The organism is Methylobacterium sp. Leaf91, from assembly GCF_001422815.1.
Lineage (GTDB): Bacteria > Pseudomonadota > Alphaproteobacteria > Rhizobiales > Beijerinckiaceae > Methylobacterium.
The window spans coordinates 56023-113284 of record NZ_LMMP01000001.1; the positions used below are offsets into that span (position 1 = coordinate 56023).

Genomic DNA, 57262 nt, shown 5'->3' on the forward strand with positions numbered 1-57262 from the left:
CTGCTGCCGGGTGAGCGAGCCGGGCTGGACGCTCATGGGCGGTTCGCCCGGACGGGAGGACGAGTGAGGGACGCCGGGCGGAAAGCCTTCGTCAAGTCTCGGGACTGGTCCGGTCCACTCGATGCCGGCACGACCCCTACCGCGCGTTTGGGTTCAAGGAACCCAAACAGAAAGCGCGCGGTAGGGGTCTGTGCCGGCCCAGTGAAGAGCGGGCCAGTGACGCTTTGCCGGGCAGAGTGCAGGGACGGCGAAACGCCGCCCAGAATGCAAGGTCCGCTCCGCCCGACGTCCCTCAGGGGAAGAAGCTTAAAGCATGCCGGGGAGGGCATCAATCGCTTGCCGACGCGGTTCCTCACGCCTGATTCCTCATCGGCTTGCCCTCGACCTGCGCGTGGACGATGCGGCGCAGGGCCAGCATGTGCTCGCAGGGGCCGCGCATCAGTTTGTTGCGGATGTAGAAGCCGCAGGTGCAGTGGCCGCCGACCATGCGGTCGTCCGCGTCGATCTCGACGGCGGTCGCCATGGCCCGGCCGTCGTCCAACACGGAGCCGGTGAGGCTGCGCCGGCCCTCGGCGCGGGTGATGGGGCCGAGGGTCACGAGCCCAGCGGCAAGGAACCGGTCGGCCTTGGCTTCCTGCTCCGAGGCGAAGCGCAGGGCGCCCGCATCCAGCGGTTCGCGGGTGAGTTCGCGCAGGCGAAACACCCGCTTGTCGAGATCGAACATGACGCGGCCGGCCTGGACGTAGCCGCCGAGCGCGGCCTCCACCGTCGCCCGGTCGAGGCCGGTCTCGGCGGCGAGGGTCCCGGCATCGGCGAAGAGATGGCGGCCGAGCGCCGCGAAGACCCGCGCGGCGGTGCCCGCATCGACATCCGTGCGGGGCGCGAGGAGGTCGAACTGGCCGGCGCGGGACCAGTCGTTGGCGGTCCAGCCGGACAGGCCGAGGGTGAAGCGCAGGCCGCCGTAATCGACCACCGCGAAGGAGGGCAGACCGGTGCCGAGGAGATGGAGGCGAACCGATCTGGCGAGCGGCAGGGCGCGGGCGAGGATCGCCAGCCGCCGACGGCCCCAGAGCCGGATCTCGGCGCTCGCCGGCCCCCGGTAGATCGAGCGCCGGAAGGTCAGGCGCTCGTTCCAGGGTTCGATCAGCACGCTCACCGGCCGGTCCGGTTCGAGCAGGAAGCGCAGGGAGCGCGGGCCGTGCCGCTCCCGGCGGGCGGCGAGCCGCGTCAGGATCGCGTGCAGGTCGACAGGGTGGAGGTCGACCACGCAGGCGGGCTGCGTCATGGCACTCGATACCTGCAGGAAGCCCCGCATCCAGGAATCGGGCAGATCGATCTTGTCCTCGCGATACTCCTCCGTGCCGGCGGTCTGGACGGAGAAGCCGGTGGGGTCGATGGCGAGTTCGGTGTCCCGGTCGCTGCGGATCTTCTGGAACTCGTCGTACAAAGCGTGGCTGTAATCGATGTTGGTGGTGCCGAAGGCCATCTCGCCCATGCGTTCGAACACGTCGTGGTCGCAGGAGAGGCGCCCGTAGGTGGATTCGTCGAGGCTGAAACACTCGAAGAAGATCTCGTCCGGATGCACGGTGATGACCGGGTCGAGGACGATCCAGGCGTCGAGATCCTCCTTGTAGAGCCGGTCGAAATAAAGCTGCCGGGCCTTGTAGAACGGCCGCATCACCGTCTGGGACGCGGCATCGATGTCCCTGAGTTCGCGGCGCAGGGACTCGATCTCGGCCTCCAGCTCGTCCCGCCCGGCCAGCGCCTCGGCGAGAAGCTGCTGCTCGTTGGCCTGCAGCCAGGCGAAATAGGCGCTGCGGTCCTTCGGCTTGAAGCGCAGGTCCGACACCACGACGTGGTGCAGCGCCGAGATCGCCTCGCGGAACGGCAGGTGGCGGGCGACTCTTCCGTTGAAGAAGGTCGGCGCGCGCAAGGTATCGGGCGCGAAGCCGAGCCGCGTCGTGCCCCCTTCCGTGACGGCGCGGCTCTCGCCGAGGTAGCGATGGACGACGTTCATCGGGCAGCCTCCGACACCGATCCGGCGGCTTGCCGTGCCGCGGACGGTCGCCGGACGAGGGGCGTATCGAGATCCGGATAGGCGTTGGCGATGTCGCGAAGCGCAAGGATCGCGGCGTTCCGGTCGCGCGCCGTGACGCTCAGGGACAGGTCGGCGAAGAGGGGCAGCAAACCTTGCGCCCGCTCGCGGCTGCGCAGGGCCTCCCCCTTCAGGAAGGCCGCCATCCTGTCCTTGGCGGTCCGCCCCGTCAGCACCTGCAGCATGACGATGCGGGCGAGCGGCACGAGACGGGCGAAGGCGTCTTCGCTGGCCACCGCCTGCGCCGTCAGGAGCTCCGTCACCAGGAGGTGCATGGAGGGCGAGGGATGTTCGAGGAGGCGCAGGATCTGGGCATCCGCCTCCCCCGGCCGCAGATGGCTGCGCAGGATCCGGCGGGCGAAAGCCAGGACCTCCGGCTTGACGCTGTCGGTGACGATGGAAAGCGCCTCCGGCGTCCAGGCCTCCCCCGGCCAGGTCGCGAAATGGCTCTCCGCGAAGGCGACGGTCTCCGGCCAGTCGCTCTCGACGAGGAGGACGGCCTCGGCCGCCTCGGCCTGGAAGCGAGCCGGCTCGGCGAGATAAGCGGCCATCGCCCATTGCCGCACGGAGAGATGCGAATGGCCCCCGAGCCGCGCGATCTGGCGCACGCTGAAGAGGCCGGGCTCCCGCTCGGCCAGCACGATCGCCCCGAGGCGTTGCGCGCCCTTGGCTTGCGCCTGGAGGAGGCGCCACAGGGTGCCGCCGTCGAGGGCAGCGAGTTCCCCGGGCATCGCCTCGCCCAGGAGCGCGACGATGTCGGCGACGAACCGGTCGTCCGGCGCGGTGCGGAACAGGCTCGCGATGAGGGATTGCGCCAGCGGGCCGGCGCTGGCCGGATCGGCATCGACCAGGCGCTTCACCAGGGGCCGCGCCGCCTTTCGCAGAACGGGCGAAGGACCGGAGGCGAAGGCGAGGATGGGGTCGGCGTGCCGGCGGAGCCGCGCATCGTCGAGGCGCGACAGGAGGCCGATGGCGGCGTCCCGCACGTCCAGGGAGTCCGATCCGATCAGGGCGTACCATTGCTCGGCGGGCAGGCCATCGGCATCGGTGCCGGACAAGGCCAGCAGCGCGACGCCCGCAGCCATCATCTCCGGGGCCGGATGCGCCATCAACGCGGCGATGTCGTGCCCGGCCACCGGCATGTCGTGGTCCGGCCAGAGCAGCGGGAGGCCACCGCGCATGGCCCGGATCGATGCCGCCGCCTCCGCGTCGAGGACCGGCGGCATCGCCCGTAGCCACGCCACCAGCCGCTCGGCCAAAGGCCCGGCGACGCCGGCCGGAAGGCCGCGCTCGCGGGCGAGGGGGAGGACCGCCGCCTCGACCTCCGGCGCGGCACTCGTGAGCAGCGCGAAGGCCAGCGCCACGTTCGACCAGGGCAAATCCGCCTCGGCCTCGATCCGCCGCAGGGCGAGCATCCGCCCCTCCGGGAACCGGGCCTGGACGAGGACGGCGAGGAGTTCGGGATCGGCCCCGCCCCGGGCGAGCCGCTCCCGCGCGATTTCCAGGCCGAGGGCGGCGACGGCGGGCAGAGTCGCGCCGAGCAGGCGGCCGACCGCGGCGGCATCGAGGGCGGCGCAGGCGGCGGCGTCGGCCCTCAGGACGCGCAGTCCCAGCATCGCCACGGGGTCGATCCGCCCCTCCGTGGCGAGACGGAGGGCGAGGTCGGGCCGGGCGCTCCAGAGATCGGGGAAGGCCTCGTCCCGCGAGTCGAGGTCGGTATCGGCATCGAGGAAGAACGTGGCCGAGCCCGAGCGCGGCCGTGCCTGCGGGGCATGGCGGAACAGGAGATGGCTCGCCGCCCATTGGGTCGCGAGGGGGCCGCGCAGGCGGGGCTCGCGGCCCCAGGTGCCGTTCGCCTGACGCCGCCACAGGGTCGAGACCGTGCGCGGACCCAGATCCTCGGGCCGCACTGTCAGCAGCAGCCCGGCGGCCATTTCGGCGAAGGCCGGATCGCCGACCTCGCCGCGCTTGCGCAAGGCCCGCCAGATCCGGCGCTTGAGGTAGAGGGAGGTGGCCGAGGACAGGCCGATCCGCGCGTCCGGACCGCCCCGTTCATCGCGCACCACGAATTGCCGCCGCAACTCGGCCGAGTAAACCATGGGGTCGCCGGATTTGTACATCGCCTTCGCGGTCTCGAGCCGGAGGGCGGTGGCGCCGAAGAGGCCGGCATCGTCGGCCATCTCGGCATGTTTGAAGAGGCGGCGCAGGCCGATGAGGTAGGGCGGCCGGGGGGCCAAGCGCGGGAGCGCGGCGCAGAGGCCCGCATGCAGCACGGCATCGTCCTGCGCGCAGCGGCCGAGCGCCACCAGCGCCGGCCCGACGGCGAGGGGCTTGCCCCTGGCGAGGGTGGTCAGCGCGGCGACGAGGCCGTCCGCGTCGCCGGCGCGGGCCGGCCGGGCGACCGCCTCCGGCAGGTCCGCCTCCTCACCCGAGGGGCGTCGTTGCGCGCCCATCAGCGGCGAGACCAGGGCGAAGCGGGCGAGGTCGCGGATCACGACGCTGCTCGTCTCGGCCGCCACGGCCTCGAGGATCGGTGCGGCGCCGCCGCCCACGGCGCGAGCCAGCGCCCAGACCAGGGCGTAGCTCGCCCCCGCCGGTCCGACGTCCCGCACCAGGGCGACGAGATCCGGCTCCGCTTGCGCGATGCGGAGCTGGCCGATGCGCCAGAGCAGGCGCTCGCGATCCTTCTCCGGCCACGGCCAGCGCCGGCAGGAGGCCAGCCGCGCGAGAAGGATGCCGTCGCGGCCCTCGGCCGGGGCCCCGGCCGCGCCCGTCACGGATGATGCTGCGGGCTGGTCGCTCCGGCGGTAGCCGCCGTTGATCTTCGCGACGACGACACTGTCGAACACTTTCGCGGCAGCATCGGCCGAGATCGGCTGCGCCGTCTTCGATCCCTCACGCAGGACCGCGCCGCGTCGTCCGTAGCGGATGTTGACGAGGAACCGCTCAGGCGCTGCGACCGCGTCGTTCTCCACGAGGTCCACCTCGTAGACCTTGTCGGAGGCTCCCTCCTTCAGGTGGAGGCGCGCCGCGCGGACGACCCTCATGCAGCGGACCTGGAGAGGGCGATACTGCGATCCTTGGGTCTCTGCATCGTGGCTCCTCGCGAGACGGGGAAGAGGCGGCGACCGGCCCGGTGACGTGCGGCGTTCCGGTCGCAGGGATGTCTAGCCGCCCCACGATCGCGGGGGCAACCCTGGCGGGCCGGGGCGGACCGTGATGGGCGCGTCCCCCATACCGCCCCGCCTGCTCAGCGCGGAACCACCGAGGCGGCGACGCGCTCGGCCCGCGCGAGGGCGTCCGGCTGGTCCGCGCCGGCGAGGCCGATGACGCGCAGGTAGGTCTTGCCCTCGAAGCGGATCGTCTGGGTCACCCCGACCTTACGGCCGGACCGGACGTCCTTGCCGGTGGCCCGCAGGCGGATGACGACCGCGCCGCCCTCGCTGGTGCGGCTCTCGTCGGTGACCGCGATGTCCTTCACCTCGCGGATGGTGCCCAGCGCCTTGCGGGCGAAGGCGCTCTGCTGGCCGGTCGCGACCGGAGCCTTCCCGAGGGAGGGCGCCACGATGACGAGCGGCTGGGTGCCTTCGGGATCGACGTCCTTGGGGCCGTCGGTGAGCAGGAGGGTATTCCCCATCAGCGTCCGCACCGGGCGAAACCCGGCCAGGTCCCCCACCGAATAGGGCATGGCCGCGATCTGGTCGGCGACGCTGCCGGGCGAGCGGAAGGCGATCGTGCCCAGCGCCGCCTCCACCGCCTGGTTCGGCACCTGCCCACGGGCCGCTTCCGGAACCTGCACGGTGACGAGGCCGGTGCCATCCCCGCCCCGCACCACCGCGACCCACTTGGTATAGGCGATCCCCCTGGCCGACTGGCTGCCACGCAGGACCCGCCCCTCGCCGCCGGCGACCGGCAGCGGCTCGGCAGCCCCCACGGCGGCAAAGCCCGTCGAACGCAGCGAATCGGGGGTGAACTTTTCGGCGAGCTGCCCATAGGCCTCGGCTGGCATCGCGACGATGACGATGGAGGCGCCGGACGGATGCTCGAAACCGGCGAAGCTCTTGGCCAACGTCATGCCGGCGGGCGGAACCAGACCGATCCCGCCGGCAGGCGGAAAGACCGCCTCGGCGGCACGGGCCGGCATGAGCGGGGCCGAGACGAGCAAGGACACGACAAGGCCGAGAAGAGCGAGAAGCCGGCCGGTGGCGCGGCGGAAACGAGGAAGACGCATTCTGGAAGGGTCTCTCGAGAGGGGGACGTCGGCGTCGGCGGGGCTTGCCCCGACGCCGGCTCGCAATTTCCGAGAGCTTGGCCGGCGGAGGCTCGGAGCGTCAAGCCACCGGGATCCGTGCATGAGCCGTCCGCCCTGACCCGCTTCGCCGCTGACACCGCACAACGCGCGCCCGCGCTTCGTTGGCATCGCGCAAAGGAGCGCGAATGGTGCAACGCCGCTTTTGTGCCGAGAGCACCGCGATATCCTGCGCGGCGATTGAGAGTTCAAGGATCGCGCCGAGACCGTCGTGCTCAGTCACGCCGGATCACCGGGACGATGCAGGCCGTACCGAAACCGCAGATAACGAGCAGCTGACCCAGCGGGCTTCGAGGAGACGCACAATGCTTTCACCAGGCGCAATAGCGGCGGAAGCGTTGGGCGTGGATACGGGAGCGGCTTCGGGTTGAAGGCATTGGCAGAGGAGATGGGGAGGATTGAGGGGCCTGACAGCGTGCGGCGCTCGCTTTGAAAGCTCAAAGTTTAAATCAAGGCCGGCGCTGAATTTATTTTAGCTAGCCTGCGTCGCCCCACAATGCCGATGTCGCGACATTGTTCCTGCCAGGGCACGCAAACAATCCTATTGTCCACAAGATTTCTGCATTGCCGAGCAATTATTTTTATGTTTAATTTTATATGTGTTCTGAATATCTCACAGAAGCACAAATATTTCTTACCGTCATAACCGGCTCAGGCGGAGAGTATACAATGGACGGCGGCTTCGAGCAGACTTATTATGAGAAGAACAGCCCTGACGGGAGTCGCGAGATCTATAAGCATAAGAAAGGCAATGGCCAAGGGCACGCTATGGGCGTTGCGTTGACCGTGGCCGCATTTGCCATCGGCGGAGCGGGTCTCCTCGGCGTGACGCTGCTGATGCCCGCAGCTGCTCCAGCCGCTATTGCAACCGCCAAACTTGTCGGCGCGAAGTTGATGGCATCCGCAGCGACCAAAGCTACGGCGGCTGCTATCTTGGCCTAAACTAACCCTGGCGGTCGGGACCAAGCATATACTGCCAATACCGGCCGCCTTTTTAAGATCGCTATCCATAAGAATTTTAAATAAGAGCAACTTTCCGCCTCCGAACCCTGCGCCTGACTGCTAAGCACTAGGACCGGCAGCTTTATATTATCAACGCGAATATAATCCATGACTCTTTTGCCTGACCTGCGGAAATCAATGCCGAACGTATGTCATGCTGATGGCGTCGTAAGGCTAGATGCCGCTACGCGTCTCCGCTCAGCTTCGAGAATCATCGAAATACCGCTTGAGCGGCCGGGCCTCACACGCGACGATTGCGGCCTCTCAGACCCGAGGAGCGCACCATGTCTAGAAGTCCAACTTGGTTTTCATGGTTCACATTCCCGTTCTACGCTCCTCTGAGCGGACCTGTAAGCCAAGATATTTCCCCGCATCTGTATCAAGGCGTGCCGGAGATTGAGGCCGAGGTCACGCAGGAAGTCGCCAGTTTCGGGCGGCAACTCGGGATTATCTCGGAGGCCGTTCTAGAGGTCGCGAAACGATTAGGTCATCCTGCCCAAGGTGTTGGCGACATACCGATGATCCCTTCCGGTCCCGACGCAGAACAGTCGGCTCTCGCCAAGCTTCAGGCCATCGTGGACGAGATCGATGGCATTAAAGCCCGCCACCGTGAGGCGATAGCGCATGACGCCGAGCGTGCCCTGGCGCGTCTGCACAAACTCGATGCTTCGCAAGCCAAAGCAGTTGCCGCGAAGTTTCGAGCCTGATGACAGCGCAGGGAGGGCGGTCGGGAGCATGCACCTTAAGCCAAACCCCGGCTACCGCCGCGCCTACCGTAAGCCTTTGGCGCCCAGCGCCGCGAATGACAGGTCACCGGAAACTGGATCTACAGTGCGCAGCCACGATGCCCTCACCGGGCACGCTGGGAGCGGCGCCGGGCGGGCCTACGGTTCCGGGGTTGGCTTGAGGGTGCTCGTGGAAGAGGGGTCGAGGATTGAGGCGCGGGGGGCGATACGGGGTCTGAGTTGGGCAAACGCCTTAGTTCCTTAGCCCCAAATCACATTGATTGCATTGCACGGCACAAGAAGGCCCGACATGAAACGCAACGTTGGCAACCAGTATCGAATGTCTGCCCTTGAGCTAGAGCAGCATATCAACGAAAGCGTGACGACGCTCTTACAGCTCTGCGACATATACGACAGTGGCAGGCCATATATTGCCTTCAACATGGCCACCGAAATAGCCCGCATCTTAACGGAAAACGCTGTAGCGGCACGCATCAGAGCTGCCAAAACGTATACCATCAGCGCGAGGGGGGCCGATAAGAATAACCTTAATGCACACAACTCACTTGTCTTTATGCGCATTGACACCTCTCCACCGAAAGCTGATTTCATCCCTGTCTTCCAATGGGATTACCAAGGCACGAAGTCGGTCACCTTCGCAGAGTGGTGGAACAGAGATATCGTTTGGGTAGCAAGCTCGGCGAAGGAGGGAGTGCCGCTCGGCCTGATACCGCTGGACCCGGCGGAACAGGTGCCCTGGGAGAAGCGGGCGAGGTTGGTTCGCCGTGAATTGATAACGATGATGCGCAACAAACTCGGTGCCCACCTCGATACGGTTTTGCCTGAGATATTGGACCAAATGCAGCGTGCCGAGATCATGGGCATGGGGGCAAGCGTCGTGACAGACAACGGTGAACTCTTCACCTGGGACGGGACTCTGCCAATCGGCATAGGTCCGGGGGCCGCTATGGTCCGACAGATAAGCCATGAGCTTCTTACAGCGTACGGAGCAACTCGGACTTGAGGCGGGCTGCGCCCGGCGCGGTGCTCGCGGTTGTGAGCCGCTTCGCGCCTCCGCTCGCCTTCGTGAGTTTCTGTTGGGCCGCCTCCCATTTGCCTCCGCCTTTGTGAACGATGACGATGGTTCGATCTCCGCCACTATCAGCCCAATACTGATAGAGGCCTTCGGCCAGACTTGTAGCCTGCTTATGGTCGAGCGTGGCGGGGCGAGCGGTGCGAAGGGTGGCCCAGAATCGCTGTACCGCCGCCGCAGCCGCCCTTTGTCGCGCTTTCGCCTTACCAGGTCACGGGTCCTCAGAGAGAACCGCTTGGTGCCCATCGTCGGGGTTATGTGGATGGTTTCGGTGCACAGCGGCACCACGATGGTACGGCCCATCGCCGCCTCGCGGGCATCAGCAGAAATGCGCTGCTTGAACTGAGCGAGGGAGAAGTCTCACCGCTTCATCGGACGGGGAAGCCTGAGGAGCATGTGGCACACCGTTGTGCCACGGCCTGCCTGTCGCAACTAACTCATCCGGCTTAAGTTTCTGAGGGAAAGACGCTTCTCAGAAAAATGGTGCCCAGGAAAGGACTCGAACCTTCACCTCTTGCAAGACTGGTACCTGAAACCAGCGCGTCTACCAATTCCGCCACCTGGGCCGGTCGGCAGATGTTTGCCGACGCGGAGGTTCGTTTAGGCGGACGGGCCGGCCGCGTCAATCGCGATTCCGGCCCGTTTCGCGGATTCCGCCTAAGCTGAGCGCTCAGGCCTCGCCGCGCCACTCGCGGATGTCGACGAAGCGGCCCGCCACGGCGGCGGCGGCGGCCATGGCGGGGGAGACGAGGTGGGTGCGCCCGCGATGGCCCTGACGGCCCTCGAAGTTGCGGTTGGAGGTGGAGGCGCAGCGCTCGTTGGGGCTGAGGCGGTCGGCATTCATGCCGAGGCACATGGAGCAGCCCGGCTCGCGCCAGTCGAACCCGGCCTCCTTGAGGATGAGGTCGATGCCCTCCGCTTCCGCCTGGGCCTTCACCACGCCGGAGCCCGGCACCACCATGGCCGAGACCGACGGATGGACCTTGCGGCCCTCCACCATCTTGGCCACGGCGCGCAGGTCCTCGATGCGGCCGTTAGTGCAGGAGCCGATGAAGACCCGGTCGAGGGTGATGTCGGTGATCTTGGTGCCCGGCGTGAGGCCCATATAGTCGAGGGCCTTCGCCTTCGACTGGCGCTTGTTCTCGTCGGCGATGGCGGCCGGGTCGGGCACGAGACCGGAGATCGAGACCACGTCCTCGGGGCTGGTGCCCCAGCTCACCAGGGGCGGCAGGCTCGCCGCGTCGAGGCGGACCTCGCGGTCGAAGAAGGCGCCCTCGTCGGTGGCGAGGCTGTCCCAATAGGCGCGGGCCCGCTCGAACGCCTCGCCCTTGGGGGCCTTGGGGCGATCCTTGACGTAGGCGTAGGTGATGGCGTCCGGCGCCACCAGGCCGGCGCGGGCGCCGCCCTCGATCGACATGTTGCAGATCGTCATGCGCCCCTCCATCGAGAGGGCACGGATTGCCTCGCCGGCATATTCGATGACGTAGCCGGTGCCGCCGGCGGTGCCGATCTCGCCGATGATGGCGAGAATGATGTCCTTGGCGGTGACGCCCGGCGGCAGGGTGCCGTCCACGGTCACGCGCATGTTCTTGGCCTTGCGCTGCAGCAGCGTCTGGGTGGCGAGCACGTGCTCCACCTCCGAGGTGCCGATGCCATGCGCCAGCGCGCCGAACGCGCCGTGGGTCGAGGTGTGGCTGTCGCCGCAGACGATGGTCTGGCCCGGCAGGGTGAAGCCCTGTTCGGGGCCGATGACGTGGACGATGCCCTGGCGGCGGTCGAGGGCATCGTAGAATTCGATGCCGAAGTCGCGCACGTTCTCGGCCAGCGTCTCCAGCTGGAGGCGGCTCTCCGGATCCTCGATGCCGAAGCGGCGGTCCGAGGTCTGGACGTTGTGGTCCACCACGGCCAGGGTCTTCTCCGGGTGGCGCACGCGCCGTCCGGCCACGCGCAGCCCCTCGAAGGCCTGTGGGCTCGTCACCTCGTGGACGAGGTGGCGGTCGATGTAGAGGAGGCTGGTGCCGTCCGGCTCGACATCGACCACGTGGTCGTCCCAGATCTTGTCGTAGAGGGTGCGCGGGGCAGTCATGGCGTGGCTGTTTCGGTTTTCGTCGTTGATCGGATCGCGGGCGGATATGTGACTCTCGCCCTCTTTAGTAATGTTCGAAAGGCCCGCTTGGAAGTAGGCCGGCGCACACGGCGCATCGCGGTCATGACTGCCGCCCGCGCGCCGCATGGCGACCTTGGCCGATGCGGACCCGCCGCGATGGCTGGACCCTGCCGGGACGGCGGATTACAGCCGTATCGTTTCATGGCCTCTCCTTCCATGGCCGGTTCCGGGGACGGATGACGAGCGCGACATGCAGCCTGCCGACCTGTTGCTCCTGAAGCCGATGCAGCCCAGCGTGATGGAGGCGCTGGCGGGCGCCTTCACCCTCCACCGCGCCGACACCGCGCCCGATCCCGACGCGTTCTATCGCGAGATCGGACCGCGCATCCGCGCCATGGCGACCGGAGCGCAGGCCCCCGTCGACCGCGCCCTCATCGAGAAACTGCCCCAACTCGAGATCGTGGCGAGTTTCGGCGTCGGCTACGATACGATCGATGTCGGCGCCGCGGCGGAGCGGGGCGTCGTCGTCACGAACACGCCGGACGTGCTCTCCGACGAGGTGGCCGACCTCGCCCTCGGGCTGCTCCTGGCGACCGTGCGCGAGATCCCGCAGGCGGACCGCCACCTGCGCGCCGGGCACTGGCCGACACGGACCTACCCGCTCACCGCGACCCTGCGCGGCCGGCATGTGGGCATCCTCGGCCTCGGCCGGATCGGGCGGGCCATCGCGCGCCGCCTCGAAGGGTTCGGCGTGGCCCTCTCCTATCACGGCCGCCGCCGGCAGGACGACGTGGCCTATGCCTTCCACCCGACCCTGCTAGAGATGGCGCGGGCCGTGGATGTCCTGATGATCGTGGCGCCCGGCGGCCCGGAGACGAACGGGATCGTCAATGCCGAGATCCTGGGAGCCCTCGGCCCCGACGGGATCGTCGTCAACGTCGCCCGCGGCAGCCTCGTCGACGAGCCGGCGCTGATCGAGGCCCTGCGATCGGGCGCGATCCACGGCGCGGGGCTCGATGTCTTCGCCGCCGAGCCCAAGGTGCCGGAGGCCTTCCTCGGCCTGGAACGCGTCGTCCTGCTGCCGCATGTGGGCTCCGGCTCCGTCCAGACCCGCGAAGTCATGGGCCAACTCGTGGTCGATAACCTGCTCTCCTGGTTCTCCGGGAAGGGCCCGCTGACGCCGGTGCCGGAAACGCCGACGAACGCGCCCAGCACCGGAGCGGCCCGATGATCCGTCTCGCACGCTCCCTCGCCGGTCTATTGACGGCAGCGGCCCTGGCCGGTCCGGCGCAGGCCCAGACTATGACCCAGAATGGGGGCCAGGGGATGGCTCAGGGTGCTCCCCAGCCCCCCTCGACACCGACCACGCCTCCTGCCGCGACGCCCGCCCCGACACCGGCGGAGCCCCCCGCCGCCTCCGGCCCCTCGGAGACGCCCGCTGCGGTGAGCCCACCAACCGGCTTCGTGGAGACCCTGCCGCCCACCATCGAAGGGGTTCCCGGCACCTGGGACCTGTCGCGGGACGGCAGCACGCGGCGCTGCGTCATGACCCTCGCGTCGCAGAGCTTCGAGAGCGGGCGGCGCCTGTCGTTTCCCGCCGGGTGCCGCCGTGCCCTGCCGATCCTGAACGAGGTCGCCGCCTGGCTGTTCGTGGACGGCGTCGTCCGCCTCGTGGACAAGAACGTCCGGCCGGTCCTGATCTTCAAGGCGCGGGACGACCGGCGCAGCCTCATGGCCAAGACCGAGGGGGGCGAGGTCTACAGCCTCGTTCCGCTCCAGATCGTGGCGATGGCGCCCCCTCCCGCGCCAGCGCCGGATGGCGGCTCCGGGTACAAGCTCGAGCGGGACGATCCAACTGCGGCAGGCGGCCAGAATACCGGGGCGCAGACGAGCGCAGCGACGCCTGCCGGCCCGCGGCCGACGGCCGGCATCTACGCCCTCGACCGCTACCGCGAGCAGGACGTCTGCCGCCTCGAACTGAAACCCGCGGAGGGTGGCGGGACCGCCACGGTCCGCCTGCTCGAGGGCTGCCGCGACAGCGGGCTGACGACCTTCGATCCGGCCGCGTGGCTGGCGGCTCCCGGCCGGCTCACCCTGGTGGCACGGCGCGGCCATGTGGTGGGGCTGGTGCCGGCGGGGGAGAACCATTGGCGGCGCGAGCCGGAAGTCGGCACCACCTTCATCCTGCGCCGGATCGAGAGCGCCGCGCCGAGCGGTTCCCCCTGACGACCACGCCTGATAGACCCTGCCGCCGATGCCCTACACCGTCGCCGCCCTCTACCGCTTCGTTCCCCTGCCCGACGCCGCAAACCTGCGTGACGCGTTGGAGAGGCGCTGCGTGGAACTCGGCATCCTCGGCACGCTCCTCCTGGCGCGCGAGGGGATCAACGGCACCATCGCGGGAAGCGCGGCCGGCATGGCCACGCTCCTGTCTGAGCTGCGCGACGGCCCGCTCTTCGGCGAGCGCCTGAGGGATCTCGACGTGAAGCTCTCGCGCGCGGAGGCCGCGCCTTTCGCTCATCTCAAGGTGCGGGTGAAGCGGGAGATCGTGACCTTCGACGACGGCGCCACCGATGCGGGCGAGGCCGGGATTCCCGTGCCGCCCGAGGCGTGGAACGCGCTGCTCGATACGCCGGGCCTCCTCCTCCTCGACACCCGCAACGCCTTCGAGGTCAATCTCGGCACGTTCGAGGGCGCCACCGACCCGCATCTGTCGCGGTTCTCGGATTTCCGGGCCTATGTCGACGGCCTCGACCCCGCCGAGCATCCGGCGGTGGCGATGTTCTGCACCGGCGGCATCCGCTGCGAGAAGGCCGGGGCCTACATGCGCGCCAAGGGGTTCGGGTCCGTCCACCATCTCGAGGGCGGCATCCTGCGCTATCTCGAGACGATCCCGGAGGCCGAGAGCCGCTGGCGCGGCGACTGCTTCGTCTTCGACCACCGCATCGCGCTCGGACCCGGCCTCGTCGAGCGGCCCGACCACGATCCCGAAACATTGCGATGAGGCGGGGCCAGCCATGACCGACGACGATACGCTCTCCGCCCGCATCGACGCCCTGGAGATGCGGCTGACCGAGCAGGACGTGGTCATCGACGACCTCAACGCGACGATCACCGCGCAATGGCGCCAGATCGATGCCCTGACGCGGCATCTGGCCAAGCTCGTGGAGCAGGTCGAGGAGGCCGGCGCCCGCACCGGCACCGGCGCCCCGGAACCGCCCCCGCCGCATTATTGAGAACCAGCCCGGTATTGGCCGCACGGTCCTCGTGGCGGGACTCCATCGTCGGGCACCCGCCCCGAGCGCCCGGATCGGGTGGCAAGCCGCCGGCACCAGTGCCGACAAAGCAGCCTTCGGACATGAGAAGGGGCTGCCTCGACAGCAGCCCCTTCCTTGGATCGAGCTACGGCATTCACACATTTCGCGGGCTGCACAGCTGTGCCCTCCTCCCCGGCGGATCTCGGGCCTGCCCTAAATCCGTCGAGCTTGTGAGAGGAGCTGGAGGTGGGTGTAGTTGGGTGCCCCTTCTGCCGCCGAGGCTGGCGGAGCCACCCCCACTCCTAACCTCTCCCCACAAGGGGGAGAGGGACGCGGTCCGCCCGAAAAAGCGGATGGGTGAATCCAGTAGCCTGGATCGAGAGCGGATCAGACCACGAACGATCCGTTGTCCAGGGTCTGCTGGCCCTGCAGCAGAACGGCGAAGTCCGCCGCTCCATCTCCGTTCGTATCGCCCTGGATGAGGGTGTTGCCGCCACCGAACTTCGTGCGCAGTTCGCCTGCCTGACCCGAGAAGGCATCCGTTCCGACGAACTGGAAGCCCTGATCTCCGGCCTGTCCGAAGTCCGCATCGATCCCGCTGAGGTCGATGCGATCGCCCTCGGCGAAATCGAAGTCCTTGATGATGTCGCGTCCGGAAACCGCGACGTCACTGTCGGTGATGGCATTGAACACGAAGGTATCGGCGCCGTCACGGCCGTAGAGGAGATCACGGCCATCGTCGCCGTCGATCACGTTGTCGCCGGAGTTGCCGAAGATCTGATTCCGGATCTCGTTTCCGTTGGCAGTCAGATCGTCGGTCCCGGTGAGCACGAGCTTTTCGGTATTGGCGGCCATCGTCTGGCTGACAGACGAGCGGATCGTGTCGAAGCCTTCGAACGACTCCTCGATGACGCGATCGCCCTCGCTGTCGATCACGTACGTGTCGTTCCCGATGCCGCCCAGCATCGTATCGGCTCCGGTACCACCCAGCAGCGTATCGTCGCCATCACGACCCACGAGGGTATCGTCCCCGACGCCGCCGCTCAAACGGTTGTCTGCGTCGTTGCCGGTGAGACGATTGTTCAGATCGTTGCCGCTGCCGCTCAACTCGCCATTCTCTTTTAGGACGAGGTTTTCGACATCAGCGGACAAGGTATAGCTCAGAGAAGAGCGAACCGTGTCGTTACCACCGCCCGCCAGCTCGATGACCTGATCGCCCGTGTCGTCCACGAGGAACATGTCATCACCAACGCCACCGTCCATGACGTCGCCGCCTGCGCCACCGATGAGAAGATCGTTGCCAGCGCCACCGGTGAGACGATCGTTCCCGGCTCCCCCATCCAGCCGGTTGTCGGCGATATTGCCGGTGATGCTGTTGTCCAGCGCGTTACCGGTGCCGTCGACGGCGCCCATCCCGGTGAGGACGAGGTTTTCGATCGTGTCGGGCAGGGTGTAGGTGATGGAGGACAGAACGGTGTCGGTTCCTTCATCGGCGCCTTCGACCACCGTGTCGCCGAGGGAATCGACGATGTAGCTGTCGTTGCCGAGACCGCCGATCATGGTGTCGTTACCGGCACCGCCGACGAGGAAGTCGTTACCGGTGCCGGCCGTGATCGTGTCGTTGCCCTGGCCTGCGTTGTAATAGAAGTCCTGCCCGGCGCGGAAGGGCGGGAAGAACGTCAGCGCGTCGTCACCGTTGGTCCCGAGCACGACGCCCTCGAACGTGTTACCGCGCTGTGTGCCCGAAACGAGGTCGCGGACGTCGAAGGTGATGCCCTGCGTTCCGGCGACGAAGGTGATGCCCTCATCGTCGTAGCGGGAGATGGGCCCCGTCAGATTGCCGTCGGCATCCTCCGCCTGGACGCGGACCGCGAGCCCGCCATCCTGGTTGGTCAGGCTGCCGGCATCGTTGGTGTTGCCGTTGCCCACCTCGGCCGAGGTGAAGGTCAGGCGCACGTTGCCGGCACCGCCGTCGGCGCGATCGAACCGGACGGTGTCGTTGCCGTCGCCGAGATTCACCTGGTCACTGCCGTCGGTGGCGATGCTGACGCCGAAAGTATCGTCGCCGTCGCCGCCGAAGACGGTGTCGATCCCGGAGCCGCCACCGATCGTGTCGTTGCCGCCGCCCGTCGAGATGACGTTGTCGCCGCCGCCGCCATAGACGACATCGTCGGCCGATCCGGTGGTGAGCGTGTCGTTTCCGTTTCCACCCGTCAGCTGCGCCCGGACATTGCCGGTATCGACGACATTGTCGCCGGTGTCGGACAGGTTGAAGTTCACCGACTCAAAGCCATAGATCACGGTACCGTCGGATGCCCTGCCCGTGCCATTCTCATCGAGCGTCAAGCTGATCGGGGTTCCCGAGCCGACGACCGGTCCGTTGAAATTGAAATTCACCGACAGGAAATCATCGCCCTCGCCGCCGACCAGCCGATCGAGCTTGCCGCCGGTCACCGTGTCGTCGCCGGATCCGGCGCGAACTTCATCACGCACAGGATTGATCGAACCTGCGAAAATGTTTGCGGGACGATCGACCGAGTCGATCGTATCGTTACCGCCGCGGCCATTGATGGTGTCTTCGTCTTCGGTGCCGTTCAGGACGTTGTCGCCGTTATCGCCATTGATCGTAGCCATTGCGTCGTCTCCCTTACGCGCTGCCTGAGATGCATATGCGGCTCGCAGGCTTGCGGTCGGGCTGGTACGGATGGCTAACCACGAAGGTTTCAGAATTCGAAAATAATATCCGGCGACCCCTGATCTTATCTCTTGTTAAGCGTGGCAGTTTACTCCCACGAGAGAATGAGATGAATTCTACGCATTGGATGGATTAAAACGAAGATTGCTCACGAACGGCAGCCGCTAGCGCTCGTTCCCCGTGTTCCGCCGGCAGCGGAGCAACCACATCGTCACCGCCGCTATTCCGCCGCCGGCCGATCCAGCCTGAGGAGGCGCGCGGACCGCGTCCGCAGGGGCCGGCGCTCGGGCTCGGCGCCGGTGACGAGGGAACGGCGGGCATCCGCGATGGCGCCGTGCACGGCATCGATGGCCAGGATCAGGGCGTTCATCGCGCGGGTGTCGACATTGCGCTCGCGGGCATGCTGGACGACGTCGGTGACGAGATCGTCGGTCTCGCGAACGAGGCCGTCGAGCTGCTCTCTCGTGGTGGCCGAGCGGATGTCCCTGAGGATGTCGAGCAGCCGGTCGAGGACCACGTCCACGCGCTCGCGGCGCTGGCGGGCGAGGCGCTGGCCGAGCCAGGCGATGCCGGAGCCGATCGTGCCGCCGAAGAAGGCGAGGAGGTAGACGTAATCCTCGTAGCGTTCGAACAGGGTCTGCTGCTCGCGCTCGAAATAATCGACCGCGCCCGGATGGTTGGGCAGGCGGGCGCTGGTGGCGGCCACCGACGTCTCGAAATCCGGGGCCTTCATCAGGTTGGCGATGGGTGCGTTCGGCGCGAGTTTCGAGCGCCATTCGAACAGGTGCTGGGTCACGGACGCCACCGAGTAGCGGCTCACCGCGCCCCGCGCCATCAGCCGGTAGGAGGCGCCCACCGTCTTCACGTCCTCATCCGGGCGCTTGGGCCGGCCGCCGAACGTACCCGCTGGGATCGTCGCCGATTGCAGTTCCGGCATGCGCTGCACGATCGCGTCGCCATCGGGGACAGAGACGATGGTGATCTTCTTCTCGTGGGAGGCCATCTCCACTGCCCGCACCGTGGAAATCGCGGCCTTCGAGGTCGGGGCCGCGATGACGGCGACGGCGTCCACGGTGCCGGCCTGCAGGGCGGCCGTGACCTCGCCGGGCTTGAGCGGCACGAGGGCGATATGGCTGGCGGCGAGCGTCTGGCCGGGTTCGGGCGCCGGCACGGCCGTGAAATCGTAGAAGGCGAGAAGATTGGTGACGAAGGGCCGGTCGGCGGCGTGGCGCTCGACGATGCCGAGGCGCTTCTTCGCAAGGTCGGGGAAGCTCTCGATCTCGCTCGCTTCCGGCGTGGCGATGAGCAGCGTCTCCTCGTGCAGGAGGGCCAAGGTCAGGCCGTTATCGGGCAGGAACACGTCGGGCCGGACCACGGCGAGGTCGGCGCGACCCGCCTGGAGCGCCGCGGCGCTGTCGCGCACGTCGTCATAGGTCCGCACATTCAGGCGCACGTCCTCCCGTGCCCGGCTCAAGGCCTGGGCGTAGGTTTCGAGCAATTGCGCCTCGGCCCCGTCGCGAGGACCGACCGCCACCGTGAGAACGGTCGGGCGCGACAGGTAGACCACGGCGGCCGCCAGGACGGCGAAGCCGAGGCCGAGCGCGACCAGGAGCCACTCGCGCTTCAGGAGGAATGCCGGCATGACATGCATGCGTCCTCTCGGGGTAAGACAGGAAACCGGTTCACGGTCGAGACGATGCGCGACATGATCCTGAAACCTGTCCGAAGCGTGATGAACCGATGAACGCTCGAAACGTTGCAGCGGGACGGCCTGGGGCCTCTCGTGAGGCAAAAGCTACGCCCCGCGAGGCAAAAGCTACGCCGCCGGTCACGGCGGCGTATCTGGAGCGCGTCGCCCTGCAGTATCTGGAGCGCTACAGCGCCTCCGTGGCGATGCTGCGCCAGACCTTGGAGCGCCGGGTCGCCAAGAGGTGCCGGCTCCGGGACGAAGACCCGGCCGCCTTCGCCGAAACCATTGCCGCCATCGTGGAGCGCGCCCGTTCCTCCGGCCTCGTGGACGATGCCCGGTTCACCGCCGCGCGGGCCGCGACCCTGCGCCGGCGCGGGACCTCCGCCCGCGGCCTCGCGGCCAAGCTCGCCGCCAAGGGAGTCGACCGGACGCTGATCGCCGAAACCCTGGAGACCGAGCGCGACCGGGGCGAGGAGGAAGGCACCAATGCGGAGGAGGTGGCGGCCCGCGCCTATGCCAAGCGCCGCCGCCTCGGCCCGTTCCGCCGCCCCGACCTCCGTGCCGCCCACCGCGACAAGGATCTCGCCTCGATGGCGCGGGCCGGGTTCTCGTACGGATTGGCGAAGACGATCGTCGACGAGGAGGTGAATGCGGAGGACGGGCTCGACCGGTGATGGAGGTATCTCCGTGAGCCGAGCCGTGCTTCCGCCTCTCCCCGCGTGCCTAGGGCATTCACACCTCTCGCGCGCTACGCGGCCCTCCTCCCCAGCGGATCTCGGGCCTGCCCGAGATCCGTCGAGCTTGTGGGGAGCAGTTGGAGGTGGGGGTGGTGGGGTGACCCTGAGCCGGCGGAGGCCAGCGGCACCACCCCCACTCCTAACCTCTCCCCACAAGGGGGAGAGGGACGCGCGATGCCTGCTGAACGCAGCGGCTCCACGCGCGGGGAAAGGGGGGCCTGCGCACCCTGCGGCATTTCCGACCCGGCCCGACAAAAACTTGAACGAAACACGAACGACGCGCATGTCCCTGTCATGGACGAGACCCTCGCCAAGAAGCTGCGCATCCTGGCCGATGCCGCGAAATACGACGCCTCCTGCTCCTCGTCGGGGGCACCCAAACGGGTGGCGGGCAAGGGCGAACTCGGCTCGACCACCGGGGCCGGCATCTGCCACGCCTACACGCCGGACGGGCGCTGCATCTCGCTCCTGAAGATCCTGCTGACCAATTACTGCCTGTTCGATTGCGCATATTGCGTGAACCGGCGCTCCTCCAACGTCGCTCGCGCCAAATTCACCGTCGAGGAAGTCGTGACCCTCACGGTGGAGTTCTACAAGCGCAACTATATCGAGGGTCTGTTCCTCTCCTCGGGCATCATCAAGTCGCCCGACCATACGATGGAACTGCTGACGCGGGTGGCCAAGAGCCTTCGGCGTGACCACGGCTTTCGCGGTTACATCCACCTGAAATCGATCCCCGAGGCGAGCCCGTGGCTGGTGGAGGAGGCGGGGCTCTATGCCGACCGGCTCTCGATCAACCTCGAACTCCCCACCGATGCCAGCCTGCACCGGCTGGCGCCGGAGAAGAACGGCCCGGTCATCCAGAACGCGATGAAGCAGATCGGCGCGCGGATCACCGAGGCGAAGGCCGAGAAGCGCCGGTTCTCGCCCGCCGGCCAGTCGACGCAGGTCATCGTCGGCGCGGACACCACCACCGACGAGGCACTGATCCGCAAGAGCGCCCTTCTCTACGGTTCGTTCAACCTGAAGCGCGTCTACTACTCGGCCTTCAGCCCGATCCCCGACGGCTCCGCCATCCTGCCGCTGAAATCCCCGCCGCTCCAACGCGAGCACCGGCTCTATCAGGCCGATTGGCTGATCCGGTATTACGATTTCTCCGCCGACGACGTGGCGGATGCCGCCGAAGACGGGATGTTTTCCCTCGACATCGATCCGAAACTGGCCTGGGCCCTGAAGCACCGGGGTCGTTTCCCCGTGGACGTGAACGCCGCCGACCGCGAGATGCTGCTACGGGTGCCGGGCCTCGGTGCGCGTGCCGTCGACAAGATCGTGAAGGCGCGCCGCCACACACGGCTGCGCCTGGACGACGTCGCCCGACTCACCTCCGGCCTGAAACGGGCCCGCCCGTTCCTGATCGCCGCCGATTATCACCCTGGCCCCGGCGGTACCGACCGGCTGGACCTGCGCGCCAAGCTCGTCGAGCCGGCGCGGCAGCTGAGCCTGTTCTGATGGACCGCGATGGTGAGCACCACCCTCCCCCCTCTGCGGGGGAGGGTACCTGCGGAGCAGGCGGGAGAGGGGGCGACCTCTCCGGAGATGGCGCTCCCCTCTCCCGACCCTCGCTCACGCGAGGGCCACCCTCCCCTGCGGAGGGGGGAGGGTCGGGCGGATCACTCCAAACGGTCATCCTCCACGAGGGTGCCGATCTCGACGGGTTCCGCACCGCAGCGCGCCGGCTCGCCGCCGCATCGGTCCCGCCCGATAGAGTAGTCTGGTCCATCGGGCAGGCCCCCGGCCTGTTCGGACAGGTCTCCCAGCCAGAATCCGGCTCCGATGCGCCACTAAGCCTGCCGCGCGCGGTGGCCGACCTGATCCGCATGGTCGTCCCGCACCGCGACCCCGAGCGCTACGCCCTGCTCTACACCCTGATCTGGCGCATCACTCACGGTGAACGCGGCCTGATGGAGGTGGGAAGCGACCCGCTGGTCCATCGGCTCGACCGGATGCGCAAGGCCATCGCCCGCGACCTGCACAAGATGCACGCCTTCCTGCGGTTCCGGCGGACTGAGGCCGACGGTGTCGAGCGCTTCGTCGCCTGGTTCGAGCCGGATCATCACATCCTGGAGGCGGCAACCACGTTCTTCGTCTCGCGTTTCCGGTCGTTGCACTGGACGATCCTCACGCCGGACGGCTCCGCCCATTGGGACGGGGAGACCCTGACCTTCGGCCCGCCGGGACGACGCGAGGATGCGCCCGAGGCCGATGGGTTCGAGGCCGGCTGGCGCGATTACTATGAGAGCACGTTCAACCCCGCCCGCACCAACCTTGCCGCCATGCGGGCGGAGATGCCGAAGAAGTATTGGCGCAACATGCCGGAAACAGCGGCGATTCTCGGCCTCGTCCGCGCCGCCTCAGCCCGCACGGAAGCCATGATCGAACGGGAGCCGCAGATGCCGACCAAGCGTAACCCCGCCAAGGCCGTCGCCGCCATGTCCGACCAGGATCCCACCTCCCTGGAGGAGCTCAACGCCATCATCCGGCGCTCGGAGCCCCTGGTGCCGGGCGCGACCCAGGCCGTCCTCGGCGAAGGCCCTGCTCATGCCGCCATCGCCTTCGTCGGCGAGCAGCCGGGCGACCAGGAGGATCGGCAGGGCCGCCCCTTCGTGGGACCGGCCGGGCAGCTCCTGTCCCGCGCCATGGCGGATGCGGGCATCCAGCGGAACGCGGCCTACCTCACCAATGCGGTCAAGCATTTCAAGTTCGAGGAGCGCGGCAAGCGCCGCATCCACCAGAAGCCCACCGCCGGCGAGGTCAGCCATTACCGCTGGTGGCTCGACCGGGAGCTGGACTTCGTGGCCCCCAAACTCGTCGTGGCCCTGGGCGCCACCGCCGTCCTGGCCCTGACGGGCAAGGCGATCCCGATCACCCGCGCCCGCGGCCCCGCTTCTTTCGGCAAGCCCTATGAGGGCTTCATCACGGTGCACCCCTCCTACCTCCTGCGCCTCCCCGACGACGCCAAGGAAGACGCTTACGCAGCCTTCGTGGCCGACCTGAAACGGGTCGGGGATCTGGCGCGCACGCTGGGGGAATAGCGGCTTGGCCACGGGATCCGGCGCTACGATCGATGACCTTGCCCTAGCTGCGGGTACGACCTGCGCATTCGGGTGTCACGGGTCCGCCTGAGATGCCTCGGGTAGGATAGAAAAGTCTGATGACCGGAGCGACCCCGGAACAGGGATCGTCCACCCGAGTGGACGTCACGCAGCGACCCAGCCAGAGCATGGCGTGTCGGACCGTCACCCGACGATCGGCAGCATGACGCGTTGCGGGATCGGGACATACCGATCAAGAGACCTTGCCGACCAAAAGATCTTACTGACCAAAAGATCTTGCCTCCTCATCCCTGAACTATGAGAACTGTGAGGCTTCAGGACGAGAGGGTGTCCGGATCCTCGGCCCCCTCTCGTAAATTGGCCTCCCGGTACGGAAATGCGAGCACGACCCGTGTGCCGGGCTGCAGATCCTGCCATTCCGGTTGACCGCCGAGTTGGCGACCGAGCCCGGTGATCACCGTCATGCCGAGGCTCTTCGACCGCGACGGGTCGAAGCCCGCTGGCAGGCCGACGCCGCTGTCGCAGACTTCGAGACGGAGCCGTCCCGGCTCCTCCCGCGTCACCGAGACCCGCACTTCGCCGGCTCCGTCGGGATAGGCATATTTGAAGGCGTTCGTGACGAGCTCGTTGACGATGAGCCCCAACGGCACGGCATGGTTCGTCGCCACCATGACCGGTGCGACCTCGCAGGTCAGTCTGTGGTTCGGCCCCACCGATGCGCCCAGATGTTCGCAAAGCTCCGCCAGGAACTCGGCCAGATCGAGGACCTGGACCTCGTCCGTGCGCCATAGCCGGTCGTGCACCGTCGCGATGGTCAGGACCCGTCTCCGCGCGTCGCCCAGAGCGGCGCGCAAGACAGGATCGGTCGCCATGTCGCCCTGCATGTTCAGCAGGCTCGCCACGATCGAAATGCTGTTCTTCACCCGATGGCTGATTTCCCGCGTGAGAACCTCCTGATGCGCCAAGGCCTGCCGTAGACGGGCTTCCGTCTGTTGCAGCTCCTCTTCCGTGCGGTGCCGGTCGATCGCACCGCCCAGCAGGTTGGCGAACCCCTGGAGGAACGCGATATCGGCCTCGGTGAAGCGCCCCTCCGTCGGACTGTCGACTTCGAGGACACCGAACGGCTCGCCCTCGCCACGGATGATGACGTTGATCGCCCGCTGGATCCCATGGTCTTCGAGCACTTTGGGCGTGCGGAAGCGGCTTTCGCCCCCGAGATGGTTCGAGATGACCGGTTGCCCGGTCTGAAAGGCGTAACCGGATGGGCTCGCCGCATCGGCCCCCGTCCTTGCGATACCGACGATTCCGGGTTTCCAGCCGATCCCCGCCTGCACCACGAACTGATGCTCGGCGGGCAAGTATTCCATGATCTTGCAATACCGGCTCTGGAGCCCCTGCGCGCAGACACGCGTCGCCTCCTGCAGGAGCGTGTCGATGAATCGCGTCCTGAGCGCGAACATCCCGAACTCGGCGGTAAGTTCCTGCTGGCGAAGCCGGTAGGCCAGCTGCTCCGCGGCTCCGCCTCCCTGCTCCATGGGAACCCCCGGAGGCATCGATCGATCTGCCGTCATGTCCGGCTTTCTTCCCAGCGGGGCCGCGGCCTCAAACAGCCAAGGCTTTCCCTGCGATCCCAGTGTGATCTCACGAGATGTGACTCGTCGAGCGCCCTCGATTCACGCGGTCGTGCCTCCATCAAACTCTTCAGACGCCGCGGGGATGCATGGTGGCGGACAGACGGTTTCCACGGGCAGGCATGCTTGCGCCGTCGCCTGGATTGTTTCCGCGAGGATTCGGGATTGCGAAAAGTCGCGAAGGCCGGACCCTAGGGGGTTCGAGACGGGACGACCCCGCATTCCCGATCCGGGCCAGTCGCCCGACGGGGAGTTTGCCTTCTGCTAACCGAAGCGGTGCATCCTGATGTCGAGCCAAGTTGCGTATCGGCTCCCGTCGTGTGGACACGACACGATGCACCCCGCCGACCCCGTGAGCAGATCGGGGCGGCGGGGCTGCTTCAGGATAAGACGACCGTCGACCTCGCCCCTGACCATACAGCCGCCGCGCCTTTTCACGCGTTCGGGCCTCGCGCGGGGATCATCATCAACCCGGTCAGGATGAGGGCCGGCACGAAGATCGACCAGAAGGACAGGGCCGCCACGCCGAAAGCCCCGGCCAACGCCCCAACGGCGAAAGCCAGCACGGCCGAGAGCGTCCGCTTCAGGCGGGTATTGGTCTGAGCCGTGGCGCGCGCGCCGCAAAAGCGATCGGTCAGGTCGATCACGGCCTGCGTGACATTCACGGTCATCACGGTCGTCGCCGCCAGATGACCGATGACGAGACGGCCGATCCCGTTCTGAATGCCCATGGCGGCGACGCCCAGCATGCCCACGGTGATCGCCGCGATGCCGTCCGGCGATCCGAGGGGCGACAGGGCGATGCCCGCAACCGCGAAGGCGATGAGAACGGCAGCCTCGAGGGCCAGCAAAGGCCGAAGCGGCGCCACCCCTCTCCGCTCCAGGACCAGGGTGACCAGTCGTGTCAGGGCGACGGCCAGGATGAAGACCGGCAGCGCCAGCAGCTTGGCGATGACGCCGCTCGATGTGGAAACAAGCTCCGCACCGATGAGCACGAAATTGCCGGTCACATGCGCCGTGAAGAGGCCGGTGAGGGCGATGAAGGTGGCGGCGTCCACGAACCCCGCGGTGAAGGCCAGGCCGGCACCGATCAAGGTGTCTCCATGATCCCGAACAGGCATTCCGCGCCTCTGATCTTCCTGGGCCTTTGATTTTCCTGGGCCTTTGATCTTCCCCGTGCGCAAGGCCTGCCGAAGGTGAGCGCGCTCACCTTCGGATCGGCGTCACTCGAAGCCGATCGCGCAACCGGCTCGGGCCTGTCGCGTGCGGATTGGCTTCGACCGGGCCTCGGCTCAGGCCGAACGTGTCCCTCAGGCGGTGGCGGCCTTGCGCGGACGGCCCGCCCGCTTCGGCTTCTCGGATACCGGAGCGTCGTCCTGGACGACCGTCTCCTCCGGTTCGGGCGCAGGGGCCCGGCGCGGCTGCCCGAGGCCGAGCGACCGGGCGAGTTCCGAGCGTTGCGCCGAGTAGCTCGCGGAGGTCATCGGGTAATCCGGCGGCAGGCCGTATTTCGCCCGGTAGGCTTCGGGGCTGAGACCACGGAGGGTCAGATGGCGGCGCAGCGTCTTGTAGGGCTTGCCGTCTTCGAAGCTGATCAGAGCGTCCGGGGAAATCGATTTCTTGATCTGCGCCGGTGTCGCCTTCTCGATCTTGTCGGTCTCGGTTGCCTCCGATCCTCTGGAAGCCAGACCACTGATCGCGGCGTGAACGTTGTTTAGCAGATCAGGCAGCGCGCTTGCAGGTATCGAGTTGTTGGAGACGTAGGCGGATACGAGGTCGGCCGTGAGTTCGATATAATCGGCCTGAAATTCTTGGGCATCATCGCTCATGTGGTAGGTACTCCTGCCAATCCATCAACGGCTATAGATTGACTTCGGCGAGAATGACAATCTTTCAAGAGCTATAATTCCTTGGGCAGGAACCGTTGGTATAAAACCGGACAGAGCGCTGTTTTTCAGTCATCGCACACAAACATTTATTAACGAACGTCTTATTTTCGCCTCATATAATCAGTGCCCATCTCATAATACTGATTTTTTCCGGAAAAGACTTTTCCATATTTTTCAATTCTCTCACGACACAAAAGCAAATCGCCAGAATGCATATTGAATTACAATGCGATTGAAATGATAGCCTTGATCGCGCGGTGAAGTGGAAAACATGACACTCAAGTAAAACTGCGCCGGACCGCCCCGGATAATGGTCGATCCGCAAGTCTGGCGGCGAGGTTTCGAAAAGGGACCCGGTGCGGCACGGGATCCCGATGACGAGAGCGCGCCGGTCAGCGCGGAGAGCGGGATACGACCCGGTAGAAGACCCCGATCGCGATCAGAAACACGGCGAGGCCCGCCGTTTCGGTGACGGTGGACAACTCGGGATCGGCGATCGTCAGGGAGGCGCTGCGTCCGGTGACGGTATCGGCGGCGGCGAGCAGGACGCCGACGAAACTCTCGCCCACGAGAAAGCCCGATGCGAGCAGGATTCCACGGCGACGCACGGCCTCATAGGCGGGCTCGGCCCCCTCCCCCTCGAAGCGCTTCCGGAACGACCGCTCGCTCAGCCACGCGATCACGCCTCCGATCGCAATCGTCACCACCACGTTCAGCGGAAGATAGATGCCGATGCCCACCGTGAGGGCCGGGAACACGCGCCTGCTTCGGCGCAGCCGCGCCTCCACGGCGACGAGGGCGGCGCCAAGCCCCATACCCGTCAGCACCATGTTCCAGGGCAGCTCGCCGTGAACGATGCCGCTGGCGATCTGCGTCATCAGCGCCGCCTGAGGCGCCGGCAGGGCCATGCTCGCATCCATGCCGTCTCGCGGCAGGGCGCCGACGAACCCGTAAGCGTTGTAGAGGAGCGCCAGCAGGGGCCCGATCACGAGCGAGCCGACGCCGACGCCCGCGACCAGCACCGCCTCCTGCCGCCAGGGCGTGGCGTCCACGAGTTGGCCGGTCTTCAGATCCTGCAGGTTGTCGTTGGCGATCGACGCCATGGTGACGATGACCGAGGCGACCAGAAGCGCCAGGCCGATGACGAAACGGTCGCCTTCGGGTCCCGCGCTCCGTCCGATGAGGAGCGGCAGCAAGAGAGCCACCAGCATGGTGGTGAGAATGCCGATCCCCGAGATCGGGCTCGACGACGAGCCGAGGAGGCCCGCGAGATAGCCGCACGCCGCCGCCATCAGGAAGCCGAACCCCGCGGCAAACACGGTCGCCACCACGATCAGCACGGGATAGAGCGCGCCGAGTTCGGCCCCGGCCGAAAACTGGCCGAGCAGGAGCGCCATCGGCAGCATGAGGGTCACGGCCGCTCCGCCGACCCAGGTGATCGGAATGTCCCGCTCCTGGCGCGGCAGGTCGCGCAGGCCCCCATGGCTGCCGCGAGCCGATGTCAGGGCGGCGCGGATGCTCGCCAGGATCGGCCGCGCCAGCGTCGCCACGGTCCAGGCCCCGCCGACCGCGATGATCCCGGCTCCGATCAGGCGGACGCGGCCCGACCACACCGCCTCGGCGGCCGCGCCCGGGTCCATTCCCTCCCCCTGCCCGAGGGCCGTCAGGACCGGGACCGCCACCCCCCAGGCGATGATCACGCCGGTGAGCAGCGCGAGGCAGGCTCCGATGCCGACGAGATAGCCGACGCCGACGAGGGCCAGGGAAAAGCCGGTCCCGAGCCGGAACACGGCCCCACCGGCCTGCAGGGTGGTGTGGAGGCCCTCGCCGAGGACGCGCAAGCCGCTCGTCGCGACTGCGATCAGAGCCGCCGCCCCTCCGGCGCGGAGCAGATCGCGCAGACCGTGCCGGCTGCCGTCTCCGTCCTCGGTTCCGGCACCGGCCTTTAGCACCTCGGCGGCGGCCACGCCTTCGGGAAACGGCAGCCCGGCCTCGGCCACGAGCGCCCGCCGCAGCGGGATCGAAAAGGCGACGCCGAGCAAGCCGCCGACGAGGCAGACCCCTCCGGTCTGCCAGAACGGAAATCCCTGCCAATGGCCGATCAGTACGAGGCCGGGCAGGACCAGGATGACGTTGCAGAGCGTGCCGGCGGCCGAGGCCTGCGTCTGCACGATGTTGTTCTCGAGAATCGAGGTCTCGCCGAACAACCGCAGCAGGCCCATCGACAGCATCGCGGCGGGAATCGACGACGAGAACGTCATGCCGGTCTTCAGGCCCATATAGACGTTGGCGGCCATGAACACGATTGTGATGGCCGCTCCGAGCACCAGGCCTCGGAGGGTCAATTCCCGGAAACGCCGTTCTTCTCCGTGAAGCTGTCGGCCGGTCCGCGCGTCCATCGATCATGCCTCATCGGCCCATCGGGCTCGTCATCGGTGAGTGAAGCGGCGGCGCGCGATACGTCCGGGATGGCGCTCTTCGGGTCATCGGCCTCGCCAGAACCCGATCCAGTATCAGGCAAGGCGCCTTGATTAACATCTGCATAATGCTTGATCGAAGTTAGTTTTAACCGAGGTTACCAATGCAACGCCGCCATAACTAGGAACAACCACAGTCAAGCCCGGTTGTGGTCGCGTATATCCAGCCTGGATCACGCCCCATCGACGCAACATTGGCCGAACACGGATCGCTTTTCCTTTCGGACGCCGCCCGCTGGTGAACCGAGATCTACGCCGCCCAAGAGGGGGCCAGCGCGTCCACCCGCGCGACGAGCCCGACGGCCAGCGAATGAGGAACCCGACACGGGCGGATGCGCGATCCGGCTCCGACGCGAAAAGATGGGCCGAACCCGGCGAACAGACCATGGGAGATGACCGGAGTGCAGAGTGTGGGACCTGAAACGGAGGACGCCCTCGTCGATCTCATCCGCACGGTGCGGGACACGGGCTACAGGTTCACGACCGTGACGCCGGCGAGCCATGCCCGCGTCAATGCACGCCCGGAAGCGGCGCGCGCCCGCCACCTGCGCGACGTCCTCGGCTGGAGCCGCCCGTTCTCGGACGACGCCGTGCCGTCGGACGTTCTCGCCGCCCTGCAACGGGCGGGCGTCGTCGACAGCGAGGGTGAGTTCCGGCGCGCCACGATCCGCCTCTCGAGCCTCGATGACGAACTCTTCCTGCACTCGGCCTATCCGCCCGATTCGACGGACGCGGTCTTCTTCGGCCCCGATACGATGCGGTTCGTCTCCGCCGTCATCGCTCATCTCGCCCAACGCGAGAAACCGGTTCACCGGGCCGTCGATATCGGCTCGGGATCGGGAGCGGCCGGGATCGCCATCGCCAAGCGCGCCGCGGGCGCCGAAGTACTCCTCGTCGACATCAATCCGGCCGCTCTGCAGGCCGGGCGGATCAATGCCCAGGCCGCCGGGGTCGCCGGCATCGAGCCGAGACGGAGCAACCTCCTCGACGACGTCGAGGGCGATTTCGACCTCATCGTCTCCAACCCGCCCTTCATGATCGACCGGAGCGGCCGCACCTACCGCCATGGTGGGGGCGCCTTCGGCGAAGGGCTGTCACAGGCCGTGGTCGAGGCGGCGGCCGAACGTCTGGCCCCGGGGGGCAGCCTCGTTCTGTTCACCGGCTCCGTCATCGTCGATGGCGCCGATCCCTTCCGCGACGCCGCGTTGGCGACCTGTGAACGACACGGGCTGCGCACGCAGTATCGCGAGTTCGATCCGGATGCTTACGGAGAGGAACTCGAGGATCCGGCCTATGCCGAGGCCGATCGCATCGCCCTGGTGGTGTTGACGGCGACGCGCCCAGCCTGAACCGAGGAAGGCCCTTCCATGATCGATGGTGATGCCGCCCTGTCCCCGAACCAGGCCGACCTGCTGCAAGAGGTTCTGGCGGGACTGGCGCAGCCGCAGAAGCGTCTTCCCGGCAAGCTCCTGTGGGACGAGACCGGCTCCGACCTGTTCGACCGCATCTGCAGCAGCGGCGATTACTATCCCACGCGCACCGAGATGGCGCTGTTGCCGGCCGTATCGGCCGAAATCGCCCCCCTGATCGGACCCGGCGCCACCATCGTCGAATTCGGCAGCGGAGCGAGCCGCAAGATCCGCACCCTGCTCGACGCCCTCGACCGGCCGGCGCGCTTCATCGCCATCGACATTTCAGGGGATTATCTCGACGCCGCGATCCGGCGGCTCGCTCGCGATTATCCGCAGATCGAGATGATCCCGGTCTGCGCCGATTACTCCGAACCGGTCCGGCTACCGGTCGACCCGTCGGGAGGGCCGGTGCTCGGGTTCTTTCCCGGCACCAGCATCGGCAATTTCACGCCCGCCGAGGCCGAACTGTTCCTGGAGCGAGCACGCGCCACCCTGGGGCCCAGCCGCTTCCTCATCGGGGCCGACCCGAACCGGGACGCGGCCCGCCTGCTTCGCGCCTATGGCGATGCCGACGGGCTGATGCCGGCCCTGCACCGCAACCTTCTCGAGAGGCTGAACCGGGAGTTCGACGCCGATTTCGACCTGGACAACTTCCGGCACGAACCCCGCATCCTGCCCGATCCCTTCCGGGTGGAAGCGCATCTCGTGGCGCGGGAGCCGGGCCGCTACCTACTCGCGGGGACGGAGATCCGGTTCGGGGCGGGCGAGAGCATCCACACCGACAACTCGCACAAATACGCGCCCGATACGTTCCGGAGACTTGCCGAGCGCGCCGGGTGGCGGCCGGAGCGGGTCTGGCTCGACCGAGCGGGCCTCTTCAGCCTTCACCTGTTCGCCGCCTGATTTCCCCCAGATCACCCGGACATCCCATGACAAGCGACGATGCGCGTCCGACCGGCTTCCCGCTCTCGGCGGCCATTCTCTTCGGCCTCGGTATCGGCGGGTTCTTCGATGGAATCGTGCTCCACCAGATCCTGCAATGGCATCACATGCTCAGCAGCGCCGGATATCCCGCGGACAGCGTCGAGAACCTGCAGATCAATACGCTCTGGGACGGTCTGTTTCACGCCTGCACCTATCTCTTCACCCTCGCCGGGCTGTTCGTGCTGTGGCGTTACTCGCGGCAGAACCATCTCCGGTGGTCGGGCTGGCTGCTTCCGGGCGGCATCCTGATGGGCTTCGGGATCTTCAATCTCGTGGAGGGGACGATCAATCACCATCTCCTCGGCCTTCACCACGTCAACGAGACCGTGCCACGGGCGCAATGGATCTATTGGGACGTCGGTTTCCTGCTATGGGGCGCGGCGATGCTCATCGCCGGTTGGGCCCTGTACCGGCGCGGCCAGGCTCGCGCAGCGGTGTAGGCAAGCTCGCGCAGCGATGTAGGCGGGCTCGCGTAGCGACTTAGGATTGCCAGCCTCAGCTTCCGTCGATGCCCTCGCGTCAGGCCCGAAACAGATACAGCGAACCGCCGATCACCACGGCCGCGAGCACCACGAGGCCGATATAGAGTGGCATGACCCAGGAATCGCGCCCCGTCGCTCGGGCGGTGGCCTGAACCCGTGGCGAGGCCGCCTCCGTGCCCCGCGCCATCGCGATCCGTTCCTTCGAGGGCGTATTCCCGGCGGCCTCGTCATCGGTGCCAAGCGGCGAAAGGCCGACATCGTAATGGGGGATCTTGTCACCCGTCCTGCCGGAATCGATGTCGGCTTTCAGCATCGCGCTGGTGGGGCGATCGGAATCCGCAGGCGATTCGACCGCGAGGTCGGCGGGCGGCGGAGGCGTCTCGGATCGTAGGCCCATGAGAAAACTCCACTGGCGGTTCATGGCCCGCACACGCGACGCCACCTCGTGCTCGACGGCCCGACGACGAGGCAGCGGGGCCGGATCGCCCCCGCTGCCTCGTGAAGACCGGAGCACCATTGGCTAGGTGAACGATCGAAACGGGTTTTAGTCCCGGTCCTGGCTTTTCAGGCTGCTTTCCCCGCCCGAAAGATCGGTCTTCGGGTTGGCCAGGCCGCTCGTGTTCCCGGAAACACCGGATTCGATGGCATCCGGGGGGATTTCGCGGTTGGCCGCGTGATCCTGGTATTGCTCGGTCTGGACCGTCTTGCTGTCCAAGCCGCGCTGGTCGGTATGCCGAGACTTGTCGCGGTTACTCAAGACCATGTTCTCTTCGAGGATTCCCTCGGGCAGATCCGTCATCGCGCCCGTTCCGGTGCCCTTGCCCTGAGCGCCCGGCCCCATGGAATGGCGATCGGCCTTGGCCATGAAACATCTCCTCCTGTGTCCGAGTTCGAAGGCGTATGCCGCCGCTCAATGCGAGCGGTGACCGCCCTTCCCTTCCGCGTCATGCGCATGGTGGCGGTCGCGCTCGCCGCCGCCTCCCGACACATGCGAGATGGGATCGTTGGTGGGACTGCCCGGGCGCGGGCCGCGATCCGGCTCGGACCGAGGTTCGGTGGCATCCTGGTGGCTGCTACCGGGCCCGCCATGATGACGATCGGCAGCCGGAGTTTTCTTCGAGGTGCTCATCAGCGGTCCTGTTGATAGCCTTGATGCGTCGTGTTGACCTTGGAATTTCCGGCTTGGCCCATCTTGTCGGGATTCTGCGTCTGTGCGGCGCCCTTGGGTGCCGTCGACACGGGCGCCTCCGGCGCGTTGCCAGGCCCCTTGTCGGATTGGTTGGCAGGTGGAACGGGTGGCGGCTTAGCAGTCATTCGGTACACCTATCGAATAGCGTTGCCTTGCAGAGAGAACGATTCATCGCAATGTCAGTTCCGATATTTATCCTCCGCAAATCATCGCGAAGCCTGAACCGTATTTGTCTGCATGTTTACTGGCAGAGGCAGGCAGTAAGTTCCAGCCGTGGGTTCATCGACTGACGCAGGAATGCAGGCGGCACGACGAGGCCGCCTGCTACCGCCGCGATGGCGGCAGGGATCTTTCGTGGGCCTCGCGGACGGTAAAGCCCTCGGGGCAGCGTTTGGGGCCGCCTCCGAAGTCCGGTCCATCCGAGACCGGGTGCCTCTCAGATGATCGGCTTGCCTCCGGTCACCGCGACGGTGGCACCGGAGACGTAGCTCGCTTCCGAGCCTGCCAGCATCACATAGACGGGGGCGAGTTCGCAGGGCTGCCCCGGACGCTTCATCGGCACCTGCGATCCGAAGCTCTTCACCTTCTCCAACGGCATGGTGGCGGGGATGAGCGGCGTCCAGATCGGACCCGGAGCCACGCAGTTCACCCGGATGTCCCGTTCGGCCAGCATCTGGGCCAGACCGCCGGTGAAGTTCTGGATCGCCCCTTTGGTGGTCGCATAGGCCAGGAGCTGCGGGCTCGGCGTATCGGCGTTGACCGAGGTCGTGTTGATGATGGAACTCCCGGGCTTCATATGCGGGAGTGCGGCTTTCACCAGGTAGAACATCGCGTGGATATTGGTCGCGAAGGTGATCTCCCACTCTTCGTCGGAGATCTCCTCGGGGCTGGCGAATGTCTTCTGGTGGGCCGCGTTGTTGACCAGGATATCGACCTGGCCGAACTCGGAGACGGCTGTCTCGACGATGGCGCGGCAATGCCGGGGATCCTTCACATCACCCGCCATCCGCACCGCCTTGCGACCGGCGGACTCGATCAGCCGGCAGGTCACGTCGGCATCCTCATGCTCCTCATAATAGCTCACTAGGACATCCGCCCCTTCGCGGGCATAGGCCAGGGCCACGGCCCGTCCGATGCCGCTATCGGCGCCGGTGATGATCGCCTTGCGACCGGAAAGGCGCCCCGACCCTTTGTAATGCGCCTCGCCGTAATCCGGGCGCGGGTCCATGTCGGCATCGCGGCCCGGTGGCGTCAGCGGCCGCTGATTCTCGAATGGTGGCTTCGGGAAATCGGTCATCTCGAGCGATCCTTGCAAGAACTATCATATCTGCGTTGGCGGCGCATGAGGTGACCGCAAGCTTTATCCGTCAGAACGGCAAGCCATCAAAAGCCATTATCCATTCTTATTAAGAAATGACGGCGAGAACACACAGCATTAACAAAAACAATAGCTATGTTGCCCTGGACCTTGCTGTCGATCACCTCACTCGATGGGACAATTCATGGCGGAGGCTATTGTTTCGACAGCGAAGACGGTTTTAAAAGTCAGGCCGTTCTAGCGATGCTCAACCACCACGCCGCCGCGTATGGCGGCTGCCGTCCTTTGACGACAGCAGGCGGAAGGCCAGGACACCGAGGGCCAGAACGGCCCCTGAAACCGCGGCTTTCCTGACCAGCCCGGCACGGTTGTGCTGGAGTTCCGAACGGAAACCCATCTCGGCGGGGATGTTCGGAACCGTGCCGCGACCGAAATCCTGCACCAGACCTTCGACGACATTCACCCGGTCGGCCGCCATCAACATCAACCAATGGGCCCATTCGGACTCACTGTATTTGAAGGCCTGACGCCGCATGGCACCACTGACGCCGCTCGGCGGTGTCGAGGTGCCGAACACCGCCGTGAGGTTGTTCCGCTCGATGGATTGCAGGATCTCGACCGTCTGTCGCTGTTGCGGCGGCCGCGGCCAGTTCATCCCGCCCTTGTCGTCGCGCGATCGGTCGCGCATCGGGTAGGTCGGATCGTTCTCCGGATTGGCATCGGCACCCCAGCCGGGGATCTTGGATGGGTCGATCGGAAGGTTTCGCATGTCGGTCTTCCTCACCCGCGCGCCGAAGGGGGGACGAGTACGGGTTTGATGCATCCGTCGAGCTTGGCCGAGAAGATGTGATACGCGTCCGCGATCTCCTCCAGAGGCACTTTGTGCGTAATCAAGGCTTTCGGGTTCAGGCGTCCGGCCTCGATATGCTCGATCAATCTCGGCAGGAGGCGCTTGACCGAGGCCTGGTTGGCCCGGATCGTGATGCCCTTGTTCACGACATTGCCGATGGGGATGAGGTTGCCCGTGGGACCGTAGACGCCCACGATCGACACGACGCCGCCCTTCTTCACCGAATTGATCGCCCAATGGAGCGCGGTCGCGGCACCCGCCTCGAGCTTCAACTTCGTGCCCAGCAGGGTATGCAGGGCGCTGCCCGCCGCGTCGCCGCCGACGGCATCGATGCAGACATCGGCACCGAGGGAATCGGTGGTCTTCTTCAGGAAGACGACGGGATCGTCCATCGAGCGGAAGTTATAGACTTCGGCGGGACAATAAGTCCTCGCGAAATCGAGCCGGTAGTCGATGTGGTCGATGACGATCACACGTCCGGCGCCGAACAGCCACGCGCACCGGGCCGCCATGATCCCGACGGGACCGGCACCGAAGACCACCACCGTATCGCCCGGCTGAATGCCGGCCATCTCGGCCGCCTGGTACCCGGTCGGCACGACATCGGTGAGAAGCACCGCGTCGTCGAGATCCATGGTCGATGGGATCTTGCAGGGGCCTATATCGGCATAGGGGACACGGACATACTCCGCCTGGCCCCCATCGTAGCCGCCGGCCGTGTGTGAATAGCCAAAGATGCCCCCGAGCGCGCTCGCCTGCGGGTTGGCTTCATGGCAATTGCCGAAGAGACCCTGCCGGCAGAAATGGCACTGGCCGCAAGCGATGTTGAACGGGACGATCACGTGGTCGCCGACCGAGAGGTTGCCGACCTGCGACCCGACCTCCTCGACGACACCGATGAATTCATGGCCGAAGGTCATGCCCACCCGGGTATCGGGAACGAGACCATGGTAGAGATGAAGGTCCGAGCCGCAGATGCAGGTGCGGGTCACCCGCACGACGGCATCCTGAACATGTTCGCAGACCGGAACCGGCTTCCTGTCGACCCGAACCCTGTAGGGCCCGCGATAGTTCATCGCCAACATGTCTCGGATACTCCCCTGAATCCTGATCCCTGGACCGTCCGCGGAGGCTCCCCGCGGCGACAGTTCGCAGCCAAGCCGGACGGTATTCGGCTCACACGGATTGGCGCCGAGCTTCCACCGTTCGCCAAGGTGATCGTCGACCCCATGGCGCCCGGCGAATACTCAGCGCCCAGTATTCAGCGGTCTGCTTTTTCGTCGGCGGCGCTGAGTTCCAGATAGCGCAACGTCGTCGGCTGGATGAGCTCGGCAACGGTCTTCGCCATGGCCTGCTCTTCCCTCAGGGATTGCTCGAATGCGGTGCGGTGCGCACTCTGTCCGGCGGCATCCCCGATGGTCACCAGCGAGGTATAGGCCGCGATCTCAAAGTTCTCGAAGGCATGATTGGCGAAGGTGTTCTTCAGGATCTCGTCCTGAGCCGGCACGTGCCCCAGCGCCATCATGTTGCCGACGAAACCGAGGAACCCTTCCTTGATCGCCGAGGGGCCATCGCCGAGGGATGACAGCGCCTCTTCGAGCCGGTCACGCTGGCCATGCGTCTCTTGGATATGGCGACGCAACGCCGCTTCCATTTCAGGATAGCGCTGCAGGCGTTCGACCTGCCTTTCCATGATCTGAAGCGCCTGCAACTCCAGGGCATGCGTGTTCTTCAGGGCAGTAACATAGATGGAGCGCGGGTCGAGTGCCATGTAGACTATCTCCGAGTATTAAACTGTGTTATGTCTCGATTGGACGAAATCCTTGTCTCTCTAACTGTTAACGCTGCAGCCGGTTGCTTAAAGCCTCGCTCAAAATGCGGATACGCTTGCTCGGCGCCCATAAGCCGCAGCGAATGCGATCTCATTTCCTGAGACACCCTCGAGCGGATCGAGCTTGGCCGGGCCGGACCGGGGTTGCTCGTCGTTGCGACATCGCCGGTCTCGCCACCTCGCTCCAAAAGCGAGCCGGCAGGCGGCACATGCGCCGACGACTTGCACCGACAGTTAAAGGCGGACAGTTGACCCGCATCGGATCGGAGATGAGGCCGAATGGCACAGGCGAGAGGGAGGCCGGAGGTGTCGATCGGACTCGCGACGTCAGCGCGCATTCCGTGATCGCGCAACGGCTTAGCGCGGCCTTGGATATCCGTGAGGCTCGCGCGGGGGATGACGCAGGGCGCGCACTGGAACGCTTCCGATCCAAGGGGCTTTGCTCCCTGCAACGACGAGGGAGCACATCCGTGAAGACAGCCGACACACCGCAGCCTGGCGCCGATCTGCAGCCCATCGACACTCCGCCGGCTGCCCCCGAAAAGCCTGAGCGGCAGCCGCCCTCGATCCCGGAGGAAGACGATCCGGAGATCGAAAAGACAGAAGAGCAGCCGAGCTGACTCCGCATCCTTCATCGGTGTGTTCAACGCGCGAAGCCCCGGACCTCTCGGGTCGCCGGGGCTTCGTCACATTCGCTCAACCTGCGGTCACCGGGGCGCACAGTCGAACCGTGCGCCCGACAACCCTCCACGTTCTACGGACGGATACCGATCTCGGAGGGATGGCGCAGGCCGTGCCGGATGCCGTTCGGCAGGAAGGCCGAACTGGTCATCGCCGCCATCGGCGACATCAGATGCCAATGCGCCGCATCCCGAGGAGTGCCGCTCGATCCGCAGCGTGACGACGGCCGGCTCGCCAGCGTCCCGCCCATCGCGGCTTCCAAGGCCTGCAGGGCCTTCGCGATACGGTCGGGGATTTCCCCCTCGACCGGCGGAAAGGCCTTCGCCATGGCCCGGTCGACGCCGTCCCTGAACGGCATAGCCTCGCTGGCATGGCTGCGAAGCTGCCAGATATTGAGCGGGTTGTCGTTCATGGGGTAAAACTGTCGGCTACGGCGCCGGTTCGCTGACGGGCAGTCCATCTGCCCGCGAAACTGCTTAAGTCCCCATCTTTCACTTAGTTCACATTCTCATCCGAGAAAGCAAAAAAAGCCGCCCGAGGGGCGGCCTTTCTGCGCGACGATCCGTGTTTGAGCCGGACTTCAGACACTCATCAGAACGCTTGCCGAACTCACCAGCGTCGCTGCCAGCATGAGGGTGGCGGCGGCCGCCATGGCGTATGAGAAGATCTTCATTCAGCAGCGATTCCCGCCCGAGGTCTGACCATATTGCTGGACCGGAAAGTTCTGCTGGTTCGCATTGCCTTCGGCGGCGGAGCTCATCGGACAGGTGGCCGGGTTGCGCCCGGCATTGCCGTCGCGGAGACCGAGAGACCCCGTGGCCTCGACGTCGTAGGCATTGAACGAGCTGTAACGGGTCGGGCGTTCGAAAGCCATCGCGGACGAGATCGAAGCAGCGCCAAGAACAAACGCAGTGGCGATAGCGGCGATACGGGTCTTCATCTGTATTACAAGCTCCTTCTTGACGTCGATGCCGAACAACTCGGCTCGTTCGTCTTGTGTGATTTGAATATGGGGCAGCAATCTCATTCCTGACGTGCTGAGCCGCACTCAGCATCGTGGATTAGACCCGGCTACTCTTCTGTCGGTGATATACCAGAGGCAAAACAACTGCTTGGCCGCCGCGCGACCGGCGATCGAAGAGGACGAGCGGGTCGCGAGGCCGATGAGGCTCGACGATGTCGGCCGGCAGCGCGACATCGGCACCGTGGCCCCAGCGGACCGGACCGGGAGGAGCGAGCCGGACGGTTTCGGAGGGGAGCCGGATGTCGCGACGACGAGGATCGATCACGAGGCTGCGGAGAAAAGCTTTCACGTCCCGTCTCCATCGAACGTCGAACGGAGACTCCCTGGTACGAAATGCCTCACGCGGCCCGTCCATCTTTGGCGAGCGCCGCGCCGGAAAGCTGAGGGATGACTTGTTTTCATTTAACCAAGTCGTGCCAAGGGTAGCGGAACGCCACCGATGCTACAGGGAATGAGACCTGTGTTATTTTTCGATGCAGACCGCCGCGCGCTCATGACCGCGATAGACGAGTCCAGCGCTCGGGTCGAATTCAACCCAGACGGCATAGTATTGGATGCCAATCCGCTCTTCCTCGATGCGATGGGATATTCCCTTTCCGAGTTAAAAGGTCGACATCATTCACTCTTGGTTTCTTCCGAAGATCAGAAAAGCGACGATTACCGGTTGTTCTGGGAGGCCTTGCGCCGCGGCGAAGCACAGACGCGCGAGTTCAAGCGCATAGCCAAGCATGAGCGCGAGGTATGGATCCAGGCGACTTACTATCCCGTGTTGGACCGCGCCGGGAAGGTCAGCCGAATTGTCAAGTTTGCGACCGATGTCACCGCTCAAGTGTTGCGCAACATCGAACATGACGGGCAACTCGACGCCCTCCATCGCTCGCAGGCCGTGATCGAGTTTGCCCTCGACGGTACTATCCTGACCGCCAACGCGAACTTCCTGTCGGCGATGGGCTACACGCTCGAGGAGATCGGCGGGCGGCATCACAGCCTCTTCGTCGACCCGTCGGAGCGGGTGGGCGCCGCCTACCGCGAATTCTGGACGTCGCTCGCCCGTGGCGAGTTTCGTTCCGGCGAGTTCAAACGGATCGCCAAGGGCGACCGCGAAGTATGGATTCAGGCGACCTACAACCCGATCCGCGACCGGGACGGGGTCCCGATCAAGGTGGTGAAATTCGCCAGCGACATCACCCGGCAGAAGCTGCAGACCGCCGATGCCATGGGGCAGCTGGAGGCCGTCAATCGGTCCCAGGCAGTGATCGAGTTCGCGTCGGACGGCACGGTCCTCGACGCCAACGAGAACTTCCTGAACGCGGTCGGTTACCAGTTGGACGACATAAGGGGGCGCCCGCATGCCATGTTCGTCGAGCCCAGCTATGCGCGGACGCCGGATTACGCCGCCTTCTGGGACCGCCTGCGGGCAGGACAATTTTCCTCCGGCATGTTCCAGCGCTTCGGCAAGGGCGGCCGCTCGGTCTGGATCCAGGCGAGCTACAACCCGATCTTCGATCCCAGCGGCCGGCTGACCAAGATCGTCAAATACGCCTCGGACGTCACCGCCAACATGGAGGCGCGATCCGTCGCGGTCGAGGCGGCGGAGCGGACCCTCGACCACGTCCAGTCCGTCACCGACGCCGCCGACGCCATGAACGCGTCCGCGGAGGCCATTTCCCGCAGCATGGCCCAGTCCAAGACGGTGGTGGACGACATCCATGGGCGTGCCGGTGAAGCGGATGCCGCCACCGAGCGGCTGCGAACCGCCACCGAGGCCATGGGCGGCGTCGCCTCGGTCATCGCCGGCATCGCTCAGCAGATCAATCTGCTGGCACTCAATGCGACGATCGAGGCGGCGCGGGCCGGCAGCGCGGGGCGCGGCTTCGCGGTGGTCGCGACAGAGGTCAAGAGCCTCGCCAGTCAGGCGGCCTCCGCCACGAACCGGATCAGCAGCGAGATCGCCGGCATGCAGGCGGTCTCCACCGAAGTGGCGGCGACCCTGGCCTCCATCACGCAGGCGATCGGGACGATCAGCACGCATGTGGCCGGAGTCACCGAGGCGGTGGATGAGCAGGCACGGACGACGGGGGACATCCTGGTCAGCATGCGGCAGGCGGCCGATGGCGTGTCGAGCATCAGCACGGGCCTCGACAATTGGACCGTCGGCATGGAGGAACGCCGCGCGGAGCGCCGGAGGCGCGTCCTGCTGCCGGCCCATATTCACCTCCCCGGCGGCGAACGCATCGCATGTTCGGTCCGCGACCTGTCGGAGGGAGGCGCGCGGTTGCATGTGTCGCGACGCGCCGACGTTCCCGACCGGTTCGCCGTCACCATCGACGAGGACGGACGCCGGTTCGATTGTGAAGTCCGGCATCGCTCGGGCGCGGGCTTGAACGTTCAGTTCCGCGACGCCACGGAGACGAGCCTCGACCGCGTGGCGTGACGCCGACGCCTCAGGGCGTTCCGCGCCGGGCCGGCCCTCCCGACACGCTCCGGGGGCCCGTCCGGCGGCGGGATGGCCGACATCTGTGTCCGCAGCGCAACAGGACGGGGGCTTTCGCGCCCAGTGAGAAGCAGGGCGTCCCGGCGGGTAAGGCCGGCCGGCAAGATGTTTCCGACAGAAACACAAGGGCTTGATCCGTCAGGGGCAGGACATTTTAGAAATCATATAAACTATTGACGTGCTTGCATAATTTTGAATCCACCCGCTTGTTTCAACGCCAAGAGATCGTGCGGTCCCGCGGTGATCCCAAGGTGGTGGGAGCTGGTTTTATGCAGCTGGTATCGATGGATGCGCTGCATCGTAGCCAAGGCGCGAAGCTTCAGCGCTTCCTCCTGCGCCTGCTCGGCAATTCCGCCGACGCGGCCGACGCCCACCAGGAGACCTACCTGCGCATGCTCGCGGCGCTCTCGCGCACCAGCGTCGAGAACCCCTCCGCCTTCCTGTTCCAGGTCGCCAACAACGTCGCCCTGCGGATGCGGAACCGGCAGCGGCTGGAAGGGACGCTGTTCCATTCCGTGAGCGACGCGGAGATGTCGGACATCGTCGATGCCTATGCGCTGCCGGAACGGCAGGTGATGGCGCGCCAGGAGCTCCGTCGGCTCGCCGCCGATATCGACGCGTTGCCGCCCCGGTGCCGGGAGGTGTTCCTCCTCGTCCGCATCGACGGCCATTCCAACGGCGAAGTCGCCACACGCCTGGGCATCAGCCGCAACATGGTGGAGAAGCACCTCATCAAGGCCCTCCTGCATTGCCGCAGCCGGAGCCGCGAACGTTCGTGACACGCGACGTCAGGGATCGGCCGCCTCGTTGATCAGAGACGGTAGGGACACACGGCTCGGCGATCCGAGCCGGGATCGGGTCCGGAGAGCAGAACCGTGACCAAGGACAAAACCACAGACGCGGACGCGCGCGACGACGAGGATCCCGTCTTCGAGGCCGCGGCCGGCTGGGTCGCGCGGCTCTCCTCCCCCGATGCGACGGACGAGGACCGCGAGGCCTTCGCGGAATGGCGCGATGCCGATCCCGCCCATGCCGAGGCTCATGCCGAGATGGATGCGCTCTGGCGCAGGCTCGGCCATGTGCCCGACCCACGCAGACGCCGCACCTCGCCGACAGGACTCGCCGCCCTCGCCGTGGCGGCCATCCTGTGCGCGGCATTGATCCATCAACTCGGCCTGATCGACCGGTTCCGCTCCGACCTCTGGAGCGGCGTCGGCGAGATCGGCCATTCCGTCCTGGCCGATGGGAGCCGCATCGATCTCAACACCGACACGGCGGTGGCGCTGCGGTTCACGGACACCGAACGCGGAATCGAGCTCCTGCGCGGCGAGGCGTTCTTCGACGTCGTCCCGGATTCCCGGCGCCCCTTCGTGGTGCGCGGCAATGGCTTGAGCGTGCGGGCGATCGGCACGCGCTTCTTCGTCCGCGCGGACGGTGCGGACAGCCCCGTCGGGGTCACCGAGGGACGCGTCGATGTGGCGGACGAGCACCGGCACATGCTGGTATCGGCGGGCGAGGCGGTTCGCCGCGAGGACGGGGCGCCCTTCGGCGTCGTCGCGGCGGATCCGAACCGGAGCGTGGCCTGGCGGGAGGGTCGCCTCGTCTTCTCGGGCGAACGGCTCTCCGCCGTCCTGGGGGAACTCGACCGCTACCGCCACGGCCGCGTCGTCCTCATCGACGCCAAGGCCGGCGAGCGGCGGGTCACGGGGGCCTTCGACCCCCACAACACGGACGATGCCCTGGACGTGATCGCGGCGACGATGAACGTGCGCGTCACCCGGCTCACGCCCCTCCTGGTCCTGGTCGGGTCGCCGCTATAGGAGGCCGAAATAATTCCATTCTCGGACGTCAGGAGATCGCGGGTCCGTTGATCTCAATCGGTAAGGGACGAGAGAGCGCGAAGCGCACCGTCCTGTTCAACCGACGGATGGGGCGTGCAATGGCGGCGCGAGAGCTTGGGTTTACAGGGGAGCGGCGCGCGAGGGTGTTCCTCGCCGGCGTGTCGATGCTGGTGATGGTCCCCGCCGCCGCGCAGAGCCAGGAGGCGAAGCGCCCGCCATCGGCCAAGGACCGGAAGGCGAGCATCATCGCCCTCGCTCCCGAAGCCTCGGCCCCGCGACAGGGGGACAGCGTGTCCCTGTCGATTCCGAAAGGGCCTCTGGAAACGGCCCTGGTCACCTTCACCGAACAGGCGAAGGTCAAGCTGGTCTATGCCACCGAGCTCACGGCGAGACTGAGCACCAACGGCGTCGACGGCGCGTTCCTGCCCCTCGACGGTCTGGCCAAGATCCTCGAAGGCACCGGCCTGACCCACCGGGCGGTCGGCCCTTCCACCATCACCCTCGTCAATCCGAGCTACGTCCAGCTCGGCCCGGAGCCGGCCGGGGCGGTGACCCTCGCCGAGCTGAGCGTCGAGGCCCAGCGCCTGAACCGCGCGTCGCTCGCGGGGCTGCCCCCGTCGAGCGGAACGGTGGGCCAGCCGCCGGTTCCCTATGCCGGCGGCCAGGTGGCGACGGGAAGCCGGCTCGGCCTCCTCGGCAACCGCTCCGTGCTGAACACGCCCTTCAACGTGACGAGCTACACGGAAAAGCTGATCACGGACCAGCAGGCGCGCACGGTCGGCGACGTGGTGCAGAACGATCCCTCGGTGCGCAACGACGCGCCGCCCTATAGCGAACGCGATTCCTTCTTCATCCGCGGCTTCTCGGTCACCAACCTCGACACCGCCTTCGACGGGTTGTTCTACATCGCCAATGCGCGCCGAACCTTCACCGAAGCCCTCGAGCGCGTCGAGGTGCTGAAGGGCCCCACCGCCTTCCTCAACGGCGGCGTCGGCCGTGTCGGCGGCACCATCAACCTCATCCCCAAGCGCGCCTTCGACGAGCCGCTCACGCGGATCACGACGAGCTATTTCAGCGATTCCCAGGTCGGAACCCATCTGGATTTCGGACGCCGCTACGGTGCCGCCAAGGAATGGGGCATCCGCTTCAACGGCGCCTACCGCAACGGGGGCACACCCCTCGACAAGAACGCCATCGAGGTGGGCATCGCGGCCCTCGGGCTCGATTATCGCGGCGACCGGTTCCGCGCCTCCCTCGACCTCAACCATTCCAACCAGAACATCACGGCGCCGACATCGCTGTTCAACGCGGCCGCACCGAACATCGCGGTGCCCCGCGCCCCGAACAACCGGCGCAACACGGCGAACACGAACGAGTATATCGACACCACCTACGGCATGGCCGCCGGCCGGGTCGAATTCGACATCCTGCCGGAGACGACGATCTACGCCGCGGGCGGCATCAGCCGCTACCGCGAGGATTCGCTGAGTTCCTATTACCTGATCACCGGAGCCTCGGGGCAGGCCACCAACACGCTCGCCATCGCTCCCCTCGAATTGCAGGGCCTGACCGGCGAGATCGGGCTGCGCTCGCATTTCCACACCGGCTTCATCGGGCACCAGGTCTCGGTCTCGGCGACCGAGGCCGTGAACAAGAACTTCTCGCGCGGCTACTTCCCCCCGAGCCTCCCGAGCTTCCAGACCAACATCTACGCTCCGACCTACCTGCCGTTCGGATCGGTCGCCACGGGGGTCTATCCCCGCTCCAGCCGGCAACCCCTTTTCACGGAGCTGAGCGCACGCAGCGTGGCCGTGGCCGACACCCTCTCCCTGGGTGAAGACCGCTTCATGCTGACGCTGGGCGGGCGCTTCCAGGACATCGCGGTCAACAGCTACGTCACCCGCCCGGTGGCCAATCAGGGGGCGCTGGCATCGAGCTACGACCAGGGCCGGTTCAGCCCCGCCATCGCCCTGGTGATCCGCCCCTTCGAGAACCTGTCGTTCTACGGCAATTACATCGAGTCCCTCGACGCAGGCCCGAGCGCGCCGGTCACCGCGGTCAATGCCAACGAGATCTTCGCCCCCACCGTGAGTCGGCAGAAGGAGGTCGGCGCCAAATACGATTTCGGCACCGTCTCGGTCACCGCCTCTCTGTTCGAGATCGAGCAGCCGAGCGCCTTCACGGATCCCGGCACGAGGCGCTTCTCCGTGAGCGGGCTGCAGCGCAACCGGGGCGCCGAGTTCACCGTGTTCGGCGAGCCCGTCGCGGGGATCCGCCTGCTCGGCGGCATCGCCTTCATCGACGCGGAATTGGTGAGGACGCTCGGAGGGCAGTTCGACGGAAACGCCGCTCCCGGCGTCCCCGACATGGCGATCAATCTCTACGGCGAGTACGACCTGCCGCCGTGGCTGGCCCCGGGCCTGACCCTCACCGGGCGGGCCATCCATACCAGCCGCCAGTTCTACAATCAGGCCAACACCCAGTCGGTCCCCGACTGGACCCGCTTCGATGCCGGCCTGCGCTACGCCTTCGAGGGCGTCTCGGGCAAACCCGTGGTGCTGCGGGCCACCGTCGAGAACCTATTCGACGATTCGTACTGGGCCTCCGCCGCACGCGGCTTCCTCGCCGTCGGCGCCCCCCGAACCGTCATCGTCTCCGCCTCCGTCGATTTCTAGAGCGCTCTCCGCCGAAGTGGATACCGGTTCGGCGAGAAAGAGCGCGGCAAAACAGAGGCTTAGAGATGTGTCCCGACCCAACGTGGTCGGGCGCAGCTTTAGAGGTCATGCCCTTTGCCTGACGCGCCGTCGCGTCGGGCAATGTGTACGAAGCTTGCAAACCGTCGGGCGGTCGATCACGAATCCGAGGTGCACCGCGAGATTGATGACGGAGGCCGGCCTCACCCCGCCGACGGCGACCACCAAGACTTTCTCGGTGACGGGCAAGGTCTTCGATCCGGCCAAACCCGAGGAGTATCTGAACTCCTTCGCCATCAAGCGGGCGGGCTGAGCCATGGAGGCCTCCCTCCCGCCCCGCGCCGGATCGGTCTCCCGGTCATCCCCATCGGCTCGCACAGACGGGTGCGACATGTGGTCGAGCGCCGTCAAAAAATAACGCAAGAAATAGCAGCAACAAATATAGTTGCTTAATGTCAGGGCAATTGCGCGCCCTATCCTAGGCATGCCCGTGAGTGAGAGCGTCATCGCTCCCGCCTTCACCAGGATGAGGCGGGACATGCCGCGCTATCATTTCAACGTGTACGATGGAAAGAGCACCCTCGATCAGGAGGGTACAGAGCTCAACAGCATCGAGGAAGCCAGGTTTGCGGCGGTGTGCCTAGCCGGCAGGATCATTCTCGAAAACTTCAAGCACATTTGCTCGAGCGATGAGTGGCGCCTCGAGGTCGCGGATGAAAATGGGCTTTTGCTGATCTGGCTAGATTTTACGATGATCGAGTCGCCTATCGTTGAAACCATGAGAAGACGGCCGAATTACCAATCATGACTGTCATCTGATCGGCACAGATTCGATATCGGCCTCGACACACGAACAAAGTCCGCTTCATCCTCGCTCGCCCCGGCGTCACGGGCGGCTTCGATGAAGCGGCGCCTCCGTTCCTCACGCGTCAACGACCCCGCCCCGCTTTGCGGGCGGTTTTGGTGCGGTCTCAGGCTCGTCCAGAATCGCCCTCGTCTCTTCGACCACCGCTTTGGATTTTGCGGCGGACTGTCGGGCGTCCGCAGCCGATTGCAAGATGAAGTCGAGGAACTCGGCGTCACCGACCTGCATGGCTTGTGCTGGCGTCAGCGGGTACGCTGTCCGCCCCGGCTTGGAGGGTGTGTCGGCGGTCATGACAGTGGCTCCTGCATCGTCGAGGAATGTAGAGCCAACGCGGCGGACAGCAAAAAGCCTCCGAACCCAATCCGGCAGCCCCGCATTTGCAGTATCCGTGTCCCGCGATTCATGACGTGCCACCGCAATGAGGTCACACGGGGCCTTCCGCCTAAAAGAGTCCCTCCAGCGTCCCGAAAGCTGCGGTCTCACGGTGAAAGAACTTGGCGGAAAGGGCGGATATCGGGGCAACCCTATGAAGAGGAAGCCAGACCGTCAGGCCGTATGGGCGAATGGTACGATCGCCAAGCAAAGGTTTTGAGATATGCCCCGCCCCAACGCGGTCGGGCGCAGCGCTGGCGCGGTCCGGCGAAGTTCAGCCGCAGGCGTCCCATCTCAGCATCGCCACCTGGGCCACGCCCTCCAGTTCGGCCCGGCTCGCGCCGTCGCGGGCCAGGATCGACATGCCGCTCTGGACGGTCTGCACGAAGCGGGCAAGGGCGTGAATGTCCGTCTCGCCCGCAAGCTCGCCCGAGGACACGGCCCCGGCCAGGCACGCCTCCAGACGCTCCAGCGTCACGGCACGCGCCGACCGAACCAGATCGCCGAGGTCCGATCGCCCTTCGCCGCCGACGGACGAGAGCGTCACCATGCAGCCGAGGGGATTGTCGGCGAGCGATCCGGTCAGGGCCGCGGCCGAGTCCATGAGTAAGGACAGCACCGCCTCACGCGCCGTCCCGGCGGATCGGAACCTGCCCCAGACCAGCGCCTCGTAGGTCGTGTTGTAGTGGCGCAGGGCCTCGGTGAAGAGCGCCTCCTTCGATCCGAAAGCGGCGTAGAGGCTGGGCGATCCGATCCCCATCGCCTCGGTCAGGTCGGCGATGGACGTCGCCTCGTAGCCCTTGCGCCAGAACAGGTGGGTCGCCTGCGTGAGGGCGGCCTCGCGGTCGAAGGCACGAGGGCGTCCGCGCCCCCGGACCGACCCTGCCGCGACGCGTCCCGGTTTCTGCTCTGATTTCTGCATCGATCGATATATAAATCTCTTGACCCCGATCACCAACACGCCTAGCTATTTTTGTGTCGATCGATACATAAAGGTTGAGTGATGCAGGAACTGGCTGGAAAGCGCGCACTCGTCACGGGTGGCTCACGAGGCATCGGCGCCGCGATCGCGCTCGATCTCGCGGACAGAGGGGCGGACGTGGCGATCACCTACGAGCGGTCGGCCGACCGCGCGGCCGAGCTGGTGCGCGCCATCGAGGCGAAAGGCCGGCACGGGCTCGCCATTCAGGCCGACAGCGCCGATGCGGCGGCCGTGAAACGCTCGGTCGACGAGGCCGTGGCGGGACTGGGCGGTCTCGACATCCTCGTCAACAATGCCGGCATCGCCCGCTACGGCGCGGTCGCGGAGATCGACCTCGTCGACATCGACGCGCTCCTGAACGTCAATGTGCGGTCGGTGGTGCTGGCCTCCCAGGCTGCGATTCCGCATCTCGGACAAGGGGGGCGCATCATTTCGATCGGCTCGTGCCTCGCCGAGCGCGTCCCCTTTCCCGGCGTGACCGTGTACTCGATGACCAAGTCGGCGCTTCTCGCCTTCACCCGGGGGCTGGCCCGCGAACTCGGGCCTCGGGACATCACCGTGAACCTGGTCCAGCCGGGTGGAACCGACACCGACATGAACCCCGCCGACGGTCCCCAATCCGACGGTATCCGCGCGCTGACGCCGCTCGGCCGCTACGGTACGCCGGAGGACGTCGCCGCCGCCGTGGGCTTTCTCGCGAGCCCGGCCGCGCGGCAGATCACCGGATCGGTCGTCACCGTGGATGGCGGCGTGAACGCCTGAGCGGGGATCCGACCCCGCCGCGCGCATCCGAGACACGGCCTTGGAGCGCTCTCCGCCGAAGTGGATCCCGGTTCGGCGAAAAAGAGCGCGGCAAAACAAAGGCCTGGAGATGTGTCCCGACCCAACGTGGTCGGGCGCAACTCTAGCGGAAAGACCGAGGCCGCCGGCATCAATCCGTCGTGGATCGCGCGCCCCGTTCGGCCTCGGTCGTCCCCGGCACGATGCCCTTGGCCGAGACGTGCCGCACGAAGGCGTCGACCCAGGAATCGAAGCAGGCCATGGCGTCGCGTTCCTGAACCATGTCGTCGGCCTGATCGTCGGCATAGGGCCGCTCCAGACCGACCGAGGCATGCCGCCAGAGCTCGTCCGGCACCTCGATGCCGCTGTAGCGGCACTGCCAGACGAGGCCCTGGTAAGCCTTGCGCTCATCGCCCTGGTAAGGCTCCCGCGCCGGGTCGAACCAGTCCTTCTGCCGGAGGATGCGGGGGCGGCGATCGTCGTCGAGTTCGTTGCCGCCCTCGTTGCCGTAGCAGAAGAACCCGGCAGTGCGCCCCTCCAGGTGGTTCCGGGTCAGCTCCCGCCAGAGCGGCGATTTTTCCAGCGCCTGCGCCTTCAGGGTGCTCTTCTTGTCGATGAGGTCGGGGAGCGGGTTACCGCCGCTCATGCAGACGAGGCGGTCGAACATCGCCTTGAGGTTGGTGGAGGGACCATACCACCAGACCGGCCCTATGATCGCCCAGGCATCGGCACGGGCGAGGCGCTGGTAGAGCTTCTCGTTCCACATCAGGTCGGGCTGGTGGTCGCTGTCCGGCCCATAGCAGTTGCAGGGCCAGACGCAGAGCGCCATCGAGGAGCCGACGCAGCCATTGCAGCCCTGGATCTTGGGCTTGCCGTGCTCGTTACCGATATCGACATGGTCGACCTGCCAGCGCGCCGGCAGGCGCCCGAGCATCCGGTGCATCAGAAACCGGGCCTTGCCGTCCATGCCGGGGCATCCATCGAGCCGCCTTGCCGATCCGGCGACCACGAGGACCTGGAATGGGCGTGTCTCCAGCGGCAACGTTTCGACTTCGGCTTGCAAGTTATCCAACGTTTTCCGCTCACCGGCTGAAGTGTCCATACGGTCCCGGCACCGAGCCGCGACCCCGTCCAACGAAAACAGGAGGCGCAATGGCAGGTTCCTGATCGCCTTCAACCTATGCCTGATCTTCGACGTGCCGACGCCATGTCCTGGTGTGAAGGACGACAGAGCCTCCACCATTGTTCCGGGCGATGTGTCCAATCCGACCTATCGCGGTGACACGGGCTGATGCATGATGGATTCCGACAGAAGGCCATGGGCCGCCCCCTCGATGGGCGGCCGCCCGATGCGCCTCTCCCGCATCATGGTGACCATGCCAGACGACAGTCAGCCTACCGCCCCGACCGGCTCCCGCAACGCGCTCTCCACCGGCATATCCGGGCTCGACGACGTCCTCGCCGGCGGTCTCACCCGTGACCGGCTCTACCTCGTCGAGGGCAGGCCCGGCACCGGCAAGACGACCCTGTCGCTGCAGTTCCTCCTCGAAGGCGTCGCCCGGGGCGAGAAGGGCCTCTACGTCACGCTGTCGGAAAGTGCCGACGAGCTCCGGGCCGGTGCGGCATCCCACGGCTGGTCCCTGGATGGCATCGACGTCTACGAACTCGTCAGCGAACTCGGCCTCGACCCCGACAGCGAGCAGTCGATCCTGCACCCGTCGGATGTGGAGCTCGGCGAGACCGTGCGCGAGGTCATGGAGCGCGTCGACGCGCTGCAGCCGGCCCGGATCGTGTTCGACAGCCTGTCCGAGCTCCGGCTCCTGGCCCAGAACCCCTTGCGCTACCGGCGTCAGATCCTTGCCCTGAAGCAGTTCTTCGCGTCGCGCGGCTGCACGGTTCTGCTGCTCGACGACAACACGGCGGACGTCCAGCTCCACAGCATCGCCCATGGCGTCATCGTCGTGGAGCAGATCGAGCGCGAGTTCGGGTCGGAGCGTCGGCGCATCCGCGTCGTCAAGATGCGCGGCGTCAAGGTCCGTGGCGGCTTCCACGACCTCGTGCTCCGCACCGGCGGCCTCACCGTGTTCCCGCGCCTCGTCGCGGCCGAGCACTCGGACGAGTTCGATCCGAGCACGACCTCGACCGGTTTGGTGGAGCTCGACCTGCTTCTCGGGGGCGGCCTCGTGCCGGGCACCAACACGCTGCTGATGGGGCCGTCCGGCGCCGGCAAGACCACCACCGCCATCCGCTGCATGCTCACCGCCCTGGAGGGCGGATCGCGCGCGACCTACTTCCTGTTCGACGAAGGCAGGGCGACCCTGCTCGCCCGGTCCGCGCTCCTCGGCATGGACCTGCGTCCCCATATCGCGAGCGGCGCGCTCGACCTGATGCAGATCGACCCGGCCGAGATCTCGCCGGGCGAGTTCACCTGCCGGGTGCGCGAGGCCGTCGAGGCGCAGGGATCGTCCTTCGTGGCCATCGACAGCCTCAACGCCTACGTCCACGCCATGCCGGGCGAGCAATATCTCGTCCTGCAGATGCACGAGCTCCTGAGCTACCTAAACCAGAAGGGCGCCACGACCGTCCTCGTGCTGGGCCAGCACGGGGTCATCGGCGAGGTCCGCACCGACGTCGACCTGAGCTATCTCAGCGACGGCATCGTGCTGTTCCGGTATTTCGAGGCCCAAGGCGCAGTCCGGACCGCGATCTCCGTGGTGAAGAGCCGGGTCAACGCACACGAGCGCACCATCCGGGAATTGCGGATCTCCCCGACCGGCCTGCAGGTCGGCGAGGCCTTGAGCGACTTCCAGGGCGTGCTCACCGGGCTGCCGGCCTATGGCGGCAAGGTCGCGATGCTGGACGGCAACGCCGAGACGTCCGGACCCGCCGCGTGACGCCATCGTCGGCAATCGAGGAGCGGGTGCTGATCCTGGCGCCGCGCGGGCGCGACGCCGGGGTCGTCCAGCAACTGCTCGCCAAGTCGGGCACGCCGGCCGCCATCTGTGCGGACGCGCCGGCATTGATCGCCGGCCTGCGCGCGGGCGCGGCCGCGGCCCTCGTCACCGAGGAGGCCTTGGCCGAGGCCGATACGGCCGCCCTCGACGCCTGGGTCGAGACCCAGCCGCCCTGGTCGGACTTCCCGTTCATCATGCTGGCGACCCGACAGGTCGGACGCCGCCCCGCGCGGGCGGCCGCGATCATCGAGCGGCTCGGCAACGTCGTGCTGCTGGAACGGCCCATCAACGCCGAGACTCTGGCGAGCGCCGTCGCGTCGGCGCTTCGGGGCCGGCGCCGGCAATATCAGGCCCGCGGCCACATCCTGGAGCGGGAACAGGCGCAGGAGCGCCTCCGGCACGCCAACGAGACGCTGGAATGCCGGGTCGCCGAGCGCACCCGCGAAGTCGATGCGGCGCGCGAGACCCTCCTGTTCGCCCTCGATTCCGCCGGCATGGGCTCCTGGGACCTGGACCTCGTCCACGATACCTCCCGGCGTTCGAGACGCCACGACGCCATCTTCGGCTACGACGAGCCTCTGCCCTCCTGGGGATGGGCGGACTTCCTCCATCACGTCGTCCCGGAGGACCATTCCATCGTCGCGGCGGCCTTCGCGCAGGCGGTCGAGACCGGAAACCTCGACATGGAATGCCGGATCCGGCGCCCGGACGGCGCGATCCGATGGATCGCCGCGAGGGGCCGCGCCGAATACGGTCGCGAGGGAAATCCCGTCCGCCTCGCCGGTATCGTCATGGACCGCACCGACCAGCGGGCGACCGAGGACGCCTTGCGCCAGGCCCAGAAGATGGAGGCCATCGGGCAATTGACCGGCGGGGTGGCGCACGATTTCAACAACCTGCTCACCGTCATCGTCGGCGGCCTCGACATGGTGATCCGCAAGCCGGAGAACACCGAGCGGGTGGTGCGCCTGGCCGAGGCCGCGATGAACGCGGCGCGCCGGGGCGAGCAGCTCACCCAGCAGCTTCTGGCCTTCTCGCGGCGGCAGATGCTGCGGCCCCAGACCCTCAACCCGAACCGCCTCCTCCTCGACTTCCGGCCCCTGGCCCAGCGCGCGGCCGGCGGCGCCATCGAGATGACGTTCGATCTCGACCCGGCGCTCGATCCGATCCGCATCGACCCCGCCCAGTTCGAGGCCGCGGTGCTGAACCTCGTCGTCAACGCCCGCGACGCGATGGAGGGCAGCGACCGCGCGGCCCGCATCGACGTACGCAGCCGCAACGTCCGCCTCGACACCGCCGCCGTCGCCGATAAAGGCGTACCCCCCGGCGACTACGTCGAGGTCTCGGTCGCCGACACCGGCAGCGGCATCCCGCCCCAGACCCTGGTCCGGGTGTTCGAACCGTTCTTCACCACGAAGGAAGTGGGCAAGGGCACCGGTCTCGGGCTCTCCCAGGTCTATGGTTTCACCCGCAGCGCCGGCGGCTACGTCGCCATCGAATCCACCGTCGGGGCCGGAACCACGTTCCGACTTCTCATCCCGCGGTCCTCCGACCCGGTCGGCGAGGAAGCGGGGACGGGCTCCGGCACCGCGCTCCCGCTCAAGCGGGCGGGGGACGGCGACACCGTCCTGCTCGTCGAGGATGACGAGCAGGTCCTCGGCATGGCGGTCGAGAGCCTGGAGGAACTGCGCTACCGGGTGATCGTCGCGCGCAACGCCGCCGAAGCGCTGGAGCATCTGAGGGGGGTCGAGCGCATCGACATCCTGTTCTCGGACGTGGTGATGCCGGGCGGCATGAACGGTTCGCAGCTGGCGGTCGAGGCGCAGCGCCTGCGACCGGGCCTGAAGGTGCTCCTCACCTCCGGCTACGTCGCCAACCTCGACGAGGGACAGATCATCGGCAAGGGCGAACTCACCGTCCTGAACAAGCCGTACCGCCGCGATGAACTCGCCCGCTCCCTGCGCCTGGTCCTGACGGGCGGAACCGGCTGATCCATACGAGCCACGGGAATTCCGGCGATCCGAGAGGCGGTTCGTTGACGAGCGCGCGCGACGAACCGGCGACCGTACGGCCATCACCACGGCGCGGGGCTGCCCCCTAGAACTCCATACCCAGCTTCACCCGAAGGGCATGGCGTTCGAACTGGTTCAGACCCAATCCCCGGTTGGCGAGGGCTTTGTCGGTGTCCCGGCCCCAGACCTGACCGGCATAGGCGACGGTGATCCAGGCCTTTTCGGTGAAGCGATGATGCAGGGCGGGGCCGAGGGTCAGAGCTTCGCTTTGCAGCCCGTTCAGGAAGATGCCTTCGTAGCCGCGAAGATAGCGCAGTTCCGGTCCGAGATAGGTCTTGTCCGCGACCTCCCCGACGAGGGCATTCGACCACAGGAATGTGGAGGAGCGGTACCCCTCCCCGGAGCCGCGCTGGCGTCCGGCGGCCGGATCGTAGCTGATGTTTGTGCCATACCAGAGCTTGTTCGGCACGATCTGCCAATCGACGTGCACGACATTCTCGAAGTCGAAGATGTCGGCTCCGCGCCCCTCGATGGGCAGAACGCGGGCAAACCGCGGCCGCGATTCCAAGGCCAGGCCGAAGGGCTGCTCGGGCGTGCTTTTGACGAGCTGATACTTGAACTCCACCGAGACGCCGTCGAAATTGCCCGCGTTCCTGTCGTCGAGATCGAGGATGTTGCGAACGCGATGGTGGTCGCCGAAGAGCCCGACCTGGACGCTGAAACCGTCGACGAGATCGATCTGATAGCTGAGTTTCGTGCCGACCGCGTCATAGGATGACGGACCCGGTCCGGCCCGACGCTTGCCGATACGGGTGACGGTATCGAGCACCACCTCCTGTTCGCCCTTCTTGCCCACATCGGCCCCTTCGGTGAAGCCGAACAGATGTTCGGTGTCCACCTCCTCGGCAGAGGCTGTGTCGACGAGCGAGGGCTGCGCCAGCAAACAGGCCGCCAGCAGGCAATAGATTGAAAGTCGCATGATGATGTCTTGGCAACTCAACGCTGCATGAGCCGAATGGGCTCGGCCGTTAGACCATGCCGAGCCGGTCCATGACTGCGATTGTTCTGCCACAGGACGCGCGAAAAGCGGCATCCGGCCCCGGCGAATGCTTTTTCGATGGAATAAGACGTGGGGATTCGTCGTGCCGGCCCGGTCCTCCCCGATCGCGCGGGCACGACCGCCCGAGCAGCATGGGGTCGAGCCCGCATCGCCGATCCGTCACCCGACGCGGCCACACAGGCGCGTCACGGCTCCTTGTAGGCCGATCCGTCCTCGGCTCGGGCCGGCTCATCCACATACATGCCCTGCCTCGGCATCGCGACCGCATCGAAACGATCCGCCAGCAGATGAAGCGCCTCGCGAAGGGCGGGTCCTTCAAGCGGGCGTCCATGGCCCGTGATCGCCCGCTCCGGTTCGAGAGCCGCGAGAATCGCCACCGAACGGCCCGCCGCCTCCCAATCGGTGGTGAGATACATCGGCGGACCGTGGATCTCGGGCTCCTGGACGATGACCGCGTAGGCCGATTCCTGAGCGGTCGTCACGAAGGCGTCGCCCGCGATCAGCGTGCGGTCCGCCTCCCGCCAGAGCGCGACCTGACCCACCGAATGGCCCGGCACATGGATCCAGCGCCAGCCCGGCATGGAGGGCACCGAGCCGTCTTCCGGCAGGTCCCGGAGATGGGCGGACACGTCGACCGGCGCGAGCGGATAGAGGGGCGAGAGCCGGGCCATCAGGCCGCCGCCGACGGAGGGGTCCGGCGGCGGGTAGGCGGCGGACCCGTCGAGATACGGACGTTCGAGCGGATGGGCCCAGACCGGCACGTCCCATTCGCGAGCCAAGTCTTCCACGACCCCGACATGGTCGAAATGGCCATGGGTCAACACGATGGCCGCCGGACGGGCATTCGGGCCGAAGCGTTGCTCCGCCACTTTCCGGATCGCGGATTTCGACCCCATGATCCCGGCATCGATCAGCGTCCAGCCACGGTCGCCCGCTCCCGGCGGACCATGGAAGATCACATTCACGATGGCATGGCGCTGGTAGACGAGATCCTCCGTGATGGTGTGGGTACCGTCCGCACCCAGAGGGGTTTCGATCTGCGCAGTCGCGTCGACGGGAACCTGTTGCGCCATGGGGCACCTCGTAAAAGGGTTTGCATCGCTGCCCGGTCGATAGGCCAATCGATCCCGCGGATGCCGGTTCCCCTAGAGCTGCGCCCGACCACGTTGGGTCGGGTGCAACTCTAGGCCTTTGTTTTGCCGCGCTCTTTTTCGCCGAACCAGCATCCACTTCGGCGGTGAGCGCTCTAGGGCACCGGCAGCGCCTCCCACTCGACCACGGGATAGTCGACCGGGGCAGAAGTGCTTGGCGCATGTAGGGGGACGGCGGATAATGGGTTAAACATCTGAGGGGGGAGAACATTTGTCATGAACGAGAGCCCGGACCCGTCCGCCAACGCCACGGATCCCATCGGTCGGTTGTCCGAAGTCTCGCGGCTCGCCAGTCTTCTGGCCGACCGCGTCCTCAGCGCACAGATCGCCAGTCAACCCATTCCCAAAGCGCATATTCACGCCCTGCTCGATGCCGCCATCATCCTCGAAAAATACGAACGGGACTTGCCGCCGCTGCTGGAGCAGATGATCGGCAAGCTCGAGGACGAGGATTCGGCAAAACCGGTGGCCGACCGCGAAGACGAGGAGGCCGTGCCTGAACCCGCCGAAGGCGAGGAGGCGGACGCCAAGCGCCTGGCCTGGCTGTTCCGCCCCTTCAAGGGGACCAAGGGCTGATGCCAGGCTCGGTGATGGTGGCCCGACCGGCGACCGGTCGCCTCAGCGCCGATCCCCGATACGCGGCCTGAAAGACCGTGGAGGGAGTGGGCGTCGCCGGCTCTCAGCGGCCGCCCTGACCCCCACCGGCACTTCCATTCGGAATGGCCTGCTCCGGCCGGCTCGCATTGCCGCCCGCGGCGGAATTGGTCGTCACGGTATCGGCCCCCGTCGACCCATAGGAGATGACGCGATCACGGCTGTTGCCGGTCGTGTTCGGCTGGTTCTGGATCACCACGCCACGTTCCCCATTGGGGGACAGCAACCCCTGGGCGAAAGCGGGCATGACCGACAATGCGAGCGCTCCCGCGCTCACGACGATGCGTAGGCTATTCATCGAACGTCCTTGTTTTCCGAGAGTGACGCATCAATCCGGTTCGACGGCGAATGTTCCTGCGGTGAAGATCCGTCCGAACAGAATAACCGTAAGTCACGCTCCCCGGATGCGTGCCATTGTCCCAAGGTGAAATACGTAGAGCGCATCATCGAAGTCTATGCGGGATGAAATGTCGCAGGCATTCGAATGGCGCGACGCGATGTGCTCCCAGAGAGGTCGAATTCTCGATATTTCTTTATACTATGAGAAAAACGGATGTTAAATATCCATCGGTACTGCAAAGCATGTTGCGGCGCCGCAAACAATTGTTTCCATGATGAGCAATGGACGATGTTTCAGTTGCCTCTATAAAAACCCTGCGATCACGCATGAAGCGGAGGCAAACGCCATGGCTAAGCTGAACGGTACTCTTGGAAGTGATGTTCTGAATGGTACGGATGATGAAGATATCATCCTTGGTCTCTCAGGCGATGATGTCATCAATGGCAATGGCGGGTTCGATCGCATCGACGGCC

52 protein-coding genes and 1 tRNA gene (2 of these 53 running past the window's edge) are annotated in these 57262 nt (G+C 66.4%); 25 read left to right on the forward strand and 28 right to left on the reverse strand.

The window, feature by feature from the left end:
* The 4 genes from ASF32_RS00275 to ASF32_RS00290 form a co-directional block, all read right to left on the reverse strand.
* Nucleotides 1–36, reverse strand: partial view of a reverse transcriptase family protein gene (locus tag ASF32_RS00275; RefSeq protein ID WP_056421976.1) — the start only. The gene continues 1776 nt to the left of window position 1, outside the view; only the first 36 of its 1812 coding nucleotides appear in the window; it begins with the start codon at nt 34–36; the stop codon falls past the left edge of the window.
* A gap of 316 nt (nt 37–352) precedes the next feature.
* Complete coding sequence (locus ASF32_RS00280) at nt 353–2017, reverse strand: hypothetical protein (RefSeq protein ID WP_056421978.1); 1665 nt, start codon at nt 2015–2017, stop codon at nt 353–355.
* On the reverse strand, nt 2014–5142 hold the full coding sequence (locus ASF32_RS00285) for a hypothetical protein (RefSeq protein ID WP_056421980.1): 3129 nt from the start codon (nt 5140–5142) through the stop codon (nt 2014–2016). The genes ASF32_RS00280 and ASF32_RS00285 overlap by 4 nt, the downstream gene beginning before the upstream one ends.
* 203 nt (nt 5143–5345) lie before the next feature.
* Nucleotides 5346–6326 carry a hypothetical protein gene (locus ASF32_RS00290; protein WP_056421984.1) on the reverse strand — a complete coding sequence of 327 codons (981 nt, stop codon included), beginning with the start codon at nt 6324–6326 and terminating at the stop codon, nt 5346–5348.
* A gap of 747 nt (nt 6327–7073) precedes the next feature.
* On the opposite strand from ASF32_RS00290, the gene ASF32_RS00295 reads away from it, so the two are divergent.
* The 3 genes from ASF32_RS00295 (at nt 7074) to ASF32_RS00305 (ending at nt 9155) form a co-directional block, all read left to right on the forward strand.
* A complete protein-coding gene (locus ASF32_RS00295) occupies nt 7074–7346 on the forward strand; it encodes a hypothetical protein (RefSeq protein WP_056421986.1) in 273 nt (90 codons plus the stop codon).
* 344 nt (nt 7347–7690) lie between these two features.
* Entirely contained in the window at nt 7691–8113 is a 423-nt protein-coding gene (locus ASF32_RS24230) for a hypothetical protein (RefSeq protein WP_082490342.1), read from the forward strand.
* Between the two features lie 328 nt (nt 8114–8441).
* Nucleotides 8442–9155, forward strand: coding sequence for a hypothetical protein (locus tag ASF32_RS00305; RefSeq protein WP_156467614.1), 714 nt, complete (start codon nt 8442–8444; stop codon nt 9153–9155).
* Nucleotides 9156–9705: 550 nt separating this feature from the next.
* Here the strand turns inward: ASF32_RS00305 and ASF32_RS00310 are convergent.
* A tRNA-Leu gene (locus tag ASF32_RS00310) sits at nt 9706–9790 on the reverse strand.
* A gap of 104 nt (nt 9791–9894) precedes the next feature.
* On the reverse strand, nt 9895–11310 hold the full coding sequence (gene leuC / locus ASF32_RS00315; RefSeq protein ID WP_056421992.1) for a 3-isopropylmalate dehydratase large subunit: 1416 nt from the start codon (nt 11308–11310) through the stop codon (nt 9895–9897).
* A 271-nt stretch (nt 11311–11581) separates the two neighbouring features.
* Here leuC and ASF32_RS00320 point away from each other — a divergent pair, with 271 nt between their 5' ends.
* From ASF32_RS00320 to ASF32_RS00335, 4 genes are read left to right on the forward strand one after another with little or no spacing between them, the layout of a single operon-like run.
* Nucleotides 11582–12562 (forward strand): 2-hydroxyacid dehydrogenase, encoded by a 981-nt coding sequence (locus ASF32_RS00320; protein WP_056421995.1) that lies wholly within the window; start codon nt 11582–11584, stop codon nt 12560–12562.
* The gene (locus ASF32_RS00325) at nt 12559–13557 is read left to right on the forward strand and encodes an AprI/Inh family metalloprotease inhibitor (protein WP_056422000.1); all 999 of its coding nucleotides are present in this window, start codon (nt 12559–12561) and stop codon (nt 13555–13557) included. Before ASF32_RS00320 ends, ASF32_RS00325 begins: the two co-directional genes overlap by 4 nt.
* A 28-nt stretch (nt 13558–13585) precedes the next feature.
* Nucleotides 13586–14335, forward strand: a complete 750-nt coding sequence (locus ASF32_RS00330) for a rhodanese-like domain-containing protein (protein WP_056422002.1) — start codon at nt 13586–13588, stop codon at nt 14333–14335.
* A gap of 13 nt (nt 14336–14348) precedes the next feature.
* Nucleotides 14349–14567, forward strand: a complete 219-nt coding sequence (locus ASF32_RS00335) for a SlyX family protein (RefSeq protein ID WP_018045441.1) — start codon at nt 14349–14351, stop codon at nt 14565–14567.
* A 408-nt stretch (nt 14568–14975) separates the two neighbouring features.
* Here ASF32_RS00335 and ASF32_RS00340 read toward each other — a convergent pair whose 3' ends face one another.
* Nucleotides 14976–17222 carry a calcium-binding protein gene (locus ASF32_RS00340; RefSeq protein ID WP_056422004.1) on the reverse strand — a complete coding sequence of 749 codons (2247 nt, stop codon included), beginning with the start codon at nt 17220–17222 and terminating at the stop codon, nt 14976–14978.
* A 281-nt stretch (nt 17223–17503) separates the two neighbouring features.
* Nucleotides 17504–18934, reverse strand: coding sequence for a TAXI family TRAP transporter solute-binding subunit (locus ASF32_RS00345; RefSeq protein ID WP_056422006.1), 1431 nt, complete (start codon nt 18932–18934; stop codon nt 17504–17506).
* A gap of 89 nt (nt 18935–19023) precedes the next feature.
* Between ASF32_RS00345 and ASF32_RS00350 the strand changes: the two genes are divergently transcribed.
* The 3 genes from ASF32_RS00350 to ASF32_RS00360 all read left to right on the forward strand — a co-directional run bounded on the left by ASF32_RS00350 (nt 19024) and on the right by ASF32_RS00360 (nt 22802).
* Nucleotides 19024–19647 carry a RecX family transcriptional regulator gene (locus ASF32_RS00350; RefSeq protein WP_082470615.1) on the forward strand — a complete coding sequence of 208 codons (624 nt, stop codon included), beginning with the start codon at nt 19024–19026 and terminating at the stop codon, nt 19645–19647.
* Between the two features lie 357 nt (nt 19648–20004).
* Nucleotides 20005–21219 carry a putative DNA modification/repair radical SAM protein gene (locus ASF32_RS00355; protein WP_056422010.1) on the forward strand — a complete coding sequence of 405 codons (1215 nt, stop codon included), beginning with the start codon at nt 20005–20007 and terminating at the stop codon, nt 21217–21219.
* Nucleotides 21219–22802, forward strand: a complete 1584-nt coding sequence (locus ASF32_RS00360; RefSeq protein ID WP_244483582.1) for a UdgX family uracil-DNA binding protein — start codon at nt 21219–21221, stop codon at nt 22800–22802. The genes ASF32_RS00355 and ASF32_RS00360 overlap by 1 nt, the downstream gene beginning before the upstream one ends.
* Nucleotides 22803–23137: 335 nt before the next feature.
* Here the strand turns inward: ASF32_RS00360 and ASF32_RS00365 are convergent, their stop codons facing one another.
* From ASF32_RS00365 to ASF32_RS00380, 4 genes are all read right to left on the reverse strand, one after another.
* The gene (locus ASF32_RS00365; protein WP_056422012.1) at nt 23138–24394 is read right to left on the reverse strand and encodes a histidine kinase dimerization/phosphoacceptor domain -containing protein; all 1257 of its coding nucleotides are present in this window, start codon (nt 24392–24394) and stop codon (nt 23138–23140) included.
* A gap of 494 nt (nt 24395–24888) precedes the next feature.
* Entirely contained in the window at nt 24889–25548 is a 660-nt protein-coding gene (locus ASF32_RS00370) for a YoaK family protein (protein WP_244478205.1), read from the reverse strand.
* A 216-nt stretch (nt 25549–25764) separates the two neighbouring features.
* Complete coding sequence (locus ASF32_RS00375; RefSeq protein ID WP_056422016.1) at nt 25765–26283, reverse strand: MucR family transcriptional regulator; 519 nt, start codon at nt 26281–26283, stop codon at nt 25765–25767.
* 452 nt (nt 26284–26735) lie between these two features.
* A complete protein-coding gene (locus tag ASF32_RS00380; RefSeq protein ID WP_056422018.1) occupies nt 26736–28742 on the reverse strand; it encodes an oligopeptide transporter, OPT family in 2007 nt (668 codons plus the stop codon).
* A gap of 488 nt (nt 28743–29230) precedes the next feature.
* Here ASF32_RS00380 and ASF32_RS00385 point away from each other — a divergent pair, with 488 nt between their 5' ends.
* Genes ASF32_RS00385 through ASF32_RS00395 form a run of 3 tightly spaced genes read left to right on the forward strand, consistent with a single transcriptional unit; the run spans nt 29231 to nt 31656 of the window.
* Nucleotides 29231–30169 (forward strand): methyltransferase, encoded by a 939-nt coding sequence (locus tag ASF32_RS00385; RefSeq protein ID WP_244478204.1) that lies wholly within the window; start codon nt 29231–29233, stop codon nt 30167–30169.
* Nucleotides 30170–30187: 18 nt separating this feature from the next.
* The gene (gene egtD / locus ASF32_RS00390) at nt 30188–31135 is read left to right on the forward strand and encodes an L-histidine N(alpha)-methyltransferase (protein WP_056422023.1); all 948 of its coding nucleotides are present in this window, start codon (nt 30188–30190) and stop codon (nt 31133–31135) included.
* A 26-nt stretch (nt 31136–31161) separates the two neighbouring features.
* Nucleotides 31162–31656: a DUF2243 domain-containing protein gene (locus tag ASF32_RS00395; RefSeq protein ID WP_056422025.1), complete on the forward strand. Its 495-nt coding sequence runs from the start codon at nt 31162–31164 to the stop codon at nt 31654–31656.
* A 79-nt stretch (nt 31657–31735) separates the two neighbouring features.
* Here ASF32_RS00395 and ASF32_RS00400 read toward each other — a convergent pair whose 3' ends face one another.
* From ASF32_RS00400 to ASF32_RS00435, 8 genes are all read right to left on the reverse strand, one after another.
* The gene (locus tag ASF32_RS00400; RefSeq protein WP_056422027.1) at nt 31736–32095 is read right to left on the reverse strand and encodes a hypothetical protein; all 360 of its coding nucleotides are present in this window, start codon (nt 32093–32095) and stop codon (nt 31736–31738) included.
* Nucleotides 32096–32242: 147 nt separating this feature from the next.
* Nucleotides 32243–32563 carry a hypothetical protein gene (locus ASF32_RS00405; protein WP_056422029.1) on the reverse strand — a complete coding sequence of 107 codons (321 nt, stop codon included), beginning with the start codon at nt 32561–32563 and terminating at the stop codon, nt 32243–32245.
* A 45-nt stretch (nt 32564–32608) separates the two neighbouring features.
* The gene (locus ASF32_RS26210; RefSeq protein ID WP_056422031.1) at nt 32609–32827 is read right to left on the reverse strand and encodes a hypothetical protein; all 219 of its coding nucleotides are present in this window, start codon (nt 32825–32827) and stop codon (nt 32609–32611) included.
* A complete protein-coding gene (locus tag ASF32_RS00415) occupies nt 32827–33012 on the reverse strand; it encodes a hypothetical protein (RefSeq protein ID WP_056422033.1) in 186 nt (61 codons plus the stop codon). Before ASF32_RS00415 ends, ASF32_RS26210 begins: the two co-directional genes overlap by 1 nt.
* Nucleotides 33013–33323: 311 nt before the next feature.
* On the reverse strand, nt 33324–34184 hold the full coding sequence (locus ASF32_RS00420) for an SDR family oxidoreductase (protein WP_056422035.1): 861 nt from the start codon (nt 34182–34184) through the stop codon (nt 33324–33326).
* Nucleotides 34185–34452: 268 nt separating this feature from the next.
* Entirely contained in the window at nt 34453–34974 is a 522-nt protein-coding gene (locus tag ASF32_RS00425; protein ID WP_056422037.1) for a hypothetical protein, read from the reverse strand.
* Between the two features lie 11 nt (nt 34975–34985).
* Nucleotides 34986–36140, reverse strand: coding sequence for a zinc-dependent alcohol dehydrogenase (locus tag ASF32_RS00430; protein ID WP_056422038.1), 1155 nt, complete (start codon nt 36138–36140; stop codon nt 34986–34988).
* A gap of 176 nt (nt 36141–36316) precedes the next feature.
* Nucleotides 36317–36826 (reverse strand): ferritin-like domain-containing protein, encoded by a 510-nt coding sequence (locus tag ASF32_RS00435; protein WP_056422041.1) that lies wholly within the window; start codon nt 36824–36826, stop codon nt 36317–36319.
* Nucleotides 36827–37356: 530 nt separating this feature from the next.
* Between ASF32_RS00435 and ASF32_RS24995 the strand changes: the two genes are divergently transcribed.
* Nucleotides 37357–37506 carry a hypothetical protein gene (locus ASF32_RS24995; RefSeq protein WP_156467615.1) on the forward strand — a complete coding sequence of 50 codons (150 nt, stop codon included), beginning with the start codon at nt 37357–37359 and terminating at the stop codon, nt 37504–37506.
* Nucleotides 37507–37640: 134 nt separating this feature from the next.
* On the opposite strand, the gene ASF32_RS00445 is transcribed toward ASF32_RS24995, so the two are convergent.
* Complete coding sequence (locus ASF32_RS00445) at nt 37641–37979, reverse strand: hypothetical protein (protein ID WP_056422045.1); 339 nt, start codon at nt 37977–37979, stop codon at nt 37641–37643.
* Between the two features lie 261 nt (nt 37980–38240).
* A complete protein-coding gene (locus ASF32_RS00450; protein WP_056423210.1) occupies nt 38241–38507 on the reverse strand; it encodes a hypothetical protein in 267 nt (88 codons plus the stop codon).
* A 577-nt stretch (nt 38508–39084) separates the two neighbouring features.
* Here ASF32_RS00450 and ASF32_RS00460 point away from each other — a divergent pair.
* From ASF32_RS00460 to ASF32_RS00480, 6 genes are all read left to right on the forward strand, one after another.
* A complete protein-coding gene (locus ASF32_RS00460; RefSeq protein ID WP_156467616.1) occupies nt 39085–41025 on the forward strand; it encodes a PAS domain-containing protein in 1941 nt (646 codons plus the stop codon).
* A 329-nt stretch (nt 41026–41354) separates the two neighbouring features.
* The gene (locus ASF32_RS00465) at nt 41355–41864 is read left to right on the forward strand and encodes a sigma-70 family RNA polymerase sigma factor (RefSeq protein WP_056422051.1); all 510 of its coding nucleotides are present in this window, start codon (nt 41355–41357) and stop codon (nt 41862–41864) included.
* Nucleotides 41865–41960: 96 nt separating this feature from the next.
* Nucleotides 41961–42905 carry a FecR domain-containing protein gene (locus tag ASF32_RS00470; RefSeq protein WP_056422052.1) on the forward strand — a complete coding sequence of 315 codons (945 nt, stop codon included), beginning with the start codon at nt 41961–41963 and terminating at the stop codon, nt 42903–42905.
* A gap of 119 nt (nt 42906–43024) precedes the next feature.
* Entirely contained in the window at nt 43025–45601 is a 2577-nt protein-coding gene (locus ASF32_RS00475) for a TonB-dependent receptor (RefSeq protein WP_056422054.1), read from the forward strand.
* A 205-nt stretch (nt 45602–45806) separates the two neighbouring features.
* Nucleotides 45807–45932, forward strand: coding sequence for a hypothetical protein (locus tag ASF32_RS26775; RefSeq protein ID WP_280136530.1), 126 nt, complete (start codon nt 45807–45809; stop codon nt 45930–45932).
* A 225-nt stretch (nt 45933–46157) separates the two neighbouring features.
* Nucleotides 46158–46427 carry a hypothetical protein gene (locus tag ASF32_RS00480; RefSeq protein WP_056423214.1) on the forward strand — a complete coding sequence of 90 codons (270 nt, stop codon included), beginning with the start codon at nt 46158–46160 and terminating at the stop codon, nt 46425–46427.
* Between the two features lie 114 nt (nt 46428–46541).
* On the opposite strand, the gene ASF32_RS00485 is transcribed toward ASF32_RS00480, so the two are convergent.
* Together ASF32_RS00485 and ASF32_RS00490 are read right to left on the reverse strand one after the other, a co-directional pair.
* Nucleotides 46542–46775: a hypothetical protein gene (locus ASF32_RS00485; protein ID WP_056422056.1), complete on the reverse strand. Its 234-nt coding sequence runs from the start codon at nt 46773–46775 to the stop codon at nt 46542–46544.
* 355 nt (nt 46776–47130) lie between these two features.
* A complete protein-coding gene (locus ASF32_RS00490) occupies nt 47131–47778 on the reverse strand; it encodes a TetR/AcrR family transcriptional regulator (protein ID WP_056422058.1) in 648 nt (215 codons plus the stop codon).
* An 81-nt stretch (nt 47779–47859) separates the two neighbouring features.
* Here ASF32_RS00490 and ASF32_RS00495 point away from each other — a divergent pair, with 81 nt between their 5' ends.
* Nucleotides 47860–48600 (forward strand): 3-oxoacyl-ACP reductase family protein, encoded by a 741-nt coding sequence (locus ASF32_RS00495; RefSeq protein WP_056422060.1) that lies wholly within the window; start codon nt 47860–47862, stop codon nt 48598–48600.
* 169 nt (nt 48601–48769) lie between these two features.
* Here ASF32_RS00495 and ASF32_RS00500 read toward each other — a convergent pair whose 3' ends face one another.
* Nucleotides 48770–49681, reverse strand: a complete 912-nt coding sequence (locus ASF32_RS00500) for an NAD(P)H-dependent oxidoreductase (RefSeq protein ID WP_244478203.1) — start codon at nt 49679–49681, stop codon at nt 48770–48772.
* 313 nt (nt 49682–49994) lie between these two features.
* Here ASF32_RS00500 and ASF32_RS00505 point away from each other — a divergent pair, with 313 nt between their 5' ends.
* Together ASF32_RS00505 and ASF32_RS00510 are read left to right on the forward strand one after the other, a co-directional pair.
* Nucleotides 49995–51512, forward strand: coding sequence for an ATPase domain-containing protein (locus ASF32_RS00505; RefSeq protein ID WP_056423217.1), 1518 nt, complete (start codon nt 49995–49997; stop codon nt 51510–51512).
* Nucleotides 51509–53563, forward strand: a complete 2055-nt coding sequence (locus tag ASF32_RS00510) for a hybrid sensor histidine kinase/response regulator (RefSeq protein ID WP_056422064.1) — start codon at nt 51509–51511, stop codon at nt 53561–53563. Before ASF32_RS00505 ends, ASF32_RS00510 begins: the two co-directional genes overlap by 4 nt.
* Before the next feature lie 106 nt (nt 53564–53669).
* Here the strand turns inward: ASF32_RS00510 and ASF32_RS00515 are convergent, their stop codons facing one another.
* On the reverse strand, nt 53670–54563 hold the full coding sequence (locus ASF32_RS00515) for a hypothetical protein (RefSeq protein WP_082470613.1): 894 nt from the start codon (nt 54561–54563) through the stop codon (nt 53670–53672).
* 266 nt (nt 54564–54829) lie between these two features.
* A complete protein-coding gene (locus tag ASF32_RS00520; protein ID WP_056422066.1) occupies nt 54830–55717 on the reverse strand; it encodes an MBL fold metallo-hydrolase in 888 nt (295 codons plus the stop codon).
* Nucleotides 55718–56011: 294 nt separating this feature from the next.
* Between ASF32_RS00520 and ASF32_RS00525 the strand changes: the two genes are divergently transcribed.
* Nucleotides 56012–56371: a hypothetical protein gene (locus ASF32_RS00525; RefSeq protein WP_056422068.1), complete on the forward strand. Its 360-nt coding sequence runs from the start codon at nt 56012–56014 to the stop codon at nt 56369–56371.
* A gap of 103 nt (nt 56372–56474) precedes the next feature.
* Here the strand turns inward: ASF32_RS00525 and ASF32_RS00530 are convergent, their stop codons facing one another.
* Complete coding sequence (locus ASF32_RS00530) at nt 56475–56696, reverse strand: hypothetical protein (protein ID WP_056423218.1); 222 nt, start codon at nt 56694–56696, stop codon at nt 56475–56477.
* Between the two features lie 364 nt (nt 56697–57060).
* Between ASF32_RS00530 and ASF32_RS00535 the strand changes: the two genes are divergently transcribed.
* Nucleotides 57061–57262 carry the beginning of a calcium-binding protein gene (locus tag ASF32_RS00535; RefSeq protein WP_244483583.1) on the forward strand. It continues 839 nt past the right edge of the window, so 202 of the gene's 1041 nt are visible here — the first part of the coding sequence; it begins with the start codon at nt 57061–57063; its stop codon lies beyond the right edge, outside the window.

Coding starts and splice junctions, on each gene's coding strand:
- ASF32_RS00335 (WP_018045441.1), top strand. CDS start 14,349: ATGACCGACGACGATACGCTCTCCGCCCGCATCGACGCCCTGGAGATG.
- ASF32_RS00285 (WP_056421980.1), bottom strand. CDS start 5,142: ATGAGGGTCGTCCGCGCGGCGCGCCTCCACCTGAAGGAGGGAGCCTCC.
- ASF32_RS00375 (WP_056422016.1), bottom strand. CDS start 26,283: ATGAGCGATGATGCCCAAGAATTTCAGGCCGATTATATCGAACTCACG.
- ASF32_RS24230 (WP_082490342.1), top strand. CDS start 7,691: ATGTCTAGAAGTCCAACTTGGTTTTCATGGTTCACATTCCCGTTCTAC.
- ASF32_RS00345 (WP_056422006.1), bottom strand. CDS start 18,934: ATGCATGTCATGCCGGCATTCCTCCTGAAGCGCGAGTGGCTCCTGGTC.
- ASF32_RS00350 (WP_082470615.1), top strand. CDS start 19,024: ATGAACGCTCGAAACGTTGCAGCGGGACGGCCTGGGGCCTCTCGTGAG.
- ASF32_RS26775 (WP_280136530.1), top strand. CDS start 45,807: ATGACGGAGGCCGGCCTCACCCCGCCGACGGCGACCACCAAGACTTTC.
- ASF32_RS00515 (WP_082470613.1), bottom strand. CDS start 54,563: ATGCGACTTTCAATCTATTGCCTGCTGGCGGCCTGTTTGCTGGCGCAG.
- ASF32_RS00280 (WP_056421978.1), bottom strand. CDS start 2,017: ATGAACGTCGTCCATCGCTACCTCGGCGAGAGCCGCGCCGTCACGGAA.
- ASF32_RS00490 (WP_056422058.1), bottom strand. CDS start 47,778: ATGCAGAAATCAGAGCAGAAACCGGGACGCGTCGCGGCAGGGTCGGTC.
- ASF32_RS00305 (WP_156467614.1), top strand. CDS start 8,442: ATGAAACGCAACGTTGGCAACCAGTATCGAATGTCTGCCCTTGAGCTA.
- egtD (WP_056422023.1), top strand. CDS start 30,188: ATGATCGATGGTGATGCCGCCCTGTCCCCGAACCAGGCCGACCTGCTG.
- ASF32_RS00505 (WP_056423217.1), top strand. CDS start 49,995: ATGCCAGACGACAGTCAGCCTACCGCCCCGACCGGCTCCCGCAACGCG.
- ASF32_RS00290 (WP_056421984.1), bottom strand. CDS start 6,326: ATGCGTCTTCCTCGTTTCCGCCGCGCCACCGGCCGGCTTCTCGCTCTT.
- leuC (WP_056421992.1), bottom strand. CDS start 11,310: ATGACTGCCCCGCGCACCCTCTACGACAAGATCTGGGACGACCACGTG.
- ASF32_RS00485 (WP_056422056.1), bottom strand. CDS start 46,775: ATGACCGCCGACACACCCTCCAAGCCGGGGCGGACAGCGTACCCGCTG.
- ASF32_RS00400 (WP_056422027.1), bottom strand. CDS start 32,095: ATGGGCCTACGATCCGAGACGCCTCCGCCGCCCGCCGACCTCGCGGTC.
- ASF32_RS00405 (WP_056422029.1), bottom strand. CDS start 32,563: ATGGCCAAGGCCGATCGCCATTCCATGGGGCCGGGCGCTCAGGGCAAG.
- ASF32_RS00480 (WP_056423214.1), top strand. CDS start 46,158: ATGCCGCGCTATCATTTCAACGTGTACGATGGAAAGAGCACCCTCGAT.
- ASF32_RS00295 (WP_056421986.1), top strand. CDS start 7,074: ATGGACGGCGGCTTCGAGCAGACTTATTATGAGAAGAACAGCCCTGAC.
- ASF32_RS00355 (WP_056422010.1), top strand. CDS start 20,005: ATGGACGAGACCCTCGCCAAGAAGCTGCGCATCCTGGCCGATGCCGCG.
- ASF32_RS00415 (WP_056422033.1), bottom strand. CDS start 33,012: ATGACTGCTAAGCCGCCACCCGTTCCACCTGCCAACCAATCCGACAAG.
- ASF32_RS26210 (WP_056422031.1), bottom strand. CDS start 32,827: ATGAGCACCTCGAAGAAAACTCCGGCTGCCGATCGTCATCATGGCGGG.
- ASF32_RS00360 (WP_244483582.1), top strand. CDS start 21,219: ATGGACCGCGATGGTGAGCACCACCCTCCCCCCTCTGCGGGGGAGGGT.
- ASF32_RS00425 (WP_056422037.1), bottom strand. CDS start 34,974: ATGCGAAACCTTCCGATCGACCCATCCAAGATCCCCGGCTGGGGTGCC.
- ASF32_RS00340 (WP_056422004.1), bottom strand. CDS start 17,222: ATGGCTACGATCAATGGCGATAACGGCGACAACGTCCTGAACGGCACC.
- ASF32_RS00465 (WP_056422051.1), top strand. CDS start 41,355: ATGCAGCTGGTATCGATGGATGCGCTGCATCGTAGCCAAGGCGCGAAG.
- ASF32_RS00320 (WP_056421995.1), top strand. CDS start 11,582: ATGCAGCCTGCCGACCTGTTGCTCCTGAAGCCGATGCAGCCCAGCGTG.
- ASF32_RS00495 (WP_056422060.1), top strand. CDS start 47,860: ATGCAGGAACTGGCTGGAAAGCGCGCACTCGTCACGGGTGGCTCACGA.
- ASF32_RS00330 (WP_056422002.1), top strand. CDS start 13,586: ATGCCCTACACCGTCGCCGCCCTCTACCGCTTCGTTCCCCTGCCCGAC.
- ASF32_RS00475 (WP_056422054.1), top strand. CDS start 43,025: ATGGCGGCGCGAGAGCTTGGGTTTACAGGGGAGCGGCGCGCGAGGGTG.
- ASF32_RS00420 (WP_056422035.1), bottom strand. CDS start 34,184: ATGACCGATTTCCCGAAGCCACCATTCGAGAATCAGCGGCCGCTGACG.
- ASF32_RS00430 (WP_056422038.1), bottom strand. CDS start 36,140: ATGTTGGCGATGAACTATCGCGGGCCCTACAGGGTTCGGGTCGACAGG.
- ASF32_RS00380 (WP_056422018.1), bottom strand. CDS start 28,742: ATGGACGCGCGGACCGGCCGACAGCTTCACGGAGAAGAACGGCGTTTC.
- ASF32_RS00435 (WP_056422041.1), bottom strand. CDS start 36,826: ATGGCACTCGACCCGCGCTCCATCTATGTTACTGCCCTGAAGAACACG.
- ASF32_RS00325 (WP_056422000.1), top strand. CDS start 12,559: ATGATCCGTCTCGCACGCTCCCTCGCCGGTCTATTGACGGCAGCGGCC.
- ASF32_RS00530 (WP_056423218.1), bottom strand. CDS start 56,696: ATGCCCGCTTTCGCCCAGGGGTTGCTGTCCCCCAATGGGGAACGTGGC.
- ASF32_RS00365 (WP_056422012.1), bottom strand. CDS start 24,394: ATGACGGCAGATCGATCGATGCCTCCGGGGGTTCCCATGGAGCAGGGA.
- ASF32_RS00445 (WP_056422045.1), bottom strand. CDS start 37,979: ATGAACGACAACCCGCTCAATATCTGGCAGCTTCGCAGCCATGCCAGC.
- ASF32_RS00520 (WP_056422066.1), bottom strand. CDS start 55,717: ATGGCGCAACAGGTTCCCGTCGACGCGACTGCGCAGATCGAAACCCCT.
- ASF32_RS00525 (WP_056422068.1), top strand. CDS start 56,012: ATGAACGAGAGCCCGGACCCGTCCGCCAACGCCACGGATCCCATCGGT.
- ASF32_RS00450 (WP_056423210.1), bottom strand. CDS start 38,507: ATGAAGACCCGTATCGCCGCTATCGCCACTGCGTTTGTTCTTGGCGCT.
- ASF32_RS00460 (WP_156467616.1), top strand. CDS start 39,085: ATGACCGCGATAGACGAGTCCAGCGCTCGGGTCGAATTCAACCCAGAC.
- ASF32_RS00395 (WP_056422025.1), top strand. CDS start 31,162: ATGACAAGCGACGATGCGCGTCCGACCGGCTTCCCGCTCTCGGCGGCC.